We start from the raw sequence: 57,671 nt of genomic DNA, 5'->3' as shown, positions 1-57,671 counted from the left end.
TTTACTAGCATTTTCAAATCGCAAGATATATTGTATACAATCAATGGTATTACAAATAGACTCTGTGGTTATTTTATGAAAAAAACAGCTATCACCCCATTCCCGTCGGCATTTTACGTTGCCAACACCATGGAAATATTTGAACGTCTCGCTTGGTACGGTATGTATACCTTATTGGCAAGCTATATTATGACGCCTCACAGCCAAGGCGGCCTTGGGCTTGGCAATACAGAACGTGGCTTGATCATGGGCGTGGTGCCGTTTTTCTTATATTTATTTCCGGTTATTTCTGGCGCCTTAGCAGATAGGTTTGGCTATCGAAAAATGTTTTTGCTGTCGTTTGTTTTAATGGCACCAAGTTATTACTTTTTAGGTTATGCAACAAGCCTGGGCAGTTTCATCAGTATTTTTATGCTTATCGCCTTGGGTGCTGGCATATTTAAACCTGTGGTCATCGCCACCATAAGTCGCAGTACCGACCATACCAACCGAGGCTTGGGCTTTGGCATTTTTTATATGATGGTTAATATTGGCGGCTTTTTGGGACCATTTTTGGCGCCAATTATCCAAAAAAATTATGGTTGGCAGTGGGTATTTACCTTCGCGGCAATTTGGATTGCGATCAACTTTATTCCCGCGTTATTTTTCTATAAAGAACCTGTTCGCCATGCTAAATCAGGTGGCATAAAGCAAGTTTTTAAAGAAATGCAAGAGGTGTTAGGTAATTCTCGATTAGCGTTACTTGTGGTGCCACTATTGGTATTACTGGTGGCATTTTATGCCGGTATTATCAGCAGCGGTGAAGTTACCAGCGTGGTTGCTTTCGTGTTAATTGCGACAGCCATTATTTGGGATATTTGGGCACGAAAACTTCCCAAAACCGACATCCATGAAAAACCTTGGTATCAACAAGCAATGCAAGTGGGCAACAAAGCATTTATGGTCTACTTGTTGATCATCACTGGCTTTTGGGTGGTGTACTTACAAATATTTATTACCTTACCGGTTTATATTCGTGATTTTGTTGATACCTCAGATTTAGTGCGACTACTACATAGCATCAGTCCTTGGCTGCACGAAACGCTAACGTCAGTAAACCTTGACGCTTTAACCAACGAAATAGTGCGCTTAAGCCAGCAGTATAACAACCAAGATTTACAAGCCAGCGTTGCCACTGTAAAAGAGATCGCCAGCACACTTGCGGCATTAGATATTCGTGTTCCGCAAAACGAGTTAGTCACGGCATTTACCGCCCTCGCCCAATCCGGTGAGCAACTTAATGCCAATAGTGCAACATTTGCCGCGCAATGGGCAACAGATTATCGGCAAATTAATCCAGCAACGTTATTAAGCATTGATTTTTTAATGATCATATTATTCCAAGTGTTGATCAGCCGTTTTATACAACGCTATAAAGCCCTACCCACATTGATCGCTGGCACCGCTATATTATCGGTTGCTATGTTCCTAGGCGGATTAGCCAGTGGCGTACTTTTTGGTGGCTTAATGATTGCGGTGTCAGTGATCATATTTGCCGTGGGTGAAATGACCGCATCGCCGAAAAGCCAAGAGTACGTTGCCTCATTTGCACCTGCCGATAAAGCTGCAATGTTTATGGGCTACTATTTTGTTTCCATGGCATTAGGTAATCTTTTTGCCGGCTTATTATCGGGCTGGTTATATCAGTCATTAGCCGTCAATTTAGCCAACCCAACCCTGATGTGGACCATTATCGCTTTACTTGGCATTGTCACCTGTTGCGCTTTGTATATATTTAACCGCACCTTAGTTGCTGATATTGAGCAACAACAGTTGCAACAAGCCCAAGTTTCGCAGTCTTAAACCCTCGGCATCAAGGCAATTTCAAGAGTATGAACAATGAACAGTACTGATAATATTTTAACAAAGTTAGAACAATGGCAACCGGATCAAGAAAACAATCATTTTATCGCCATTAATACGTTGGAGTGTCATACCGGCGGCGAGCCTTTACGTATAGTTACCAGTGGATTTCCAACCTTAAAAGGCGATAGTATTTTAGCCATGCGTCGTGATTGTCAGCAGCACTATGACGATTTACGCAAAGCATTAATCTTTGAACCTCGCGGTCATGCCGATATGTACGGCGCCATTATTACTAAAGCGGAGCGACCTGACAGCCATTTTGGCGCAATATTTATCCATAACGAAGGTTACTCGACCATGTGTGGCCATGCGGTTATCGCCTTGGCTAAGGCGGCGGTAGAATCTGGTGGAGTTAAACAAACCGGTGCCAAAACGCAAGTTGTCATTGACGTACCTTGTGGCCAAATTCGTGCCCAAGCACTCGCAGAAAATTACCCTGCGGATAAGACCATAAGCCAAGTCAGCTTTGAGTCTGTACCCTCGTTTGTCTATGCCAAACAACAAAGTGTTGAGGTTGCAGGCCTTGGCACAGTGAATTTTGATATTGCCTTTGGCGGTGCCTTTTATGCGTATGTACAGGCTGACAGTTTAGGCTTAACCTTAACCCCAGACCATCAAGGTCAACTCATCGACTATGGCAAACGGATCAAACAGGCGGTGATGGATAAAATAGCCGTGCAACACCCGTTTGAAGCAGATTTAAGTTTTCTCTATGGGGTTATTTTTGTTCAAGAAAATAACGCGGAAAATACCCTAACCAGTGCCACAATACACAGTCGTAATGTTTGCATTTTTGCTGATGGCGAGTTAGATCGCAGTCCAACAGGCAGTGGTGTCAGTGGCCGTATTGCCTTACATGTTGCCAAAAATGAAATTCCCTTACAACAAAGCATCATCATTGAAAGCATTTTAGGCAGTCAATTTAGTGTCCAAGCCACTCAAAGCCTGCGCTATGGCAACAGCAAACAAAGTTACGATGCCGTTATTGCCAAGGTTACTGGCAATGCGTTTATTTCTGGCAAAGCCCAATGGTTGCTTGATACCAGAGATCCCTTAAAGCATGGCTTTTTATTGCGCTAGTTCGTAATTAAATCGCGCATGACCTTGAATTTTTACAGAGAGCAGGATATGAAAATTAATCAATTACGCCAACAAGTATTAACGAGTGGCGATAGCGCCATGCTGATTTTTAGCGACATCAACATTCGCTATGTATCCGGATTTTCCGGTCATGCCGCCACCGTATTGCTCACCCATGAGCATAATTATTTACTGACAGATTATCGTTATTTTGAGCAGGCAAAAGCAGAAGCCGGTCAACAAGGCTTTACGGTGATCTGTCGTGATCGCGCCAATCAATCATTGCCAGCATTGATCACTGAATTATTACAACAAGCGCAAAGCCAACGGTTGTATTTTGAAAGTGAACATATCAGTGTTCAGCAGTGGCAGGCAATGTCGGCGCAAATAATGCAACAATCACAGGTCAGCGACACCATCGCCCTCGCCGGCAGCATTGAAAAGCTGCGCATGATAAAAACCGATACGGAACTTGCTAGCATGAAGCAAGCAGCAGCAATTGCCGATCAAGCGTTAGCCAATATTCTGCCTTTAGTGAAAGCAGGTATTACCGAGCGTGAGTTAGCCATAGAGTTAGATTATCAAATGGCAAAACTCGGCTCTGAAGAAGTCTCGTTTGCGACTATTTTACTTTTTGGCGAGCGCAGCGCCCTGCCACATGGCATTCCTTCTCAGCGCGCCCTTAAGCAAGGTGACTTGATTTTAATTGATTTTGGCGCTGTGGTGAACGGCTACCGCTCGGATATGACCCGCACTTATGTCTTTGGTAAAGCTGATGCTAAACAACAGCAAATTTATCAACTAGTGCAACAAGCGCAACAAGCGGCTATCGATAAAGTCAGCGTTGGCGTCACTGGTGAAGCGTTATATCAGCAATCGGCGAATATTTTACTCAACAGTGAATACCAAGCTTATGCCGGTGAAGGTTTAGGCCATGGTGTCGGCTTACAATTACATGAACAACCGTTTTTAGGTCCAGATTGCACAACTCTCATTGAGCTAGGCTGTGTGATCACTATAGAGCCGGGTATTTATATTCCTGGTTGGGGTGGCATTCGCATTGAAGATGACGTGGTATTAACCGAGCAAGGCTTGGAAATACTGACCCAAACTCCGAAAACCTTAACGGAACTTTAGCAGATTTATTGCAGAACATTAATGTAACGAATGGAACCAAGATGAAAATAATTAGCACTGAGCAAGTACAAAATAGCTTAAATTTTACTGAGTTAATTCCGTTACTGAAACAAAGTTTCAGTAAGCCTTTTCACATGCCACAGCGTCAAGTCCACCTATTGGCGCCAGACGATGGCAGTAAACATGACGCCTTTGCGCTTTTACCATCGTGGAATGATGAAGTTATTGGCAATAAAATGTTTACTTATTTTCCAGACAACAGCGCTAAACATGACTTACCCGGCCTATTTTCAAAAATCATGCTATTTAGCCGCACCACCGGCGAACCCTTAGCTTTAGTGGATGGCACCAGTGTGACTTACTGGCGCACTGCTGCTATTTCAGGGCTGGCAAGCCAGTTATTATCTCGACAAGATGCTGAGCACTTTATGTTGTTTGGCACAGGTAACTTGGCCGCCTATATTTTACATGCACATATTAACGTCAGAAAACTAAACAAAGTAACCATTTGGGGTCGTAGTGCAACAAAGGTTGCCAAATTAGTCACAGAATTCTCTGCTATTTACCCTGACATTAATTTCCAGCAAAGCAGCGACCTAACACAAGAAGTACCAAGCGCTGATATTATTTGTTGTGCAACTGGGTCTAAAACCCCCTTATTTGATGGTGCATTAGTCAGCAAAGGCTGCCATATTGATTGCTTAGGTAATCATTTAGCCGATGCCAGAGAATGTGACAGTGCTCTGATCAGCAAAGCGCGCGTGTTTGTTGATAGCCGAGTTAACACCTTAAACGAAGCAGGTGAATTATTGCTACCGATCGCTGAAGGCGTATTTTGTGCTGATGCTATTCAAGGTGAATTGGCAGATATGTGTAAAAATGAAGAAATATTACGTCAAAGCGCTGATGAGATAACCTTGTTTAAATCTGTTGGCACTGCTTTTAGTGATTTAGTTGCCGCCAATTTAGTTTATCAAAAACACAGCTAATAATAGCTGTCAGCCTAAGCCTTGCGACTGGCTATGCTTAACGGCTTTACTCTGGCATTATTTTACCGCCGATTAACGACAATAAAAAAACGCCTGATGTATAACATCAGGCGTTTTTATTTAAGCTGGTAAAGCTAGCGATTATAGCGGAGTATAAACCTTAAGCTAGTGGCAACGTTGGTACTTGAATATCTGCCATCGCTAACATCACACGCACAACCTGACAGCTATAGCCAAATTCGTTATCGTACCAAACATAAAGTACTGCGCGATCACCATCAACTATGGTTGCTTGTGAATCAACTACACCCGCATAGCGTGAACCCACTAAATCTGTTGATACAATTTCAGTAGAGGCTGTGTAGTCAACTTGGTTTTGTAGTTTAGAGTTAAGTGAAATATGACGTAAGTAGTCATTTAACGCGTCTTTATCTGTGGCTTTTTTCAAGTTCAAGTTCATGATAGCCATAGAAACGTTTGGCGTCGGAACGCGAATGGCATTACCAGTTAATAAACCTTTCAACTCAGGTAACGCTTTTGCTACTGCTTTTGCAGCACCCGTTGTACTGATCACCATATTTAATGGTGCACTACGGCCACGGCGTGGCGCTGGGTGATAGTTATCGATTAAGTTTTGATCGTTGGTATAAGAGTGTACCGTTTCAACATGACCATTACGAATACCAAACTCATCGTTTAACGCTTTTAGCACTGGCGTAATAGCATTGGTGGTACAACTTGCCGCTGACACGATTTTGTCTTCAGCTAAGATCATGTCATCGTTAACGCCATAAACGATATTTTTAATATCGCCTTTCGCTGGTGCTGTTAATAATACTTTTGCAACACCTTTAGACTGTAAGTGCTGACCAAGACCTTCTTCATCACTCCAAATACCTGTGTTATCAACCACTAAAGCATTGTTAATGCCATAGGCAGTATAATCAACATCAGCTGGTGACTTAGCATAAATTACTTTAATAAAAGCACCATTTGCCTTGATAACATTATTTTCAGTATCGATAGTAATGCTGCCGTTAAAGGCACCATGTACTGAGTCACGACGTAATAAGCTTGCACGCTTTTCTAAGTCGCCATCTTTACCTGGGCGGATAACAATAGCGCGTAAGTTTAATTTTGCATTGGGGCCAGCACGCTCAATTAATAGACGTGCTAATAAGCGACCAATGCGACCAAAGCCGTAAAGTACAACGTCTTTGCTTTCTTGTGTGTCGCTAACTTTGGCAATAGTGACTAGTTCTTTCTCTAAAAATTGCTCAATTGACAAACCATTGGCTTCGCCTTTGAATAAGTAGCGGTACGCTAACTTACCTACATCAATACGCGCTGGTGCTAATGACATCTTGGCTAATGCTTGCAAAAATGGAAAACTTTCGCGTAAACGCAGCTTATTTTCTTCGTGTAACGCTACAGATTTGTGTGCTTTTATAATGTCGATCGCGGAAGCGTTTACTAGTGGACGACCATAAACAGCAATCTCGATACCGTTATTTCTAAATAATTGCCCTATGATAGGCTGCATATTTTCAGCGAACGTTTGACGTTCTTGCCAACTAGTTTGATATTGTTCCTCAAGATGAGAAGTCATTGCGTAAACCTTTTATTTCAGTCAATTGAATGATGAGGTATTATGTAAATTAAGCTTGTGTTCAACAAATTTAACTACTAACCACTAAATGCGGCGCATATTGTAATCCAACATGAATTATTTCGCCAGCCGTTACAAATATTTTTCAAGGATAAATAGCAAAAACAATGAATTTTTTTAAATTAGCCGCTTTGGCACCGCTGTGGCTATTAATGGCGTGCGAGAAATCACAAAACTTTGCGGAATTATGTCAAGAACACAAGGAAATTTGCCTAGAATTTCAAGAAGATTCTTGGTGTAAACGCGAGCGAATCGCAGTAGGTTTTGCCAATCTAGCAGAAAAACTTGCCAGTCAAGACAGTAATAAATTTGCCCAACTTATTGCTTATGAAAACTATGAAAAATGCATGGAACACGCAGCAAAAATAGAACACATCAAACTAAAAGTAAAAAAAACAATGAGAACCAATAATGTTCTAAAAGCGCGACAACGCATTAACGAAATAGCCAATGCTACAAAAGGCTCTGAGCACCCTGACTTATTATATTATCATTGGTCACGCTTTTTAGATGAATCAGCATTACAAAAATTTATTGCGCTCGAAGGCAGCAAGCTACTTGAACAGCCCCATCGACAAATTAACTTAGCCAGTTACTACGCCAAGCGTGACGCTAATAAAACCTTAAAATTGCTGTATCGCGCGCTGGAGTTATACCCAAACGATGCGGTGATTGATACCGAAATATTTCAATCAATCGCCAGCATCTTTGCCGATAAACAAGAATACAAACAGGCTTATATTTGGTCAAAAATACTCTATTTATATCAGCCAGATGAAAGCAATATCACAGATAAAAGCTTAACTGATTATAGTGAGTTGCATCACTTAGATAGACAATTTTTAGATCGGGTCGCGGCTAGTACCCTAAAGTTGATAGAAAGTGGGGAGTTTAACGCGCCAAAAGTCTAGGTAGCGGCCGTAAACGCGCATGAGTTTGTTTACGGCGCTTAGCGTTTTAAACTTCAACCATATCGCGCTCGGCGCTTGACCAGTTAACATGGTATTTTTTACTGGCAGCTTTATCTACTCTGGCAAAGGTATGTGCACCAAAAAAGTCTCGTTGCCCTTGCAATAAATTGGCCGGAGATGAGGCACAGCGCATCGCATCATAGTATGAAAGTGCTGACGTAATGGCGCCCGTAGGTATCCCCATCAAGGCCGCATTGGCTACTGATTTACGCCAATTTAACTGGTGTTGGTTTAACTGCTCGGCAAAAAAGTCATCAAGCAGTAAGTTGTCTAACTCGGGATTGCGCGCAAAGGCTTGCGTAATAGGTTGCAAAAATATCGCTCTAATAATACAACCTGCCCGCCAAATTTTTGCAATGCTAGCAAAGTCTAGTTGCCAGTTATGTTCTTTTTCCGCCAGTTTCATTAATTGAAAACCTTGGGCATAAGCACAGATTTTTGCACAATAAATTGCATCATGTAACTGCTCAATAAAGTTCTGTTTATCTAACTCATTGAATGGGCTTATTTGAGGACCTTGCAAAACATTGGCGGCCGTTACTCGTAATTCTTTAAATGAAGAGATAGAGCGCGCATAAACCGCTTGGGCAATGGTCGGCGCTGGTGTTCCTAACTCTAAACTCGATACCGCAGTCCAAAGACCCGTGCCTTTTTGACCCGCTTTATCTAAGATAAGCTCAACCAGCGGCGTGTTATCAGCGCCAACACGATGACGTAGCACTTCAACCGATATTTCCATTAAGTAGCTTTCTAATGGTCCACGGTTCCATTGTGCAAAGATATCGGCAATTTCATCACTCGTTAACCCTACACCGTCGCGTAGCATTTGGTAGGCTTCACAAATAATTTGCATATCGGCGTACTCAATACCGTTATGTACCATTTTGACATAATGACCAGCGCCTGCGGGGCCGATATAAGCCGCACAAGGCTCACCCTCATTAACCACTTCTCCTGGCTTAGTGCGTTCGATAGGCTTACCTGTTTTTGCATCCACCTTGGCGGCAATAGCTTGCCAAATAGGCTTTATTCGGGTCCAAGCATAAGGCGCACCACTTGGCATCAACGCCGGACCAAAACGGGCACCAACTTCACCGCCCGAGACAGCAGAAGAAAATAGAATAAAATTACTGTGGTACTTTTTCTCACGCTCAACCGTATCAACCCACAAACTATTACCAGTATCGATAACAATATCATCAGGTTGAATGCCGGCGCCGATCAAGTTTTCACAAACATCGTCAACGGCCTCGCCGGCCGGTACTGAAAGCACAATAAGGTGTGGCGGTTTTAAACAAGCCAAGAGTTCAGTATATGACGAGCAACCAACAACGCGCGCTGAAGGTAAACCAGTTTCGGCCATATCTTGCGCTATGGTGTCTTCAACTTTGCTCGCGTCAAGATCAAAAGCAGCTATGCTAAAGCCGTTATCAGCTAAGTTAAGCACTAAGTTTTTTCCCATAACGCCCAAGCCAATAAAGCCGATATCACATACACTGTTGTTTTCTACCATAAGAATTCCAATTAATTTAGGGGATAAACTCGATTGCCAATTTTGCTGGCAAGTTTTGAGTTGTAAAAAAGCGTAAATTAACAGTTTTATAGGACTGTTAATTAATAGCCAGTATTTTAGTAACAATACGCAATAAAACAAGTATTAAATCAACAATTATTGTACTCAGACAATTTATTACTTGTATTTCCTGTAAAATGGTGTAATTTTACTACATTATTTGTTTTTAGGAGTTACTGATGGCAATTAGAATAGGGATCAACGGCTTTGGCCGTATTGGTCGGTTTGTGTTTAGAGAAGCATTCGCCCGCACAGACGTTGAAATAGTCGCAATAAACGACTTGATCGATGTTGACTACATCGCATATATGCTGAAATATGACTCAACTCATGGTCGTTTTAAGGGCAAGGTTGCGGTTGTTGATGGCCACTTAGTGGTGAATGGTAAAACTATTCGCGTTAGCGCTGAGCGTAACCCCCTTAACTTGAACTGGCGTGAGGTAGATGTTGATGTCGTTGTAGAGTCTACCGGCCTATTCTTAACTGATGAAGACGCTCGAAAACATATTACAGCCGGCGCGAAAAAAGTCGTGCTGTCTGCACCGTCAAAAGATGATACGCCGATGTTTGTTATGGGGGTTAATCACAGCAGTTACGCAGGACAAGATATTGTCTCGAATGCCTCATGTACAACCAACTGTTTAGCGCCAATTGCCAAAGTACTTAACGATAACTGGGGCATAAAAGACGGTTTAATGACTACAGTACATGCCACCACAGCAACACAAAAAACCGTTGATAGCCCGTCAGCAAAAGACTGGCGTGGTGGTCGTGGTGCGGGTCAAAATATTATACCTTCATCAACCGGCGCTGCTAAAGCGGTAGGTAAAGTTATACCGGCTTTAAATGGTAAGTTAACAGGTATGGCGTTTCGAGTTCCAACTCCTAATGTATCCGTGGTTGACTTAACGGTAAATTTAGAAAAACCCGCAAGTTATCAAGAAATTTGTGCAGCAATGCAAGCGGCTGCAGACGGCGAATTATCGGGTATTTTAGGTTATACAGAAGACGCCGTAGTCTCCAATGACTTTATTGGAGAGCCATGCACTTCAGTATTTGATGCACAAGCGGGTATCGCATTAACAGATACTTTTGTGAAGGTTGTTGCTTGGTACGATAATGAAATTGGTTACTCAAATAAAATTTTAGACTTAGCCAGTTATATTTCAGCCCAATAAAGAATACAAACAGTGGATTAAATCATTAACGCTAGCACACTTTGCTGGCGTTTTTTATGAGCATTAAAACTGCAACACGCCCTAGCTAACTTGCGCAGCTTTTATTGCTATAACTTGCGAATTAATGCGTAAATTCACTGCGCTATGCCTTGCTATTTAGATATATACTAAGCCATTAGCACTCGACCAATGGTGAAGAATTCTCAAAGATAATGGCAAACCTTGAGCGTAACTTATAATTAACAGCTGTTTAAGTAACGCTTGCGGCATTTGACCATTACTGCATTGATTAATTAACTTACTAACATTAAAACAAAAACCAGACAAAAGTCTGGTAATTATTGTCTGTTGAATAAAAGCGTCACTGAGTAAAGGTTATTCTTTCGATTTTTATTTTACATGCGTCAATACTTGCTTCGCTAAGCGGGTAATTTCTTGCCAATTCTGTTGCTTAATAATGTCATCAGAAACAAACCATGAGCCACCACAGCATGCCACATTGGCTAGTGCTAAATAATCACGAATATTATTTAAATTAATACCACCGGTTGGACAAAATGTTATGTTGGGAAATGGTCCACCAATTGACTGTAGTGCTTTCACGCCACCAGAAGCTTCAGCGGGGAAAAACTTAAGGTGATCATAGCCATGGTCTGCAGCAACCATTAATTCAGAAATCGATGAAATGCCTGGGATCAAGGCTAAATTACCTGACTTACCCGCTTGTAGTAAGTCAGTGGTTAAGCCTGGACTGATCGCAAATTGTGCGCCGGCATCATAGGCATTTTGCAATAGCTCGCGATTTGTTACTGTACCAGCACCAATTATGGCCTCAGGTAATTGTGTTGCTATGGTAGAAATCACCTCTAAGGCGGCTGGTGTTCGTAGTGTCACTTCTAAAACTTTTACATCAGCAGCTAATAGCGCTTCTGCTATCGGTAGTGCATCTTGCACATTTTTTATCACCAACACAGGCACTATCGGGCCCATCGCAAATAATTGTTTTGGCTGTATTTGCCAGTTATTTGAAAACGTCATAATGCCTCTTAATTAGTCATAGTGTGAGTGAGATTATTGGCGATAATCGTTTGTTTTTGCTCTTCAATACTCTGGTTTAAATAAGCAGCAGCGCCTACTAAACCCGGTTGCTCGGCCGTGACTACAAATGTAGGAATGGGTTGATTAAAGCTTGATAAGCGCCCTTTCGCTTCAAAGCGCTCTCTAAACTCACTGTCGGCAAAAAATTCCAGAAAGCGTGGCACCACACCACCTGCAATATAAACGCCGCCATGGCTGCCAAGCGTTAAGGCAAGATTGCCCGCAAAGCTACCCAAAATGCGGCAAAATTGTTTTAATGTTGCTACTGCAAGCTCACATTGCTTCGACAAGGCTTTTTCAGTGATCTCTCGCGCTGAATAATAAACTGCCTGACCAGATTTATCCGCACTTAAGGCTTGATAAATTTGCTCGATACCTAAGCCTGACAGCAACTGTTCATAAGATACTCGGTGATATTTTTCTGCCAAGAACTGCAAAATTTTAATTTCTTGTTGATCAACAGGAGCAAAATCAGCATGACCGCCCTCACCGCTTAAACTTAGCCAACCGTCATGACAGGCCACTAAACTTGCAACCCCTAACCCGGTACCTGGCCCACAAATCGCAATCGGTTTATTATCGATGACACGACCTTGACCTACTTGCACTTTTTCAGCATCGGTTAATTGCGGTATCGCATGCGCAATGGCGGTAAAGTCATTGATCAAAATTAATTGTTTAAACTGCAATTGTGCTTTTAACTCTGCCTGAGAAAATTGCCAAGGTAAATTGGTCATGACAATCAAGTCTTTATCCACCGGACAGGCAATCGCTAAGCAAGCATTAACCTGCTTGCCATGCCACTGCTGGCGTTGCATAAAGTCGGTTAATACTTCTGCCAAGCTGCCGTAATCAGCACAGGCATAAATGGTGATATTACTGATATTACCTTGGTTATCAGCCTGTGCCACACGCATATTGGTGCCACCAATATCCGCAACTAGGTTAATTTCATTAAATTCCATGGTGAGTTAAACCTTAAAGACCATCATCAAATAAAGAACAAGCACCCGTATCGGCTGAGCTTAAATTACGGCGCATAACGCCAAAAAGCTCTCGGCCCATGCCTTGATGATGTCCATTGACATTAAACGTATCTGCTTGGCGAGCAGCTAACTCTGCGTCGTCGACTAACAAGCTTAATTCGCCGCTTTCGCCATCAAGTAATAACATGTCACCGTTTTGTATTTTTGCAATCAAACCGCCATCAACTGCCTCTGGACATAAGTGGATTGCTGCCGGTACTTTGCCTGACGCCCCTGACATACGACCGTCTGTGACTAAGGCCACTTTAAAACCTTTGTCTTGTAACACCCCAAGCGGTGGCGTTAATTTATGCAACTCAGGCATACCTCGAGCTTTAGGTCCTTGAAAACGTACAACAGCGATAAAATCTTTATCTAATTCACCCGCTTGAAACGCGCTGACTAGTTGGTGTTGATCTTCAAACACTACCGCGGGCGCTTTGATAACAAAGCTGCCTTCTCGTAATGACGATGTTTTTAATACCGAGGTACCTAAATTACCTTTCATAACTTTTAAGCCGCCATCATTTTTAAACGGCTTTGCCACAGTGGCAATGACTTCGCTATCACCTGAGCTTGTAGCACCATCAAGCCATTTTAATTCGCCATTTTCTAGCACTGGCTGCTGCGTATAGCGACGTAAACCGCGACCACAGATAGTTTCTACATCTTCATGCACTAAACCGGCATCAATAAGCTCTTTAAACAATAATGCCATACCACCTGCTTGCTGAAATTGGTTGATATCGGCATGACCATTCGGATAAATGCGCGTTAATAAAGGTACAGCATCTGATAAATCATTAAAGTCTTGAAAGTTAATAATGATCCCTGCCGCTTTCGCAAACGCGATGATGTGCATGGTTAAGTTGGTCGAGCCTCCAGTTGCTAACAGTGCAACAATAGCGTTAACAATGGAACGCTCATCAATCATTTTACCAATCGGCATATAATTACCCGATTGCTGTGTTAAGCGAGTCACTTGCCGTGCTGCTGCTTTTGTTAGCGCTTCGCGCAATGGCGTATTAGGTGCTACAAAAGACGCGCCAGGTAAATGTAAGCCCATCACCTCAACCACTAATTGGTTAGAGTTAGCTGTGCCAAAAAAAGTACAAGTACCCGCACTATGATAAGACGCCGACTCAGCAGCAAGCAGTTCTTCAGTACCCACTTCACCTTGAGCAAATTGTTGCCGTACCCGTGCTTTTTCTTTATTGGGTAGCCCAGATGGCATTGGCCCAGCAGGCACAAACACCGTGGGTAAATGACCAAAAGTCATACTTGCGATCAGTAAGCCGGGCACTATTTTATCGCAAATGCCTAACATCAATGCGCCATCGAACATGTTGTGAGAAAGTGCTACCGCAGTAGACATAGCAATAACGTCACGACTCATTAAACTTAAGTCCATACCCGGTTGGCCCTGGGTTACACCATCACACATCGCTGGCACACCACCGGCAAATTGAGCAACACCACCGGTTTCTTTAATTGCATTTTTAATAATCTGCGGATAACTATGATAGGGCTGGTGCGCTGATAGCATGTCGTTATAGGATGAAACAATGGCAATATCAGAATGATTTACGCCACGCAGTCTGGCTTTATCTTCTTTACCGCATGCCGCAAAACCATGGGCTAAATTACCACACGACAAACTTGCGCGATGCACAGTCGTTGATTTTTCAGCCGCGATTTTCTCCAAATACGCGCTCCGACTGTCTTTACTTCGATTAATAATACGCTGAGTTATTTGTAATATTTGCTTATTCATCATTATTCCGCCCAATAAATTTGTGTATTCACATTTGGCGCATGCAAAAACGCTCGAATTGGCATTTCGCGACTATCTTCGCCGGCAATGGCTGTTGCTAAAACCTGCTTTTTCGCTTCGCCACTGATATGTAAAAAGACATTTGCACTGGCAGCTAACGCGGCAAAGCTAAAGCTAATGCGCTGATGTGGCGCTGTTTTTGGCTCTACTTTGATTAGTGCTGGACTATCTAATGCCAGACACTGATCTATTTCATCACTACAGGGAAATAACGATGCGGTATGACCATCTTCACCCATCCCCAGAATAACGACATCTAACGGTAATAATGTCCGCTCTGCAGCTAAGTTTAATGTTGATAACGTCTGCTCACAGCAGGTTTTCCCTTGTTTTAAATGGAAAAACGTTGCGCCAGCCGCCTCATCTTGTAATAAGTTTTCATAAACAAGTTGGGTATTGCTAGCACTTGAGTCAATATTAACCCAACGTTCGTCTGCCAAGGTAACTGTTATGGCATGCCAAGGCAGCTTTTTCTTTGCTAAAGCTTGAAAGAAACCTTTCGGGGTTGAGCCACCAGAAACAGCAATACTGGCTTTGCCTTTTTCGGCAACAGCAGCCAAGAGCAAGTTTGCCACTCGATCTGCTAATGCTGCATCTAATATATGGCGTTGTTGAAATTCGTTAATTTGATACATTATTCTACCCATTGTCTGTCATCACGCGCGATCAGCGCAATTGAAGAAACCGGGCCCCAAGACCCAGCGGCGTATGATTTAGGAGCCTCATTTGTTGATTGCCATGCGTCAATAATGCTATCTGCCCATTGCCAAGCTGCCTCGACTTCATCACGGCGAACAAATAACGACTGATCTCCTCTAAGCACTTCTAAAAGTAAGCGTTCATAAGCATCAACAACCCGTTGATTGTCATATGCTTGAGAAAAACTCAAATCGAGTTTATTTTCTTGAATTTGCATTTGTGAGGCAATGCCAGGAATTTTATTCATCATATCTAGCTCGACACCTTCATCCGGTTGCAAACGTATGGTGAGTTTATTGGCAGGTAAGTCGGCATAGCTTTCACTGAAAATATTGTGCGCTTGTTGCTTAAAGTGCACCACTATTTCACTTTGCTTTTGTGGCATACGCTTACCCGTGCGTAAATAAAACGGTACTCCCGCCCAACGCCAGTTATCAATCTCAGCTTTAATCGCAACAAAAGTTTCAGTCGAGCTGTTAGCTTTCGCCCCTTCTTCATTTAAGTAGCCAGGTACAGGCACACCGTTTAAAAAGCCATCTGTGTATTGGCCTCGAACCGTTTTATCTTTAACATTCTGTCGAGTAATGGGTTTTAATGCCTTAATAACCTTAAGCTTTTCATCGCGCACACTATCAGCACACAACTCGGCAGGCGGCTCCATGGCGAGTAGCGAAAGTACTTGTAGTAAATGGTTTTGAACCATGTCACGCATTTGGCCGGCTTCATCATAAAAACCCCAGCGCCCTTCAATACCTACGCTTTCGGCGACCGTTATTTGCACATGATCTATGCTATTGCGATCCCAGTTGTTGGTAAATAACGAGTTGGCAAACCTTAATACCAATAGGTTTAATACAGTTTCTTTGCCTAGATAATGATCAATACGATAAATTTGATTTTCAGCGAAATAGCGTGAGACTTGATCATTAATAACTTTCGAAGACTCAAGACAGTGCCCTATGGGTTTTTCCATCACCACTCTATCGTTTGCATTGATTAAATTTGATGCTTGTAAACCTTCACTGATATCGCCATATATGGCCGGTGGTGTAGAATAATAATAAAGTCGTGCACCTTGGCCTGACGACAACGTTTTAGCCAGTTGTTTATAGGCTTTTATATCTTTAAAATCTAGATGTTGATACACCAATTTTTCAAGAAAGCTTGCTACAACCTGCGCATCGAGTGTTTCATCGATAAACTCTTGCAAACTGTCCTTAATTAATTGTTTAAATTCTTTAAGTGCCATGTCATTGCGAGCAACCGCGATAATTCGCGTCTGGTCACTTAATAAACCAGCAAGCTGCAATTGATATAAAGACGGCAGCAGCTTTCGACGAGATAAGTCGCCGAGCGCCCCAAAAATAACAATTTCGCTTGCTAATTGGTTATCCACGTTTTTCATCGCATTGGTTCTCTATTAATTCGTTATCAGTTTTCATTGTAAATAAACTACATTTACAACTAATTTAGCTGCTATAGCCTCATCAGTAAAGCACTTTCTGTAATATTACTACATTTAACACTTTTAAATAAAAATAATAGCTACAAGCACAGAGTATGACAAAATTTCATTAAAGGTTTGCAATATTTGATGCTTTTGTTTTATATTAGCGTTAAATATGAAATAAATTTTCATATTTTCTGTTATTAAAATAGAAAATAAATTACAGATTATTTAATTGGCCTTTGAATAAACACCAATTAAGTACACGCTAGGGCATAAACGTAATGAATATATTAGAAAAGATCGCCAACGAGTTAGATACATTTAGCAAGTCTGAACGTAAGGTGGCAGAAGTTATATTATCATCACCAAGCACTGTCATACATGCCAGTATCGCCGCCTTGGCGAAACAAGCTAATATCAGTGAGCCAACAGTCAATCGATTTTGTCGTCGGCTAGACACTAAGGGTTACCCTGACTTTAAATTACATTTAGCACAAAGTTTAGCCAATGGTACACCGTACGTAAATCGACATGTCGACGAAAACGATTCCGCGGATGAATATACCGCAAAGATTTTTGAGTCAACCATGGCTAATCTCGAATTAGCGCGTAAAAGTTTAGACACTGCTACCATCAATCGTTCCGTCGATTTACTGACTCAAGCTAACAAAATTTCATTTTTTGGTTTAGGCGCCTCTGCCGTTGTTGCTCATGATGCGCAAAATAAATTTTTTCGTTTTAATGTTCCTGTGGTGTATTTTGATGACATATTAATGCAACGTATGAGTGCTATAAATAGCCGCCAAGGCGACGTGGTGGTATTGATATCACATACCGGCAGAACCAAGTCATTGGTTGATGTAGCGAGTTTAGCGCGAGAAAACGATGCCACAGTGATTGGCATCACTACCGCCGGAACGCCATTAGCCAAAGAGTGTAATATCGTGCTTTCGGTTGATGTCGCTGAAGATACTGACTTATATATGCCAATGGCATCTCGCATTGCACAATTAACGCTCATTGATTGCTTAGCCACTGGCTTTACGTTACGCCGAGGTACTAAATTTAGAGATAACTTAAAGAAAGTTAAAGACAGTTTGCGTAGTTCACGCTTTGAACGTAAAGATTAGTCGCCATCAAAATATTGAATAAATTTAAGGAATACCATGCCTAGAAGAACTAAAATAGTCGCGACCTTAGGTCCTGCTACTGATGAAAGATCCGTATTAAAACAAGTACTCGCCGCCGGCGTCAATGTGGTTAGGTTAAATTTCTCACACGGCAGCCATCAAGATCATATTGAACGGGTCAACGCCGTACGAGAATTATCAAAAGAATTAGGTATTTATGTTGGTATATTAGGTGATTTACAAGGGCCAAAAATTCGTATTTCAACCTTTAAAGATGGCCCTATACAACTTGCGGTTGGCGATAAGTTCGAGCTCGACGCCAATTTAGCAAAAGGTGAAGGTAACCAAGAAAAAGTCGGTATCGATTATAAAAAACTACCACAAGACGTCAGCCCCGGCGATATCTTATTACTTGACGATGGCCGTGTGCAATTACGTGTTCTTGACATCAAAGCAGAATCGGTATTTACCGAAGTTACTGTTGGTGGACCGCTGTCCAATAACAAGGGTATCAATCGACAAGGTGGCGGCCTTACCGCCCCTGCTTTAACAGACAAAGACAAAGACGACATTAAACTGGCGGCAAAGATTAATGTCGACTTTCTTGCTGTCTCGTTTCCGCGTGACGCCGCTGATATGCGTGAGGCGCGTTTGTTAGCACAAGAAGCCGGTTGTGATGCGCGTTTAGTATCAAAAATTGAACGTGCCGAAGCGGTTAACGACGACAAGGTACTTGACGGTATTATTCTTGCCTCAGACGTGGTGATGGTTGCACGGGGCGATTTAGGCGTTGAAATTGGTGATGCGGCGCTGGTGGGCAAGCAAAAGCATATTATTGCCCGAAGTCGTCAGTTAAATCGCGTTGTGATCACGGCCACGCAAATGATGGAAACCATGATTGAGCAACCCATGCCAACTCGTGCAGAGGTGATGGATGTTGCCAATGCGGTACTTGATGGCACTGACGCTGTAATGCTATCAGCAGAAACCGCAGCCGGTAAATATCCAATTGAAACTGTTAAAGCCATGGCGGCCGTTTGTCGTGGTGCTGAGAATGAACGTTCAATCACAACCTCTAAACATAGAGTCGAAATGGTATTTGAAGAAGTCTCTGAAACCATTGCCATGTCAGCCATGTATGCCGCAAACCATTTAGACGGTGTAAAAGCGATAATTGCCCTAACTGAGTCCGGCCATACCACTAAAATAATGTCGCGTATTTCCTCTGGCTTGCCAATTTACTCGTTATCTCGCCATGAAAAAACACTAACGAAAACAGCAATTTATCGTGGTGTTTACCCAGTTTCATATGACTCTACTCGTTGTGATAACGACGATAAGTTAGCCCTTGAAGTATTAACACTGGTTGCCAAACGCTCAGAGTTATCCATTGGCGATAAGGTGATTCTTACCCATGGCGATCTGATGGAAACAGTTGGTGCGACAAATACCTTAAAAGTATTAACGTTAACCAGTAAACACTTTCAATAATAAACTGTCGCCTAAGACGATAATGCAATTACCCGGTTAATAAACAAATTAGCCGGGTAGCCTCACTGACGTTTTTGCGCTGAGCTTACATTGTTCGTTTGCTGTTGAAAATACTGCTGTAGAAAATCAATTAACAAACGTAATTTTTTTGAGCGCGCAGCACCGGGTGGAAAAACACCATACACTTGGATCGGCAATAACTGGTGATCATCTAATACTGTTTGTAAGCGCCCTGCTTGTACCTTCGGCCAAGCATCATAAACAGGAATGCGTGCCAAACCGTGTCCACCCTCGACAAACGCCGTTCTTGCCGTGGCATTATTAGTAGCGATAGTGCCTGTAATATCAACAAAGTAGCGTTGTCCGGCTTTTTCTAAGGTTAGTCTTTGCTCGGCTAACTTATACACGACCCAATTATGATTTTTAAGTTCGCTTGGTTTGCTTGGGTAACCATATTGCTCAAAGTAACTTGGCGCACCACAAAGACAAGTCGCAAGTACGGCAAGTTTTCTTGCCTGAAGGTTTGAATCTAATAATGGTGCCCCTCTGATCGCTAAATCTATACCTGCTTTAACAATATTGACTACTTCATCACTTAACATCACATCAAGCTCTATTTTCGGATACAGGTGACGAAACTTATCAAGTGCCGGCACTATAGTGTGTAGACCAACATTCACTGGGCAAGTTATTTTTATTAAGCCTTCAGGTTCATTTTTCACATTTTCAATTTGTTGATTGGCTGCACTTGCTTGCTGGGCAATAATTCGACAGCGTTGATAATAGTCATTGCCTGCTTGGGTCAGCGCAATTGAGCGCGTAGAACGGTTTAATAGCGTTATGCCAAGCTGTTGCTCTAACTTTTTAATATGGTAGCTAACAACCGCTCGAGAAAGACCAATATGCTTAGCCGCGGCGCTAAAACTGCCTTGTTCAACCACATGAGAAAACACCACCATGCTTTTAAGTTGCTCAAAAGAAATATCCATGAGTTACCTGAATTAAAATATCGTGGAAAAATATACTTAGGACTTAATTGTATCAATAACTAAGACAAAGTTATCAATTTAATCAGCATTGTATAAAAATAACTTATACCTATACTGTTGGCAAAATGAAATATTTAGCAACGACTGCAATTTATTTCACAGTAATTGCGCTCACGCAGCGCTTCATTTGAGTGCTTAGGAAGAAAAATGCAACAAACAGCTAACACACACGCAACAGCAAACAACAGGCAAGTGTTGATGGTATTAACTTCACACCATAGTTTAGGTAATACCGGCGAGAAAACCGGATTTTGGCTCGAGGAATTTGCCGCACCTTATTATCAAGTCATTGATGCGGGCTATCAGGTTAAAATCGCCTCTCCTTTAGGTGGGCAGCCGCCACTCGATCCTAAAAGTGTCGAAGCAGACTTTCAAACCGATGCCACGCGCCGCTTTGAACAAGATAAAAAAAGCCAAGCACAATTAGCAAAAACAACACCGTTAGCTGATATTCATGCCAACGACTATGCCGCGGTATTTTACCCCGGCGGCCATGGACCTTTGTGGGATTTAACCAACAACCAAGACTCTATTGCCTTGATCTCAAGCTTTATTAAGCAACATAAGCCAGTCGCGGTTGTTTGCCATGCCACTGCCGTTCTGCTCAATGTGAAAGACGAAAGCGGCAATGCCCTTGTTAAGGGTAAAGCAATCACTGCTTTTAGCAACAGCGAAGAAGATGCCGTACAATTAACCGACGTTGTACCGTTTTTGTTAGAAGATGAACTCATTAAGTTAGGGGCCAACTACCAAAAAGCTGAGGACTGGACATCGTTTGTCGTTGCCGATGGCGGTATAATTAGCGGACAAAACCCTGCTAGCTCAAGCGCAACGGCTGCACGATTAATTCAACATTTAGCGTAAAGCTTGTACGCATTTTATTGCACTGCATAAATGTTCAACATAGGAAAAACCATGACCTTAAAACAAAACTGGCAACAAAACCGTCAAATCACATTAGCATCACGCCCTGTCGGCGCGCCAACACCAGACAACTTTAAATTACGCGAAACGGCAATACCCAAGCCAGCGCAAGGACAAGTATTATTGCGCACCATATATTTATCGCTTGACCCTTATATGCGCGGTCGCATGAGCGATGCAAAGTCTTACGCAGAGCCTGTGGCAATCAATGAGGTGATGATTGGCGGTGCAGTTTGTCGTGTTGAGCAATCTCACCATGAAAACTTTCAAGTTGGCGATTTAGTGGTAGCCTATACCGGCTGGCAAGACTATGCTATTGCTAATGCTGACGAGCTATTAAAACTACCCGAGCAGTTAACAACGCCGTCATACGCGCTTGGGGTATTAGGAATGCCTGGTTTAACCGCTTATATGGGGTTACTGGATATTGGCCAACCAAAAGCGGGTGAAACAGTAGTGGTTGCCGCAGCGAGTGGCGCGGTGGGAAGCCTTGTTGGACAAATTGCCAAGTTACATGGTTGCCATGTCGTGGGTATTGCCGGTAGTGCAGAAAAGTGCCATTACGTTACCGACAGTTTAGGCTTTGATGCCTGTTTAAATCACCGAGACAGTAATTTGGCTGAGCAATTAGCCCAGCAATGCCCAAATGGCATTGATATCTATTTTGAGAACGTTGGTGGCGCGGTATTTGATGCCGTGATGCCCTTACTCAATGCCAGTGCGCGCGTGCCATTATGTGGTTTAATTTCACAGTATAATGCTACTGAGCTACCATCAGGCCCCGACAGGCTATCGCAATTAATGGGCTTGTTGTTAGTTAAGCGTATAAAAATGCAAGGCTTTATTGTTTTTGATGATTACGGTCATCGTTATAACGAGTTTAGCCAAGCGATGAGCAAGTGGCTTGCTGAAGGCAAAATTACCTATCGCGAAGATATGGTCCAAGGTTTAGAGCATGCTGCTAATGCGTTTATGGGGCTTTTAACCGGTGAAAACTTTGGCAAGCTTGTGGTGCAAGTAGGCCCGCTAACATTAGCAAAATAAGCAATCAATAACAGATCAATGAACGAACGATGCTAAATAGATGAGTGGCTATGCCATAGCCACTCATCTTATTTTTTGTCAGGCTTGTCTTTAAGCGATAACGGCTTTTTTTACTTTTTCTTTATAACTGCGACTGACTTTTAACTCTTTGCCGTTAGACATCACTAAATAATATTCGCCATTGAGTTGGCTGCAAAATTTCTCAATATAGCTTTTATTGACTATGGTAGAGCGATGGCTACGCAAAAAACGTCTGGGATCTAAAGTTTCTTCAAGTTGCTTCATGGTTTTGCGCAATATGTGGGTATTATCTTGGGTATGCACACACATGTAGTCACCAGCAGCATCAATCCATAAAATATCTTTTACCGGCACCCGACTGACTTCACCGCCATCTTTAATGGCTAAAACGTCTGAGTAACTAGAGAGACTAACAGGCTCATTATTTTCTAATTCTTGTAATATTTTTTCGCTATCATTTCCGGTAACATCACTAACAAGGCGCACGAGTTTAGATTTATGCAAAGCATTCATTTCACTAAGCATATTTTGACGAACTTTATCTAAGGTTTGTGCAAGACGCTGTTCGTCCGCCGGCTTTAGCAAATAATCTTGCGCATGTACTTCAAAAGCTTGCATAGCGTATTGATCAAACGCGGTTACAAAAACCACCATAGGCAACGTTAAGCCCTGTTCAATTATCGCTTCAACCACTTCAAACCCGGTCAAGCCCGGCATTTGAATATCAAGAAAAATCAAATCTGGCTGATAGGCTCGCACCGCTTCAATAGCTTCACGACCGTTCGAGCACTGGGCAATAATGTCAATGTCTTTATGCTCTTGTAAACGAATAGCAAGGCCCTTTCTTGCTAAAGGTTCATCGTCAACAATGATTGTTGAGAGCTTTTTACTCATATTCGACCACCAACCTCATATGGAATACGGATACTTATTTTAACACCAGTAGGCGTATTATTCGCCACCACTAATGAGTAATCCTGTTGATATAATGCTTGTAAACGTTCACGCGTATTGACTAAACCAACGCCGTTTTCTCGAAATAAATTACCGTTTTTAATTTCAGCACCTGGACCATTGTCGGCTAATTCAATCAATAAGTCATTACCAAAACGATGCACTGAGACTTTTATTTCCCCTCCTTGCTCTTGTACGGCAATGGCATGTTTTATCGCGTTTTCAGCCAGCGGTTGTAATATCATACTGGGAACTAAAGCATGGTTGCAATCTTGAGCAATATCAAAGTTAACTTGCAAGCGTTCTTCAAAGCGTACTTTTTCTATGTCTAAATACAATTTTAGGGCGTGTAATTCACTGCTTAGCGTTACTCGCTTCATGGGATCTTTATCGAGTGAATAACGCAAAAACTCACTTAATTTAGTTACCATAGCGTTCGCGGTTTTATTTTCTTGTACCAATATTAACGTTGAAATGGCATTTAAAGTGTTAAACAAAAAGTGTGGGTTGAGCTGATAACGCAACATTTTTAATTGCGCTTGATGGGCCACAGTATTTGCCCGTAACACGTTTTGCTTTTCTTTTTGCAGCATTTGATAGTATTTAGTACCAAAATACAATCCACTCCAACTTAAAATGATAAAGAAAGATAATAAACTGTTTTTGGTATAATAGAGCCAAAAGTCAGGGCGATAACCGTGTTTATATATTTCCCAGTAATTGATATTTTTAACCACTTGCCATAACACTCCTGTGCAATAAGAAGCTAAAATGACGACGATGGCAATTTTTAACGGAGTGAAATTCCAAATTCGACGGTAAATATAGCGCAGTGGTACCGTTAGCAACCAACCGGCATAGGTGTTTAATAAAATTATCACCAAGAAGATATCGCGTAAATCGTGCAACAAAGAGCCTAAATAATGCACCAAGGCAAAACCACACCAACCAGCGGTATGCACCAGCCAGAATAAGCGATTTCTATTTTCTATAAACTCTTTCCAATTCACGCAATTAAACCAATTATTTAGATTAGCTTAATTATGCGCTAAGCCTACAAATCCCGCACTACCACTAGTCGTAGGAACTGGACGCCTTATCTCATTTCATTGAGCACTGAATGTATCGAAACGTACCTGTCACTGAGTAAAGCAAACTGCTCGATGGCTTTTTGCTGGTAAATTTCAGACTGACATTGTTGATATTGTGATAAATACCATAAGCCATTGATTAAACACGCTATACCAAAGTAACGCGTAACCAATGATGACGATTCAGTTCGCTTGCTAGCGGTATTTATGGTCATATTGTCGACAATTTCACCGGTATTTTCAGCTGGATTTAGCGCCATAACTAGTTGGTTATATTTTGTCGTTACCGCACTGGCAGCCGCCGCAGGGATCACGTTAACTGCCATTAACATCGCCAAATCATAGGCTGGCGGTGCTATGCAGGCACACTCAAAATCCACTAAAACAACACGCGAACTTGTTCGCTTTATGGCATGGTTATTATCAATAATCGCATTACTAAAATTGCCATCACCATGGCAAAAAACTGCTTGGCTGTCCTGCTGAGCTGCTAATGCTTTAGCAAGATTTTGCTGCAGCAACTGCGATAATCTACTGAGCACAGTTGCTTGATTTTGGCTAAGTTGGACTTGCTGCAAAAGCGAGGTTATCACGGTTAAACTATCAAGTTCAGCTAAGCCTTTACCACTCACAGCCCCCATAGAGGCGGTAAAGTGAGTCGCGGCAAAATCTATAGCATGACAACGCGCAAGTAAGGCCAGCATCTGGGTTAATTTATCCGCATCGTTGTAACCACTTTTATCAAGGCTTATGCCTTGAATAAATTCAGTGATCAACCAAGCATCTTTGACAAAAAGCACGCTAGGTGCCAACGCCACTGCACTGGCAAGTTGGCAGGCGTGGGGCTCAATACTGCCCTTGCCTACATATTTGGCAAAATAAGCTTTCCCTTGATATTGCAGTTGAAAACATGGCTGGCTCAAACCAGCATCAAGTGCGCTAATTTGGCTCAGTGGCAAGGCGTTAAAGCAAGGCAAGCGGGATAACGCTACCATAAGTGCTGCTTGATTGTTATTACCGGTCATGCTTTCAAATGCCACTGCTATCCTTTATGTTTTGGTACAAGCCAATTAACTAAGTACATTACCTAAGCACATTACTATTAGTACTATTTAGGTACAGGTCATTGTGTTGTTGGCGAAATTGCAGCCGATAAAGCGTACGCCACTGAAAGTAACCATATAACGCTAATACTACATAACAGCAAAATAATGCCGCTGTTGGCAGTAGACCTTTTTCGATATAAAGATAGATAGAGACAAGGTCAATGACAACAAAATACAGCCAGTTTTCCACCACTTTTTGTGTTAACAAATAGGTAGCAAATACTGCAAATAATGTCGTGGCGCTATCTAAATAGGGAAAATCTGTAGGAGTATAATTTGCCATTAGCCAGCCTAAAGCAATCGAAAGCAGCGCTAAAATGCAGATACATAACGTATGCTGTCGAATGGTCCAATAACTATAAGCTAATGGCTTGGCATCTAACGACGCACTATCCTTGTATTTCGACCAACAAAGCCAGCCATACAGCGCCATCAGTAAATAATAAACTTGTAATAGGCTGTCCATCCAGAGATAGACATCATAAAAAATGATGGTATAAAGTATGGTACTGACAATGGCCGCTAGCCAGCAAAGCACACTACCTTTTGCGGCCAATAAAACATACAGCAATGACGCGACTACCGCGATTAACTCTAATGTCGCCAGAGCACTAAAATAGGCAACTAGGTCAAAACTTTGCGTTGCGGTTGACATTAGCTTTCTGCTTCAACAACTGAACGGTCGCCACCAATAAACTTACAGATAAAAACCGCAGCATTTAAGGTTTGATGAACCTGCTTTATTTCGGCCATTACATGGCTGGTTGCCAAGTCATAATCACCAAACACTTGTGTGCTCATGCCATTGGTTACCACTTTGAGTTCAGGCACTTGTCGTAAACGTTTAATAAAAGCCCAAATTTCCGTTTTAAACTTTTCTTCTGCTAATGGGTATAAACTAATTTCAATAGAAGCTTTCATAAGGTCACTCATTGTTAAAAATAGATAAAGCAACGGTGCTTTGTGACGAACAACAGCACTAAGCACCGATTGGTTGTTTACAGCTAAAGCGCTAATCTAAAACTGATAATCTAGCGTTAGGCCAATTTGTCTTGGCGCACCATAGCGCACATACTTCTTTGCGGCCCAGTCTAAATCAGGCTCGTTACCAAAGAAAAAGCCCCGTGTTGCCACTTTTTTATCTGTGATGTTTCTCGCCCAAAGTGCAATAGAAAAATTAGCAAATTCATAAGCGATTTTACCGTTAAGCAAGTTGGCACTGGCTGATTTTTCACTGTGGCTATCAGAAAAATAAAACTCATCTTTACCGGTCCAATGTAAATTAGCCACTAGGCCATCATCGCTGCGATACGTTGTACCAACACTGAAAGTGTAATTTGGCGCATGGGCAAGTTCCCGACCCGAAATATCGATATTAGCACCATATTTATCTAAATAGGCATAGTTATCATAACGCGCTTTTAAATAACCAAAAGCCGTATCTAGCGTTAAATTATCACTAAGTTGGTAATTTAGCTCAAGCTCAACACCATAGCTATTTGAGCTGGTAGCATTGGCGGTATAAATGGTAAATTGCTGTGGTTTATCTGGGTTTTGTTGTGATGCATTAACTTGCTGATCTTTGCGGTCCATATAAAACACCGCAAGTCGACTGATCAGCGCATTATCTAATAGATTAGACTTTACCCCCAGTTCATAGTTAACTAAGGTTTCAGTGTCAAATTCTTTATAGGCATTTAGTTGTGCCGGTAAGCCCATATTAAAGCCACCCGCCTTATACCCTTGGGCAATACGAATATAAGCCGAGTGTTGCGTATTAAGTTTTTTACTTAAGGCAATATGACCACCCCACATGGTTTCTGATGGCTCAAATTCATCGCCAGCACTATCAATATAATCTGTGGTGCGTTTTTCAACCCGCAAGCCAACCGACAATTGGTGTGCTTCATCTAAGTTACTGTCGAGCTGACCAAATAGTGCATAGTTATTAGCGCTATAACGAGAGTCTAGTACCTCATCAGCCCAACCGTTGTAGGAAGAGTCCAAATCGTTAGTTTCTTTAAGTTGACTAAAATAGGCGCCAAGTAACCAATCCGTGCTGTTAGCAAAAATTCGTGAAGACTCATTAGAAAGTAGTCTAAACTCTTGTGACCAGATATCACGATCAGCTTGTTTATCCCACAAATAACTATACTCACATGGCACAAAGCCAGCGTCATCTGCACAGGCTTTGTTAGCCCAATAGTCGGCATTAGCCCAATCGCCGTCATAGGCATGCTGGTGCTTAGTGGTGGTATAACTGGTGATTGCGTTTAATTGGGCAAACGCTAAACCTTGATAGCTAAAGTTTACGGCAGCGCCGTGGGACTTTTGTTTATCAACACCGGGATCATCGGTTAAGGTATTAAAACCATTATTATCTAGTGTCCAGGCATCAAAGCCATTATCGTTATCAGCAAATAAATAGCTAAAATCTACGACTAAATCGGCACTGGCTTGATAACGCAATTTTAATTTGCCCGAGAACTCGTCTATGCCATTGGTGTCATCGCGCTTAAGATAATGATTATCACGGTAGCCATTTTGCTGATGCTGCTCTAACGAGATGCGGTAGCTAAGCTTATCCGTCAACCCTCCAGCACTAAAACCGGCGAGGTTAATCAAGTCATCATTGCCAAACGTAGCTTTTACGCCATGCTCTGGGCTTTGGCTTGGCTGGTTTGACTTAATATACACCAACCCTGCTAAAGCATTAGCGCCAAAGCGAGTGCCTTGTGGTCCGCGTAAAACTTCAACTTGTTGCACATCGTACATAGACGCAGCCATGCCTAAACCCGACAAATTAATATCGTCAACAATAAAACCAACCGAGGAATTAGGCGCACCGCGATATTCTGAACGCTCGCCTACACCACGAATTTGTAGGTATTTAGGTCTAGACGTGCCACCAGAAAAGTTGAGGTTAGCAACACTGTTTAGCAACTCTTCAAAATGTTGCATGCTTTGATCGTTTATCTGTTGCTCGCCAATAACAGCCACGCTGGTGGGCACTTGTGCTAAAGATTGGTTTTTAAAGCTTGAGGTTACGGTAATTTTTTCAATGTCTGATAGCGAGCTTGGCGATGCTAAGGTTGAAAAAGAGCAAAGCGCGGCAGTGATGGCAATTGATAAAGCAGATTTAGAAATATTCATTATGATCTCATACATTCAATTAAGAATACGTTATGGGATCCGGCACGAGGGACGTTTTAACACTAGTAACAAATATACTGCAGCAGGCTCATTGCAAGTGATTAAACAGCCAATGACTTAACATACTACAGAATAGTTTCGCCATTAGCGCAACCATTCCTACGCCGGTACTATCCGGTTCAGGTTCTAAGGGTTCGTTGTGCGTCTCAGCCAGTTAAATCGTTTTTGATTTTCTGGCACCCCTTGGTTCGCGTGCATATTACCAATATTTAGTTAAAAGTACAGGGGGGTAGCTAAAATTTACGGTACTTTTATCTTAACGCTATGCGTTTGTAACTTTGATTCGGCTTTTATTGCGCAATTTATGATGGTGGGTTTAACATCCGCCCTAACGGCTGACCACCGACCAAATGCAAATGAATATGATAAACCTCTTGGCCGCCATGTTGATTACAGTTCATGATTAATCGATAACCATCTTCTGCTATGCCTTCTGCTTTGGCCAGCTTTTTGGCAACGGTAAACATACGACCTATGGTCAGTTCATCGTCTTGCTCAATGTCATTAGCAGTGGCAATAAGCTTATTAGGAATAATTAAAATATGGCTTTTCGCCTGTGGTGAAATATCACGAAAAGCGGTAACGAGCTCGTCTTGAAAAAGTAACGGAGTGGGAATTTCTTGACGAATAATTTTTGAGAAAATGGTTTCTGCTGGGCTTGTATTATCAGCCATGATTTAGCCTCTACGGTCGGTTAATATCTGGCTCTTAGTTTAACGATAAGTTTGCGAATAACAACGTGAAAAATATCATCTGTTGGTATTGCAGGTAAACGCGATGTAGATCTGTGCTGATCGGCAGTCGATATTCAAACTGCCTATTATGATGTTAAGCTCATTAGTGAAAGTCTCTTGATTGTATTTTTAACCCGTAGATACAATCGCTTAAGTCTAATAAGCGCCCAGCAATAATATGAATAACATCATCTGCTCGCTCAATAATACCCGTCACTTTCAGTATTTTAGCGGTTAAAAAAGCTTGTTTTTGTGCATTGGCCGTCGCCTGCCAGATCACCACATTACTGTTGCCGGTATGATCTTCTAACGTCACAAAGGTTACGCCTGAGGCTGTACCTGGGCTTTGCCGCCCAGTGACCACACCAAGTACAGACACAACACGGCCCGCTGTGACATTAACCAGATCACTGGCCAAGGTGCAGTCAGCAATAAGCTGCTGATGCTGAGTATCGGCAAGCAATAAAGCTATGGGGTGCTTATCTAGGCTAACACCGGTACTAGCATAGTCTTCAAGTAAATCATCCATCACACTCGGGCTAAAATCAAACGCACTTTGCGCTGCTAGCGCCGACGTATTGTGCTGAGCCGTTTGCCACAAAGGTAAGCTATTTTCTGAGTCCATAAGCTGCCAACGCGCCAAATAGCGATTGTCGGCTAATGAGCTTAACGCATTGGCGCTAGCAAGTTTTTCGATATCTTTTTGATTTAACGCCGCTTTGTTCAAGCTAGCAAAGTCTTGATAACCCAGTGCCGGTCTGTGACTGATTAATTGCTCAGCGCCTTTAGCACTTAAACCTTTCACCATACTCAGCCCTAGCTGTATTTCATAGTCATTGCTACTTTGCTGGTAACTGAGTTGGTGCTCAAGCGCCGAACGATTAATGTCTAGCGCTCGTACGGATATGCCATGACGCTGCGCATCTTGTATTAATTGTGATCGGGAATAAAAACCCATAGGGTAGCTATTGAGTAAACCAGTGTAAAAAGCCGCTGGATAATAATATTTTAGCCAGGCCGAGACATAAGCCAATACCGCAAAACTGGCAGAGTGAGACTCTGGAAAGCCATATTCACCAAAACCACAAATTTGCTGGTAGATACGCTCAGCAAAGTCCTGCTGATAACCGCGCTTGCTCATACCTACAATTAACTTTTCACGAAACTGTGTTAACTCACCATGACGTTGCCACTTTGCCATGGCGCGACGTAATTGGTCTGCCTCACCACCACTAAAACCTGCCGCCACCATGGCAATTTTGATCACTTGCTCTTGAAATATGGGTACCCCCAAGGTGCGACTCAACACGCCTTTAATGGCTTCTGACGGATACTCTACCGCTTCAAGCCCTGCGCGCCGGCGCAAATACGGGTGTACCATATCCCCTTGAATAGGCCCTGGCCGCACTATGGCAATTTGCACCACTAAATCGTAATAACATTTTGGCTTTAAACGCGGTAGCATCGACATTTGTGCTCGTGACTCGATTTGAAAAACCCCCACGGTATCTGCTTGCTGTAACATAGCATATACTTGTGGGTCATCCGGCAAGCGCGTAATGTCAGCAATGCTTAACGACACTTGGTAGTGCTGTTTAATATAGCTAAATGTTCGGCGTATGGCCGTTAACATGCCCAGCGCTAACACATCGACTTTTAATAGTCCTAGCGTGGCTAAGTCATTTTTGTCCCATTGGATCACAGTGCGCGCGGCCATGGCGGCATTTTCTACTGGCACTAATTCGTATAACGGCCCTGATGAAATAACAAAGCCACCTACATGCTGTGATAAGTGGCGAGGAAAGCCAATGATCTGCTGCACAAGTTCAATAAAAAGCTTTGCAAGATGGCTATTTTTATTTAACCCCAACTCAAATACCTGCGCTTGCCAGCTGATGGCTTTTTGGCGCCGATTAATGTTTTTGATGAAAAAACTCAATTGGCTATCAGTAAAACCAAACACTTTGCCGACATCTCGAATGGCGCTTTTTAGCCGATAAGTAATGACAGTCGCTGCTAAAGCGGCATGCTCTCGACCGTATTTTTGATAAATATATTGAAAAATTTCTTCACGGCGTTGATGCTCAAAATCTACGTCAATATCAGGCGGCTCATTACGCTCTTTGGAAATAAAACGTTCAAATAATACCGATATTTGCCTTGGGTCAACCGAGGTGATTTCTAAGCAATAACAAACAATAGAGTTAGCCGCCGAGCCACGCCCTTGATAGAGAATATGTTGTGATTTGGCATATTGCACTATGTCGTAAATAGTGAGAAAAAAATACTCATAACCTTGCGCTTCAATTAATAACAACTCCTTGTCGATAATCGCTTGAATGTCATTGCTGACACCATCGGGAAAACGTAACGCGATACCTTTTAAAACAAGTGCTTTTAAATAGGTTATCGCCGTTTGCCCTTTAGGAACCAGCTCTGCGGGATACTCATACTGTAATTGTGATAAACAAAAGTGGCACTGATTAGCCAACTCAATAGCGGCAATAATATAGTCATCAGGGTAAAGTTTTACTAACTTTGGCACCGGTCTTAAACACTTTTCAGCGTTTTGCTCCAGTAACAGCCCCATAGTATTTAGCGTTTTGCCATGCTTGATGGCCGATAAAACATGCTGTAGTTTTTGCCGCTGTGCTTGGTGCATTAACACCCCGCCACAGGCAACAATGCTAAGCTGATATTGTTTGGCTAATTGCTGACAATGGTGTTTAAAACTAAGATCATTAGCATGTAAAAAGCGGCTATAGGCTAACGACAATCTTGGTTGGTGATAACGTAACAAGCTTGTTATCGCTTGCTGATCTTTTTGTTTATCACCACTGGGTAGCCACAAAATAAAACAATGCTTAATCGAATGTAAATCCCAATAAGTAAATTGATAATGGCCTTTAGCACAGCGCCGCCGAGCATTGGTGATCACGCGACACAACTCGGCATAGCCCTGACGGTTAGGGGCTAATAAAATCAGTTTTAGTCCATCATCGAGTACAAAGCTTGCGCCAACAATCAATTTAATAGTTAATTGCTGCTCTTTAATAACTCGATAGGCGCGAACAACGCCAGCGACAGAGCATTCATCAGTCAACGCCAATGCACTATAACCAAGCTGGCTGGCTTGTAATATCAACTCTTCTGGATGCGATGCCGCCTGTAGAAAAGAAAAATTAGACTGGCAATAAAGTTCAGCATAACTCATGTGTTAGTGCCTTATTGTATTGGCTACGACTATCAACATACTCATGAAAAATACCCATGAATATACCAGTGTTGGTTACGGTCGCGATAAACCCAACAGCACTGCCCTTGCTCATTTTTAGCAATGAAATAATCGCGTAAATAATGCTCTGTTTGTTGAGCTGCAGCTAAGTCGCTGTTACGACTATCCGCCACTGCTAATTGCCACCACGCCGTTTCTATACGCTCTGGGCCAGATAAAACATCAATACTAAATAACAGCGGCTCAGGTTGAGCTAACATTAAGCTTGGTCTCAGGGGTAACTGACGACAAGCCCTTGATTGGTCTTTACTATCGGCGCATTTTTGTTGGCTGTTTCCCCCTTGTTGTTGCCGTGGTTGACGATTATTAAGCCCCTGCTCAAGGTGAGTTAGCTTGAGAAAAGGTAAGTAATGTGATGCGAACTCGGCTCTATGATCATTACCTAACTGCAAGCCCAGCACCTTTTCTTCGCCTAGCTTATTTTCCAATAAAGATGCCAACTGTGCTATTGATAGCTGCCCTTTTCTGCCATGAAAAAGATCGTCTATGGCGCCAGTATTAGCTTGATATTGCTTTACCGATAAACTGACTCGGTTAACCGGTGCCGACAACTTAATATGCTCTAACTTTAGATGCATTAGCTTGAGCCAATACTGTGCCTGATATTCGGCACTGGCACTGCTTACCAGCAATGACTGCTGGGCAGCTTGAGTTGACTCACTCTGTATCTGTTGTGAGTAAAAAAACGTTACGTTAACGGCTATACAAAGCAAGTTTCGCGCTTGCAAGTAGCGCTCAAGCATCAGCAGCAATCGCTTAATAGGCTGGAGTAATAGTGCCATGGTATGCATATCAAATAATAACTCCATACTATGTTCAAACACATGTTTTGGCTGATAAAACACTAACGACTTGCTGCTTTTACCATTTAATTGCGCTAAATAATTCATGCTACTTTGATCTAAACGTTTAGCTAAATCCGCCTGGTTAAGCTGCTGCAATTGTGCGATAGTTTTAACGCCTATACGCGCCAAACTGGCTTTTGCTTTACGGCTGATAAATAAACGCGCTATGGGTAATTTCTTTATAGCGACGCTAATTTTTTCTGGCGCTGTACTGAGTAAGTTAATACCCGCGCAAGCCAATACCTGTGCCGACATCACGCTATTAGCACATGCAAACACAGCGTTAAGCTCAAAGGGAGCAAGTAACGAGCGGATGCTAGCTACAAAATGGCTAAGGTTTTTATAAAGCCGCAGCATATCGTCTACCCGCAATGCCACGCCATGTGGCGGAAATAGTGCAATGCTAGCGCTGACACTATACAGTTGCTCTGCTAAGGTCATTAAGTGAGCTGTTTCATGCTCAGCATCATAAGGGATAACACATAGCTTGTCGGCTAGTGACGCTGCCATAGCTAAGCCCATACCCAATTTAAGGCCTTGCTCTTGGGCATGGTGATTTAATTGCACTATGCTATTTTTTTTGCCATCAACAATCACAATTGCCGCGGCATGCTCCGTTTCTTTTCTGATCGGGCACTGATTGTGACTGACTTGTAAGCCATCAAGTTGTAACGATGGAAAATTAATATATAACCACAGCATTAATACACTTTTAATTTCTCAATTTTATCTGCATAAGCCATTTAGCATCTTAAAAATAACCATACTAAGGCTCATTAATTAACAACATAGCCGTAGACACTTAACTTGGTAGCACAGCACCCAAGCGTTGACGACTTGACAGTGGCACAACCAGGTGACTGAGGGCTTGATCACCACTCGCTGACGCTGGCTGTTTCTCTGTCAAGCTAGGCCATCGCTGATGCATATCAACAATAAAGTCGCGACTCGGCCAAGCTGCCATTTGCTTTTTTACCTGTATTTTTAAACCGGCTGGTATTGCTTCAAGTGCTAACGACAAAGAAACGGGCAGTGCTAAGTCGAAAGTGTTAGGGGCGCGAAAAATAACCTGTATGGCATCACCCGTGTTAGCAGCCTGCTTTAAACGTTTGATCTGGTGCACCGCAAGTTGCTGTTGCCATAATAGTACAGCTAAACAACAACCACTTTTCAAGCATTGCTCAGCCGCCCATAACGACTCTGGTGGCTTTTCTGAGGAAATAAGCAAGATATTCTCTAATGGAATAGCGGCTTGTAATAAACTTAAGGCGTTTATTTGTGCCGGTGGCGCAATAAACACCAGTTGCCGAGCTTGCTGGTGTTGTTTTAATTCAGCAGCAAATAAATGTTGCAAATAAGGTAAAAACAACCTTATTTCACCAATACCACTTAAGCTTTGCACTTCTATAACCCCCTGACGAGGAAAGCCACCTTGCAAGTGTTGATCTATTTCCGGGTAACCGCTAGCAACGGCTTCAACAATAGCTTTGCTTTGTTTAGCCGACCATATTTTGCCCTGACGCTGTAAGCTGTTAAGCATTTTATTCATGGTAACCACACCACTATACTGTAATTATATACAGTATAGTGGTGTGGTGAGTAATTGACAATAAACAACAGCATAAAAAATCATCAACCATACGCATATATTCATTATTTACTAGTTAAGTTATTGATAATTTGTTTATTTTTAGAAATGAAAAAGCCAGTCAACTCAATTGACTGGCTATAGTTTGTTATTATAGGGCTAGTTTATATTTAAAAACTTGAGCTTGGCTGAAAAATTCTCCTATCGCTGCTACTTTTTTATTCACGGTTGATGGGTAAATTTATGTTGAATTAATAGCAGCTGATAGTGCCAGTTAACACGATTAAATTATATTGTGAGCAATAAACTAGCCGTTAAAACCGCCTTAGCTATAATGCTCGGCGTTGGGTCACGGCTTGTGCAAGCTCTGCAAGCAAGGTTTCTGTATCTTGCCAGCCAATACAAGCATCAGTAATGCTTTGACCATAGGTTAGCGCTTGACCTTCAACCAGGTCTTGGCGCCCTTCAACTAAGTGGCTTTCCACCATCACGCCCGAAATATCGCGATTACCTTGTCGTATTTGTTGGCAAACATCACGGCACACTAACAGTTGATTCTCAAACTTCTTACTACTATTAGCATGGCTAAAGTCGATCATGATATTGCTATTCAACCCTGACTGAGTAAGTTGCTCTGTAACGGCTTTGACACTGTCAGCATCATAATTTGTGCTTCTACCACCACGCAAAATGATGTGGCAATCTTCATTGCCTGTGGTTTCCACTATCGCCGAGTGGCCGTATTTGGTCACCGAAAGAAAATGATGTGAAGCACGAGCCGCGCCTATGGCGTCAATAGCCACTTTAATGGTACCGTCTGTGCCATTTTTAAAGCCCACTGGGCAAGATAAACCCGACGCCAGCTCGCGGTGAACTTGGCTTTCTGTGGTGCGGGCACCTATAGCCCCCCAACACATAAAGTCAGCCATGTATTGAGGTGTGATCATATCTAAGAACTCACCGGCAGTGGGTAAACCTAAGTCATTTAAATCAAGCAGCAACTTACGCCCCATTCGTAAACCATCATTAAGCTTAAAGCTGTTATCCATGTAAGGGTCGTTGATAAGCCCTTTCCACCCCACGGTTGTTCTTGGTTTTTCAAAATACACCCGCATGACAATTTCTAAGCTATCTTGATATTTTTCGCGTAATTTAACTAAGCGCTGACCGTATTCCAATGCCGCTTTAGGATCATGAATCGAGCAAGGCCCAATAACCACAAGTAAGCGATCATCGTGATTATGAAAAATTTTACTGATGGCTTTTCTACCCGAATAAACCGACTTAGTTGCTTGTTCAGATGATGGAAATCGCTCCAATAATGCGACAGGAGGTAAAAGTTCTTTAATTTTATTGATACGAACGTCGTCAGTTTTTTTAACCATGATTATTCTCTTTTTACTGCGAATTATTCGCTTTTTAATATTTACGTCTAGACACCTAAATGACTAATCCCAACACTAATTTATCAGTGTTATCACGCTAATAGCAATATTAAATACCAAAAAAACGGTATAATAATCTTATGCTATTTTGTGAATGGTGAATTGTGATTGCTTTTCCTCTCTAGCCCATAAATTGATAGAAATTAAAAGAGGTTGCCCCAAATGACACTTGCTCACTTACCCGTTATTGATTTACACCGACATTTAGACGGCAATATTCGCCCAAAAACCATTTGGGCCTTGGCACAACAACATAATATCAGCCTACCCGAGGCAGACTTTGACGCTTTTCTACCACATGTACAAATTCAAGGTAGTGAGAGTGATCTACTCGCCTTTCTCAGCAAACTGGATTGGGGCGTTGCTGTATTAAAAACTTTAGATGATTGTAAGCGTATCGCCTATGAAAACGTTGAAGACGCCTACCTTGCCGGTATTGACTATGCTGAGTTACGTTTTTCTCCCTATTACATGGCCATGAAAAATAACCTAGTCGCTGCTGATGTCGTCGCAGCGGTAATAGACGGTATTAATAGCGCCTGTAAAGTTTACGATATTAAGATCAAACTTATTGGCATTTTAAGCCGCACCTTTGGCGTTGAAAAATGCCAAGCTGAGTTAGATGCACTCTTACAGCATAAGCAAGATCTAGTCGCTATTGATCTAGCAGGCGATGAGTATAATTTTCCCGGTACTATGTTTGTTGAACACTTTAAGCAAGTGCGTCAAGCAGAGCTAAATATTACCATACATGCCGGCGAAGCCGCTGGCCCTGAAAGTATTTGGCAAGCAATTAATGAGTTGCACGCCCAGCGCATCGGCCATGGGGTTGCGTGCCTACAAGATGAAAAATTAATGGAACATATGCTGGCTCATGATATCGCCATAGAATCTTGTTTAACTTCAAACTATCAAACCGGCACCATCAAGGATTTATCACAACACCCGATAAAAACTTTTTTAGCTAAAGGTTTATTGGTGTGTTTAAATACTGACGATCCCGGCGTGCAAGGGATTGAGCTTAAACATGAATACGAGCTTGCGCGCAAAACTTTAGGTTTTAATGATAACGCTATCCAACAACTCCAAGAAAACGCACTAAAAGCCAGCTTTTTATCTGCAAGCGAAAAATTAGCGTTGCAACGAAAAGCACTACAGAGAAGCTAAGGACAAGGCTATATATAAAAAGCCATTAATCAATCATATGGTTTTGACTGGATCATTGAATACCAGATCAGTTAGAATTTGATATTAAACATCCACATCAGTAAAAAATCCTTGATAGCGACTGAATAGATTCAGCAACGGCTAGAAACTTACTGTGATTGCACACCATTAATAAAGGTTTACTCTCATGGCAACAGCACATATAGAAGCAAACGCAAATGATTTCGCCAAAACGGTACTTATGCCCGGCGACCCACTACGCGCGAAATATATCGCAGACAATTTTCTGGATAACGTAAAATGTGTTACCCGCGTGCGTAATATGTTTGGTTACACAGGTACTTACAAAGGCAAGGAAGTTTCGGTAATGGGCTCAGGTATGGGCATACCATCGATTTCCATCTATGCAACTGAATTATATAAAGATTATGGCGTTGAAAACATTATCCGTATCGGCTCATGTGGCGCAGTACGAGATGATATAAAAGTACGTGATATCATCATTGGCATGTCAGCAAGCACAGACTCAAATGTCAACCGCTCACGCCTAAATGGTTATGATTTTGCCGCCACCGCTGATTTTAGCTTATTACATAAAGTGGTCACTACGGCAGAAAAAACCGGTAAAAAAATTCGCGTAGGTAATATTTTTACCGCCGATTTATTTTACACACCGCAACCGGAAATGTTTGCCTTGATGGAAAAGTACGGCATTTTAGCTGTTGAAATGGAAGCGGCCGGTTTATATGGTGTGGCGGCTGAATATGGCAAAAAAGCATTAACGGTGTTAACGGTCAGTGATCATATAAAAACCGGCGAACAAACCACAGCAGATGAGCGTGAAACCACGTTCAAGGATATGATGGAGCTTACCTTAGACAGTTTACTATAACTGATTCATTAAAAAAGCCAGTCAAATGACTGGCTTTGCTGTTTGATGATACAGTTACAATCTAGCCATCAATTACAACTTAATTCTTTCCTTATTAAGCCGTAACATCTGCTCACCTATCCCTTTGACATTGAGTAAATCATCAAGGGCGTTAAACTCACCATGTAATTCACGATAAGCAATTATTGCTTTCGCGCGCTTCTCTCCAACACCTTTTAATAAGGCTAAGGTATCCAGATCCGCTTTATTAATATCAACAACTTGTATTGCTTGTTCAACCGCCAAGTTAGGGCTTTCATTTGTGCCTTCAGCGCTTAGCGGCAACGACAAGACAGTAAGTAATACGATGAGCAAAGTATAGATGTGCGTTTTCATTCTAGCTTCCTTCTAATAGTTAATATCCATATGCGTAATTACCATAAAAATAATTACTGTATTAGGTTTAGAAGTCTTCGCTTTATTTGTCAAATGCGCATCATAAAAAATAAGCTCTGCAAATTAACTAATAGATAAATTAATGGCTGAAAGTACGGCTTGTGGATCATTGGCTTGGGTGATCGGTCGGCCGATAACTAAATAGTCAACACCAACCGCTAACGCTTGTTGAGGTGTCATAATACGCTTTTGATCGTCAGCATTAGCTCCCACAGGACGAATACCGGGCGTGATCAGCTTAAAGTCTTGTCCTAGTTCTTGTTTTAGTGCTTTTGCTTCCATTGCCGAGCAAACCACGCCGTCTAAACCCGCTTGTTTTGTTAATGACGCTAAATGATGCACTTGCTCAGCGGGTGACTTCGTAATACCTAAAGCGAGTAAATCTTCACTGCCCATACTCGTTAGTACCGTCACTGCGATCAAAAGCGGTGCTTTATCACCATAAGGCAATAAGGCTGCTTTGGCTTTTTTCATCATTTCAACGCCACCAGAGGCATGAACATTGACCATCCAAACCCCTAAGTCTGCAGCCGCTGCAACCGCTTTTGCCACGGTATTGGGGATATCATGAAACTTTAAGTCCAGAAAAACATCAAAATCACGCTTAACAAGCTCTTTAACAAATTCTGGGCCAAAATGGGTGAACATTTCTTTGCCAACTTTTAAACGACAATCATTCGGTGAGATCCGATCAACAAAAGATAAGGCGTCATTCTTTTTATCAAAATCTAAAGCAACAACAACTTTGGTATCTAACATCAGGGGTTCCTATTTTTTCAATTCTGTAAAGTGAGTTGATCACTTTCGTTCAATATAGTTAATTCTAAATTTTGTTGGTTTAGGGTTATTAATCAAGCAAAGTTCTAAATTTATCTGCAAGGCATAAGCTCGCAGCTAAGAAAGTCATGCCAAAGTTTAATAGCCCTAGTTAAGCACTATCAGGGGACGTTATTCGCCTTCAAGGCCCCGTACTGGCTTTAACTGCTCCCAGTCATGGCAAGAGGGACATGACCAATAGTGCGTGCTGGAATTAAAGCCACAAGTGCGACAACTATAACGATGCTTTACATTTAAATATGCTGTCACTAACTCACGGATCACTTCTAAGTTTTCTGAGGTATTTTCTGATTGTGTGCCATCCATTTGCATTTTCACAAAGTGTTTAAAACCCCGAATTGTCGGCCGTCGCTTTAACGCGGATAAAATAAATTGCTTGGCTTGATGCGGACCTTTTACTTGTTCGATATAGGATAAATACTTGATCAATGCACTGGTGCTACCGGTTTCATCGTAAACTTTTCTAATAAACCTAAAAAACGCTTTTTCTGCATCAAGCTTTTGATAACAAAGAAACATTTTATCGATTACATCGGGAAAAAATTCTTTGTCTTGCTCATAAATTGCTTTGTAACACTGGCATGCTTCATTAAACTGTTGATGATTTTCATATATCTGAGCCATCAACCAGTTTGCCCGAGACGAGTTAGGGTCATGGCTTAAGGCATGATCTAATAGCTCAATAACCTCAATAAATTTATCTTGTTCCAATGCCGTTGTAGCCAGCTCGCAGTAGAAATTAGCTAATGCATGCAAGAGCTTAACGTCACGCGTTTTGGCAATGGCTTTTTTCAAAGCAATACCTTGCTGCCAATCTTTGGTGGACTGATAAATTTGCATTAAGGATGTTAATGATTTTAAGCCATAGGTTTTGGATTTTAAGAGCTTATGAAACATAGCTTCAGCGCGATCATATAAGCCAGCACTGAGAAAGTCTTTTGCCAGTTCAAACACTGCTTGTTGTTTAGCACTATTGGGCAAGTGCTTTTGTCTGACCAAATGCTCATGTACTTTTAGTGCTCTGTCAAGCTCGCCACGACGTCTGAATAAGTTAGCCATGGCAAAATGTGCTTCAACGCTATCATCTTCAACTTTTAGCGCTTCGAGTAAGAAATCAATCGCTTTATCTTGTTGATTAGAAAATAAATAATTTAAGCCAGTAGAGTATTTAATGGAAAGCTCTTGTTTGGCACTATGGTCGTTTTGTTTGACACTATTACGCCCCATAAACCAGCCGTAACCCATGGCAACAGGTAACAATAAAAAGAGTAACCCTAGCATACTACGACTTTTTTCCTGTTACTGATGGTTCACTTTTAGTTGGCTTTATCTTACGCAATAACCACCAAAATAAAACGAACAGTAGACCCATGACAAAACCGATTGCCGTAAACAGACCCACAGCAACCGCCACAGGAATGCTTGTTTTTGCTATTAAGTAATTTAAGGTCATGACTTGATCATTTTGAGTGCCAAATATAAAGGCAATGGCAAGTAAAACAAGAAAAAGAATAACGGTTATATATAGGCGCATAGGACTTATCCAAAACAACACAAAAAAAAGGCATGCTGATAGCATGCCGTTTATTCAATAATTCTGCAATTACGCGATTGAAAGATTTACTCTTTCGCGTAACTCTTTACCAGGTTTAAAATGCGGAACATATTTGCCGTCAAGTTCTACTGACTCGCCAGTTTTTGGATTCCGTCCAGTACGAGGAGCTCGATAATGCAAAGAAAAACTGCCAAAACCTCTAATTTCAATACGCTCACCTTTTGATAAAGTTTGCGCCATCATTTCAAGAATTTCTTTTATAGCTAGTTCTACATCTTTCGCAGCTAAATGGTTTAATTTATCTGCTAATCTTTCAATGAGTTCTGATTTGGTCATTTGACCTCCAGTGTTCACTATAGCTTCGCGCCATCGGATTTAAACTTTCAGAAGAACAGCTTATCAGCTGTTCTTCTGCTCTTGGTATTGCTAGAAATTAAAGTTTAGCGTTTTTAAACGCTTCAGCCATTGCACTTAAGCCAGAAGCATCTTCAGGGGCTTTGTTCAATGATTCCATAGCTTCACGCTCGTCTGCTTGATCTTTCGCTTTAATTGATAAGCTGATAGTGCGGTTCTTACGATCTACACCAACAAACTTAGTCTCTACGCTATCACCTACAGACAATTCAGTGGTCGCATCTTCAACACGCTCACGTGAAATATCAGCAACACGAAGGTAACCTTCAACGCCTTCAGCTAATTCAATTTTAGCGCCTTTAGCGTCTACTTCAATAACCTTACCTGTAACAATAGCACCTTTTTTGTTATCTGCAAGGTATTGATTAAACGGATCATCTTCAGTTTGTTTAACACCTAAAGAGATACGCTCGCGCTCTGGGTCAACTTGAAGTACCACAGCTGAGATTTCATCACCTTTCTTGTATTCACGAACCGCTTCTTCACCACCAGCCCATGAAATGTCAGATAAGTGAACAAGACCGTCAATGCCGCCGTCAAGACCAATGAAGATACCAAAGTCAGTGATTGACTTGATCTTACCTGATACTTTGTCACCTTTGTTGAAGTTTTTCGCAAACTCTTCCCAAGGGTTCGGGATACATTGTTTAAGGCCAAGCGAAATACGACGACGTTCTTCGTCAATTTCAAGCACCATAACTTCCACTGTGTCACCTAAGTTAACCACTTTAGATGGGTGGATGTTTTTGTTAGTCCAATCCATTTCAGAAACGTGTACTAAACCTTCAACGCCTTCTTGGATCTCAACGAAACAACCGTAGTCAGTTAAGTTAGTTACGCGGCCTGTAAGCTTAGCGCCTTCAGGGTAACGCTTAGCGATAGCAACCCATGGATCTTCGCCTAACTGCTTCATACCTAGTGATACACGGGTACGCTCACGGTCAAATTTCAATACTTTAACTTGAATTTCATCACCAACATTTACGATTTCACTTGGGTGCTTAACACGCTTCCAAGCCATATCTGTGATGTGAAGTAGGCCGTCAATACCGCCTAAGTCTACGAATGCACCGTAGTCAGTAAGGTTCTTAACGATACCTTTAACTTCAATGCCTTCGGCAAGAGAAGCAAGTAGTTCATCACGTTCAACACTGCTTTCTGATTCGATAACAGCACGGCGTGATACCACTACGTTATTACGCTTTTGATCAAGCTTAATAACTTTAAATTCTAGGTCTTTACCTTCAAGGTGAGTCGTGTCACGAATAGGACGAACATCCACTAGTGAACCAGGTAAGAAAGCACGGATGTTGCTAACTTCAACTGTGAAACCACCTTTAACTTTACCGTTGATAACACCGATAATTGTTTCTTTTTCTTCGTATGCTTTTTCAAGCACTTGCCATGCTTCGTGACGTTTTGCGTCATCACGAGAAAGAATCGTTTCACCGAAACCATCATCTGTCGCTTTAAGTGATACATCTACTTCATCACCGACAGCAACTTCAACTTCACCAGTAAGGCTCTTGAATTGGTCGATAGAGATAACAGATTCAGATTTAAGGCCAGCGTCTACTAAAACGTTGTCTTTAGTGATGGCAACAACAGTCCCTTTAACGATTGAACCAGGACGTGTTTCGATTGTTTTTAAACTTTCTTCAAAAAGTTGTGCAAAATTTTCAGTCATAATTTGTCTATGAACTCAGAGTTAATCCAATCAACATACTTGTTTCATGGGGTTGTTAATAAGACCTAATGCATCCTTACATTAGGTTATTTTGAAGCATCATTACTTCGTTTACATTAGCCTTTCATTACTAAAAGACAAAATTTTACTAACCACTTCGTCTATCGAAAGTTCAGTAGAATCAATGATTAATGCCCCTTCTGCAGGAACAAGCGGTGCTACCTTACGGCTTTGATCGCGCTCATCTCTTAGACGTATCTCATCCAAAAGGCGCCCGATTTTAACATCAAAGCCTTTTTCATTCAACTGTTTAAATCTTCGCCGTGCTCTTTCTTCAGCACTGGCGGTTAAAAATACTTTCACTTGAGCACGGGTAAATACGATTGTACCCATGTCGCGGCCATCGGCCACTAAACCTGGTGCTATTCGAAAGGCACGCTGGCGACGCAGTAAAGCCTCTCTAACACGGGGAAATGCAGCAACTTTTGACGCTAAAGCACCAACATCCTCTGTTCTAATGGTATTGGTAACGTCTTCACCTTCGAGAATGACTTTGCCTTCACCTTCATCGCATACTTGGAATTGCACATCTAAGTGCGCCGCTATGGGTAAAAGTGAGTCTTCATCGTCAACGCCAATATTGTGGTGTTGTGCCGCCACGGCTAATACCCGATAAATCGCACCACTATCCAATAAATGCCAACCTAACTGCTCGGCAACAATGCGTGCTACGGTTCCTTTACCTGCCCCACTGGGCCCATCAATAGTAATAACTGGAACACTTTCCTGCATACACTTCCCTCCTAAAGTCGAAAAATCGGCGGCATTATACGAAATTTAACAGCCAAAATCGCCTAAAAGTTATTGATATTAATGCATACATCAATAACTTTGCATTTTCGGTCACTCACAAGGCTTACTTTAGGCTCTAAAATTGTCGCTAAAATACAGCACTACGCGATAGCCCGTTATGTTAATAACAGTAAAGGCGTACGTAAGAGTTACCGCTTATCGAGAAATCTTAGCCAGTTGTTTAAAATAATCCGGAAAGGTTTTTGCCGTACACTTTGGATCGTTAATGGTTACCGACGTCTGACTTAACGCTACGAGTGAAAAACACATGGCTACACGGTGATCGTTATAGGTATCAATCGCCGCATGTTGTAATGTCTGAGCAGGAGTGACGGAGATATAATCTTCTCCTTCAACGACAGTTGCCCCTACTTTTCTTAACTCAGTAGCCATGGCCGCTAAGCGATCGGTTTCTTTGACGCGCCAATTATAAATATTGCGAATTGTCGTTGTGCCGGTAGCAAATAATGCAGTGGTTGCTATGGTCATGGCCGCATCAGGAATATGATTCATATCCATATCCACGGCGTTAAGAGTACTACCTCTAACCGTGATTGCTTCGTCATGCCAAGTAATGTCTGCGCCCATTTCTTCTAACACATCAGCAAAATGTTTATCGCCTTGTACACTTAACTTACCCACACCATGTACCGTCACAGTGCCCCCTTTAATGGCGCCTGCCGCAAGAAAATAAGAAGCAGAAGATGCATCCCCTTCTACCATATACCTTTCCTGCGCTTGATAGCTTTGCTGGCCTTTAACACTAAAAGACTGGTAGTTATTATTTTGCACTTGTACACCAAATCGCGCCATGATATCGAGGGTGATATCTATATAAGGCTTAGAAACTAACTCTCCTTCAATTTCAATTTCGCTATCAGATTGCAATAGCGGTGCTACCATTAATAATGCGGTTAAAAATTGACTCGAGATTGAACCGTCTATTTTCACCGTACCACCACTTAACGCCTGACCTGTAATTTTAATAGGAGGGTAGTCAGTGTTTTCCAAGTATTCAATATCGGCATTTAACTGTGTTAATGCATCAACCAAATGACCAATAGGTCGTTCTTTCATTCTTGGCTCACCAGTAAGAATAAACTCGCCAGTGCTAGCCGCCAGTGCCGCGCATAAGGGGCGCATTGCAGTGCCAGCGTTGCCCAAATATAACTCTATAGTCTCTGTCGTCTTAAATAAGCCATTATTACCCACGACACGACACTCGGTACCACAATCACTTAGCGTGTATTCAACCCCTAAGCTTTGCAGTGCATTTAGCATATGGCTAATGTCATCACTCACCAATAAATTGGTAATGTTAGTGGTACCTTTTGCAAGGGCGGCAATAAGCAAAGCACGGTTTGATAAACTTTTTGAGCCTGGTAAAAATACGTCGCCATTAACTTGTGCAATGGGTTCTAGGGTTAATTGTTCCATATTATTGATTATCTTCTGCAAATGTTTTCATAAAATCGACTAATTTTTCGACGCCTTCAATAGGCATGGCATTATAGATACTTGCTCGCATACCACCAACTGAACGGTGTCCTTTTAATGCTACTAGGCCTTGTTGCTTTGCTTGCTGCAAAAATTTTGCTGTTAATGTGTCATCAGTTAATAAAAAAGGCACATTCATTAAGCTTCTATTTTCAGGACTAATGGTGTTTTTGTAAAAATGACTCTGGTCAATATATTGATAAAGTAAACGGGCCTTTTTATCATTAATTTTTGCTATCGCTTTAATGCCACCTTGAGCGAGTAACCAATCAAAAACGAGACCGGCTAAATACCAACCATAAGTAGGCGGCGTATTATACATTGAACCATTTTCTGCCAATACTTGGTAATTCATAATCGACGGCGTATCGATATGTGCCTTGCCCAGTAGGTCATCACGCACGATCACCAAGGTTAACCCTGACGGGCCAATATTTTTTTGTGCGCCAGCATAAATTAACGCAAACTTACTGACATCAAATTCACGCGATAAGATGGTTGAAGACATATCGGCAACAAGCGGGATATTACCCGTATCGGGTACATCGAATATTTCAATACCATCAACGGTTTCATTGGGACAATAGTGAACATAAGCGGCATCATCACTTAGCGGCCAACTTGTACTGGCTTGCACACTTTGTATACCTTGCTCATTATTCAACACATTAATGATATTGATGTCACCATAATGGCTTGCTTCTTCAGCCGCAGCCTTTGACCAAGTACCCGAAACAATATAATCGGCTTTTTTATTTGCACCTAACAGGTTTAAGGCAACGGCAGAAAACTGACCTCGGCCACCACCGTGACAAAACAATACTTTATAATTATCGGGGATCGCCATAAGTTCGCGTAAATCAGCTTCAGCTTTTTCCGCCACCTGAATAAATTCTGAACTGCGATGACTAAGCTCCATCACCGAGCTGCCAGTGCCGGCAAAATTAAGAAATTCACTTTGCGCTTTTTCCATAACAGCAACCGGCAACATTGCCGGACCTGCGCAAAAGTTATACACATTGGACATTTAACATTACACCCTTTTTAAATTAACTTGCTTTGTTGTTGATGACTGTCTGCTAGCCAAGCATTAACGATATTTTTTTTACACCGTAAACAGCAAACACCGGTAGTTTTTATCATTAACCTTAGTTGTTTTTCTGACAGCTAAACTAGCATAGATGCTGAGTTATCGCACCCATGTATTCGTGCTCTGTACTAGAACATTTTACTCACTACGGTAGATTTTATTCATAAAAAAAGGCGGTTATTACCGCCTTTTTAATATTTTAACAACGGTTACTCTAGCGTATCCTTGTTATCGAGCGATGCACTATCGCCACTGGTATCTTCAGCGTTGGCTTGTTCATCCAAAGTTGAGGTTTGGCTCGCCGGTACTTCGCCTTCATCGTTGTCGTTTTCAGCGTCTGAGGCTTCAATTTCATCAATGCGCTGTAACGCAACCACATGCTCACCTTCAATGGTGCGAATAATTCGAACGCCTTGGGTGTTGCGCCCTATCACACTCACTTCATTGACACGGGTGCGTACCAATGTACCATTATCGGTGATCAGCATAATTTCATCTTGCTCTTCTACCTGCACCGCGCCAACAACTGGACCATTGCGCTCACTAACTTTAATCGACACAACACCTTTAGTCGCACGACTCTTCGCTGGGTACTCTTCAAGTGCTGTGCGTTTACCATAGCCATTTTCAGTAATGGTCAGGATTGGACCATCATTTTTAGGCACGATTAACGACACCACTTTTTGCTCACCCTCTAGTTTTATACCGCGAACACCAGTACCGGTGCGACCTATAGGTTTCAAGGCCCATTGTGGCTCACCGGTTTCTGGGTCAAGCTTGATTTCGCCGGTTTCACTGTCACGTCGTTTCTCATTAAAGCGCACCACTTTACCCGCATCAGAGAACAACATAATATCGTTATCGCCGTTGGTAATATCAACACCGATCAAGGTATCGTCATCACGCAAGTTCAGGGCAATAATACCGTTCGCTCGTTGGTTTTTATAAGCGGTTAAAGCAGTTTTCTTCACCGTACCCGATGCTGTTGCCATGATGATAAATTTATCTTCTTCATATTCACGCACAGGTAAAATAGCGGTTATACGCTCATCGGCTTCCAGCGGCAAAATATTTACGATCGGACGCCCGCGAGAAGTTCTGCTTGCCAATGGTAGTTGGAATACTTTCAGCCAATAGAGTTTACCGCGATCTGAGAAGCACAAAATAGTGTCATGGGTATTGGCAATTAATAACCGTTCAATGAAGTCTTCTTCTTTCATTTTGGTTGCTGCTTTACCCTTACCGCCACGACGTTGTGCTTGGTAATCACTTAAAACTTGATATTTAACATACCCTTCATGAGAAAGGGTTACCACCACATCTTCTTCACTGATCAAATCTTCCATCGATAAGTCATGTGAAGCATTGGTGATTTCAGTACGACGCTGATCACCAAAATCATCGCGAATGACTTCAAGCTCTTCACGAATCACTTCCATTAACCGCGATGGCGTTGCCAAAATATGCAGTAGCTCACCAATAAGCTCTAACAAATCTTTATATTCGTTAAGTATTTTTTCGTGCTCTAGACCGGTTAGCTTATGCAAACGCAAATCTAGAATCGCTTGGGCTTGCGGAGGTGTTAAGAAATATTGACCATCACGAATACCAAATGCTTCTTCAACCCACTCTGGTCGCGCCGCATCATCGCCAGCAGCGGCTAGCATGTCGGCTACTAAGCCTAAGTTCCAACCGCGTGCAAGTAATTGCTCTTTTGCTTCACTTGGCGTTGGCGAGTTTTTGATCAACTCAATAATTTCATCAATATTGGCTAAAGCAATCGACAAACCTTCAAGTAAATGTGCTCGTTCACGCGCTTTTCGTAATTCGAAAATCGTTCTACGGGTGACCACTTCACGGCGGTGTAAAATGAAGGCATCAAGCATTTCGCGTAGGTTGAATAATTTTGGCTGGCCATTAGTCAATGCCACCATATTCAAACCAAAAGACACTTGCATTTGGGTCAATTTATATAAGTTATTTAAAATAACTTCACCCACTTCACCACGTTTAACTTCAATCACCATGCGCATGCCGTCTTTATCAGACTCATCACGCAGGGCAGAAATACCTTCAAGGCGTTTTTCTTTCACCAAGTCGGCCATTTTCTCGATTAAACGGGCTTTGTTGACTTGATAAGGTAACTCGTGAACAACGATAGTTTCTTTGCCCGACTTTTCGTCAACTTCGATTTCCGCGCGTGCACGAATTTTAATTTTGCCACGGCCAGTGCGATACGCTTCTTGAATGCCGGCGCGACCACTGATAATACCAGCGGTTGGAAAATCGGGTCCAGGAATATGCTCTAGTAGCTCTTCAAAACTGATATCTTCGTTGTCAATAACGGCTAAACAGCCGTTGATCACTTCTGTTAAGTTATGCGGCGGAATATTGGTCGCCATACCAACTGCAATACCAGAGGTACCATTAACTAACAGGTTAGGGATACGCGTTGGCATAACCGCTGGTATCATTTCTGTGCCGTCATAGTTGGCAACGTAGTCGACGGTTTCTTTATCTAGGTCTGCCAAAATCGAATGGGCAATTTTCGCCATTCTAATTTCGGTATAACGCATTGCCGCCGCTGAATCACCATCAACCGAACCAAAGTTACCTTGGCCATCGACTAGCATGTAACGCAGTGAAAACGGTTGTGCCATGCGCACAATCGTGTCGTATACCGCAGTGTCACCATGAGGGTGATATTTACCGATCACATCACCAACAACACGCGCTGATTTTTTATACGGCTTGTTAAAGTCGTTACCTAGTACGTTCATCGCAAATAGTACACGACGATGTACTGGTTTTAAGCCATCACGCACATCTGGTAATGCACGACCTACGATTACGCTCATCGCATAATCTAAATAGGAGCTTTTTAGCTCATCCTCAATATTGACAGGAGCAATATTATTCGCCAAATCGGTCATAAATTGATGGTATCCCTTAACGTAAATCTAATTTAGAAAACTTCGAAATTATTATTTTTTAATTAACGCGGCATATTAGCATAATTATTTGTTATGCCCTACCGCTTTGTTTTGCTTAATTCTGCCGTTAAAAAGCACAAGATTCAAGTAAATGCATTATATTCACGCGAGCTGAGATATCTGCATGATATTCATATATTTTCTTGGGGTAAAAAAAATAGCTCAACAGGCCTATGTTTACGCTTGTTCGCATTTTAATCAAATGTAGGTTTAAGTGGGTTATTTTATCTAACTTACTTGTAGCAATAAGGCCGACAAAATGCCCATTTACACTGATAGGATAAGGTTTCAATGTCAAAATTCTAGCAATGGATGCGACTTGGTACTGGGCTTGCTGTAGTTATTGGTTTAGAATCGCCACTATTCATTAAGCAACCATTACACTCGACATGTCTAATCCAATCAATGTAAACCAAGACGAAATCGCTAAATTTGAACAAGTTGCCAGCCAATGGTGGGATCTTGATGGGGATTTTAAGCCATTGCATCAAATCAACCCATTACGTCGACAATTTATCTGCCAGCATGTGGGAGATTTATTTGATAAAAACGTTATCGATGTCGGTTGTGGTGGCGGTATCTTAGCTGAAAGTCTGGCGCAACTAGGGGCAAACGTCACCGGCATAGATATGGGACAAGAGCCATTGAACATTGCCAAGTTACATGCTTTAGAAATGGCGGTGAAAGTCAACTATGAAAAAATTACCGCTGAAGAAAAAGCGCAGCAACAGCCTGGCTATTATGATGTTGTAACTTGTATGGAAATGTTAGAGCATGTGCCCGATCCAGCCTCTGTCGTAACAGCCTGTGCTGAATTGGTAAAACCCGGCGGCATGGTTTTTTTCTCGACACTCAATAAATCTTTAAAAGCTTACTTACTTGCAATCTTGGCTGCTGAAAAAATATTTAAATTAGTACCCGATGGTACCCATGATCATAATAGCTTTATACGCCCGTCGACTTTGATATCTTGGGCTGAAGCGGCAGAGCTTAAATGTATTGACGCGGCCGGTATTCATTATAATCCGTTAACCGAAAATCATAAATTAACCTCATCACTCGATGTTAATTATATTTTGTGTTGTCGACGAATATAAAATCGATTGCAATCATAATGCGCCATTAAATGGCTAGCACCACAAGGCGCAATATTTAACATTAAAATAAAAGAGTTCTTATGCCTACTGTTAAACAAGCTCACCAACACGTTGCCAGCGTATTATTCGACTTAGATGGCACCCTACTCGATACCGCTGATGACTTAGGCGCAGCATTAAACCATGTGCTTGCCCAATATCAACGACCGCTAGTGGCGGCAAAAGACTATCGTCCGATTGCTTCAGATGGCGCTTTAGGCTTACTCAACCTTGGCTTTGGTGACGCCATTAACCAATACGATTACCAAACTCTACGCCAGCAATTTCTCAATTATTACCAGCATAATATTGCGACGCATACTCGCTTATACAAAGGCGTAACAGAACTATTACAACACATAGAGTCAGACAATATTCCTTGGGGAATTATCACCAACAAGCCCGAACAGCTCACGCAATTGTTATTGCCATATTATCCTGAGCTAAACAATTGTGCGGTGATGGTCGGGGGCGACACTTTAGCAACCCGCAAGCCGGATCCTGAACCTATACTTTATGCCTGCTCGCAACTTAATGTTGACCCTAAACAATGCTTTTATATTGGCGATGCGCTGCGAGATATAGAGGCAGGTAATGGCGCTAAAATGAAAACTTTCGTCGCTAAATGGGGCTATATTTTAGCGCATGAAAACTGCCAAAGTTGGCAAGCAGATCATATTATTAACGCTCCCACCGACCTACTTGCGTTTATAAAATAATTGCATCACTCGGCTATGATCAGCTTGGTTGTTCGTTTTAACTAGTCATAATGAAATGTGCGCTTTTATTGGCGCATATTTTGTTACCATAACCCCTGATTAAGTATCACACTGTTAAGGTCGGGCTCAATACCAACTAAAACCAATACCGGCATTAATTTAGCGATAACCTAGCTGCCCTCGTTTACTCCCTTGGCCTGCGCCGTTTTGTTAAGCACTTAGTCGGTTGATAATAATTTGAACGAGCGGCGTCGATAAAATAATCACTCCTGAGTTAAAACGGATAAAACTTGCTCAAAACCAATAAACCATTGTTTTAATTGAATTTATATATTTTATAAAATTATTTAAACAAAATAATACCAAGTAAGAAAAAATAATTTTTTCGAAAAAAATATTTTTTAATAAGCATTGCGTTTTAGCAAAATCAAAATTGAAAAGCCTTACTAAGTTAGTTGTTACTAACAGATCAATTACTCTAAAAAATGCAAGACAAAAACAAAAATTTATATCGCTTGCAAAGTCATGCAAACCTCACTATCTTGTGATCAGATTTTTAAAAACCCCCATATATAGTGCATTTTTCATTCACTGAACATTCAAGTGATATACGAGTTTTATCGTAAAATGCCAATGGCGGGCAATTAGTAGCATGTACACCTATTTTCGGGTGATTAAAACAATAAATAAATTGACAGGTCTTTCATGAATAACAAACTCTTTGTTACAAAACGCAATGGTTCAAAAGAGCCCATCGACTTAGAAAAAATTCATAAAGTAATTGCTTGGGCCGCTGAAGGCTTAGAAAACGTTTCTGTGTCTCAAGTCGAGCTTAAGTCACACATTCAATTCTACGATGGCATAAAAACCGCTGACATTCATGAAACCATCATTAAATCTGCCGCTGATTTGATCTCTGAAGAAGCGCCAGACTATCAGTTTTTATCTGCCCGTCTGGCCATTTTTCATTTACGGAAAAAAGCGTACGGCCAATTTGAGCCGCCGCAGCTATACACGCATGTGCAAAAATTAGTTGCCGCCGGCAAGTACGATCAGCACCTACTTAGCGACTACAGCGAGCAGGAATTTGCCCAATTAGAAACCTTTATTGATCACAGCCGTGACTTAAACTTTAGCTATGCGGCGGTAAAACAATTAGAAGGTAAATACCTAGTTCAAAACCGTGTTAGCGGTGAGATATACGAAAGTGCACAGTTTCTTTATATGCTAGTTGCTGCCTGCTTGTTCGCTAAGTATCCAGCAGAAAAACGTTTAGACTATGTTAAAGATTTTTATGATGCGATATCTACCTTTAAATTATCGTTACCTACGCCCATTATGGCAGGGGTGCGTACGCCAACACGTCAGTTCTCTTCTTGTGTACTCATTGAGTGTGGTGACAGTTTAGATTCAATTAATGCCACTACTAGCTCTATTGTAAAGTATGTTTCTCAACGTGCTGGCATCGGGATCAATGCCGGACGCATTCGCGCCTTAGGCAGCACCATACGCAATGGTGAAGCATTTCACACCGGTTGTATTCCATTTTATAAGCTCTTTCAAACTGCGGTTAAAAGTTGCTCACAAGGTGGCGTTCGTGGTGGTGCAGCTACGCTATTTTACCCGCTATGGCATCTAGAAGTTGAAAGTTTATTAGTATTAAAAAATAACCGTGGTGTTGAAGAAAACCGCGTTCGCCATTTAGATTACGGCGTGCAGTTTAATAAACTTATGTATCAACGCTTAATTAAAGGTCAGTCGATTACGCTATTTAGCCCAAGCGATGTGCCAGGTTTATATGATGCTTTCTTTGAGGATCAAGAGAAGTTTGAAGCACTTTACTTACAATACGAAGCCGATGACAGCATTCGTAAAAAGTGTATTAAAGCAATAGAGCTATTTTCATTATTCGCCCAAGAACGTGCCAGTACTGGCCGTATTTATCTGCAAAACGTCGATCATTGCAATACCCATTCGCCCTTTGATCCTGCCGTTGCACCAATTCGTCAAAGTAATTTGTGCTTAGAAATTGCCTTGCCAACTAAGCCGATGGATGATGTAAACGATGCCAGCGGTGAAATCGCACTTTGTACCCTGTCTGCCTTTAATTTAGGGGCAATTGAAAGCCTCGATGAATTAGAGCATTTAGCCGACTTAGCAGTGCGCGCACTCGACAACTTACTTGATTACCAAGATTACCCGGTTCCTGCAGCCTATACGGCAACTATGGGACGTAGAACGCTAGGCATAGGTGTTATTAACTTTGCCTACTATCTTGCGAAAAACGGCGTGTTCTACTCAAACGGTAGTGCCAATAACCTAACCCATCGTACTTTTGAAGCCATTCAATATTATTTATTAAAAGCTTCAAATCAACTAGCGATTGAGCAAGGTGCGTGCCCTAAGTTTAATGAAACCCGTTTATCTCAAGGCATATTACCTATCGACACTTATAAAAAAGAGATCGATAACATTACTGCCGAGCCTCTTCATTTAGACTGGGAATCGTTGCGTGCTAGCATTAAAGAGCACGGGGTGAGAAACTCAACCGTTTCTGCTTTAATGCCATCAGAGACCTCTTCACAAATTTCTAATGCCACCAATGGCATTGAGCCACCACGCGGCTTGATCAGTATAAAAGCCAGTAAAGATGGCGTATTAAAGCAGGTAGTACCTGAGTATCAACGTTTAAAAGATAACTATGAATTACTTTGGAATATTCCAAATAATGAAGGTTATTTACAACTCGTCGGTATTATGCAGAAGTTTATTGACCAAACAATATCCGCCAATACCAATTACGACCCTTCGCGCTTTGAAGGGGGTAAAGTACCGATCAAACAAGTACTTAAAGATATTTTAAGCGCTTATAAATTGGGGGTTAAAACCATGTACTATCACAATACGCGTGATGGCGCTGATGATAGCCAATCGGATGCCGATGATGACTGTGCCGGTGGCGCGTGTAAGATTTAACGCTAGGCAGAGGAAAACACCAAGTTTTCCTCTTTTTTTGTCAAGATATTGTTTCATCTTAGTCCCTAATAAATAGATTAATTACCCATAAGTTAAGAAATATTGCCCTACATTGGCACTGTTTCAAGGAGAAATACATGTCGTACACTACGTTTAACCAAATACCTAACAATGCCTTATTAGAGCCAATGTTTATGGGAAACAGTGTTAATGTTGCACGATACGATCAACAGCGCTTTGTTGCCTTTGAAAAATTAATTGAAAAACAGTTATCGTTTTTTTGGCGACCTGAAGAAATTGACGTGTCTAAAGATCGCGCCGATTGGCAGAGTTTAACCGATTCTGAAAAGCACATTTTTATCTCAAACTTAAAGTACCAAACCTTGCTTGACTCTATGGCGGCGCGCTCGGTTAATGCGGTATTACTGCCGTTAGTATCACTACCTGAGGTGGAAACTTGGGTGGAGACTAGATATGGACAAAAAACCTACTCAATCCACTAGTGAGTGAGTGAGTGATTTGTCACAAGCAAATAATAACGTAGCGTAAAGAAAATAACCAAGCAATTAAAAGTAAGATTAGATCTAACCTAAAGCTATAAAATAACTACTCTAACAAAAATTACAGACTAGTTTGATTAGATTTAATTAAAGGATATTTGGCAGATTAAATAATGATATATACAACATTTAACCAAGAAAGCTTCGACCACCTAAAAGAACCTATGTTCTTCGGTAAAGCAGTTAACGTTGCTCGTTACGATGAGCAAACACACCCAGTCTTTGAGAAATTGATCGAAAAGCAATTATCTTTCTTCTGGCGACCTGAAGAAGTAGACGTGTCAAAAGATCGTGCCGATTGGCAAGGTCTTACGGGTTCTGAAAAACACATTTTCATTTCGAACCTGAAATACCAAACACTTTTGGATTCGATTGCAGCTCGCTCTGTGAACATGATCATGCTTCCAGTGTGCAGCCAAGCCTCGATCGAAACATGGGCTGAGACAAGATATGGACAAAAAAACTACCCAACCCATTAACGAGTGAGTGAGTGAGTCTTCTCAGGCTTGATAAGATACACCGTGTAGAGAAGGCAGCAGCAAACAACAGTTAGAGTAGATCTAATCTAAAGTTGAAAAATAACTAATCTAACTAAAAGATCAACTAAGTTTGATTAGATCTGATTACGAAAATATTTGGCGGATAAAAATCATGAAATACACAACATTTAATCAAGAATGTTTCGACCATCTAAAAGAACCTATGTTCTTTGGTAACCCAGTTAACGTCGCTCGTTACGACGAACAAACACACCCAATCTTTGAAAGGCTGATCGAAAAGCAGCTATCTTTCTTCTGGCGTCCAGAAGAAGTAGATGTTTCAAAAGATCGAGCCGACTGGCAAAGTCTTACAGAATCGGAGAAACACATCTTTATCTCCAATCTGAAATACCAAACACTTTTGGATTCGATTGCAGCTCGTTCTGTGAACATGATAATGCTTCCTGTGTGCAGCCAACCTTCGATCGAAACGTGGTCAGAAACGCATTCATTTTCCGAGACAATTCACAGTCGTTCCTACACACACATCCTTCGTAACCTATTCACAGAGCCGAGTGAAGTTTTCAACGATATCGTTATCAACCCTGCCATCTTAAAGCGAGCATCGAGTATCGCTGACTATTTTGATGATTTTATTTTCCATGAACAGGTGCTTAACCTGCATGGAGAAGGTACGCATACTGTTGATGGAAAAGAAGTGGTTGTGAGTCTGAGATTAGTGAAGGAAAAATTCTTTCTCTCTATCTGCGCCCTGAACGCTCTAGAGGCAATCCGCTTCTATGTCTCTTTCGCTTGTTCGTTTGCGTTCTCAGAGCGTGAATTACTTGAGGGTAATGCTAAAATCATCAAGCTAATTTCTCGTGATGAAGCACTTCACTTAACTGCTACTCAGCATATATTGAATATTTGGGCTAACGGTAAAGATGATCCTGAAATGCAGCAGATTTCAGAGGATTTAAAAGAGAAAAGCAGAGATATCTTTATCGATGTTGTAGATCAGGAAAAAGAATGGGCTGATTACCTGTTCAAAGACGGCTCTATGATTGGTCTTAACGCTGATATACTCAAGCAGTACATTGAGTACATAAGTAGCCAACGCATGTCCGCAATTGGCTTAGATAGTCCTTTTGAGGTTAAGAGTAACCCACTTCCTTGGATCAACTCATACTTATCAAGCGATAACGTACAGGTCGCTCCACAAGAAACCGAAATCTCAAGTTATCTTGTAGGCCAGATTGACTCAGAAGTTAGTGCTGAAGACTTCGATGAATTTGATTTATAAAAATCACGCACGAGATGAACATTAAATTAGCTGATAGGGACTCTACCATCGAGTCCCTTCCAGGCTTAACCATTCTAGAAACTCTAGAAGTTAACAATATTCAAGCTCCATATCATTGTAGGGATGGGTTTTGCGGTGCCTGTAGAGCCAATCTAGAGAAAGGTGAAATTAAATACAAACTCGAACCTCTAGCCAACATAAGAGACGGTGAGTTTCTTACCTGTTGTTCCACCCCTATCTCAGATATCGAAATTAACTTCGATTAACTTCAAGTGATGGTGTCGCTCTGATGGGTATCATAGTTATCAGTTCGATAATTTTAAAGCGCAATTTTGGTAGATATTGATAGTTAATTTTACCACCACATTACCACAGATAAATTGAATAAGATTTAGCTGTAGTAGCTCATATATAGTAAGCGTCCGGTGATCAGCACCTAGCTAAGCTTTACATTCCAAGGTAGCAGAGCTTCAACATCAACATTTTGATCACTGAGTTGTTCAAGACAATAAGCAACATAGTCGAAAGGAGTTAAACCATT

46 protein-coding genes, 2 pseudogenes and 1 riboswitch are annotated in these 57,671 nt (G+C 41.7%); of the genes and pseudogenes, 19 read left to right on the top strand and 29 right to left on the bottom strand.

Features of this window, described 5'->3' with window-relative positions:
• The first annotated feature begins 75 nt into the window (after positions 1-75).
• Genes B6K83_RS09765 through lhpI form a run of 4 tightly spaced genes read left to right on the top strand, consistent with a single transcriptional unit; the run spans position 76 to position 5,111 of the window.
• A complete protein-coding gene (locus tag B6K83_RS09765) occupies positions 76-1,842 on the top strand; it encodes an MFS transporter (RefSeq protein ID WP_085284739.1) in 1,767 nt (588 codons plus the stop codon).
• Between the two features lie 36 nt (positions 1,843-1,878).
• Positions 1,879-2,985 (top strand): proline racemase family protein, encoded by a 1,107-nt coding sequence (locus B6K83_RS09760; protein ID WP_085284738.1) that lies wholly within the window; start codon positions 1,879-1,881, stop codon positions 2,983-2,985.
• 48 nt (positions 2,986-3,033) lie between these two features.
• A complete protein-coding gene (locus B6K83_RS09755; protein WP_092251277.1) occupies positions 3,034-4,122 on the top strand; it encodes a M24 family metallopeptidase in 1,089 nt (362 codons plus the stop codon).
• Positions 4,123-4,163: 41 nt separating this feature from the next.
• Positions 4,164-5,111, top strand: coding sequence for a bifunctional Delta(1)-pyrroline-2-carboxylate/Delta(1)-piperideine-2-carboxylate reductase (gene lhpI, locus B6K83_RS09750; RefSeq protein WP_085284736.1), 948 nt, complete (start codon positions 4,164-4,166; stop codon positions 5,109-5,111).
• A 160-nt stretch (positions 5,112-5,271) separates the two neighbouring features.
• On the opposite strand, the gene B6K83_RS09745 is transcribed toward lhpI, so the two are convergent.
• Positions 5,272-6,720 (bottom strand): glyceraldehyde-3-phosphate dehydrogenase, encoded by a 1,449-nt coding sequence (locus B6K83_RS09745; RefSeq protein ID WP_085284735.1) that lies wholly within the window; start codon positions 6,718-6,720, stop codon positions 5,272-5,274.
• Between the two features lie 167 nt (positions 6,721-6,887).
• Here B6K83_RS09745 and B6K83_RS09740 point away from each other — a divergent pair, with 167 nt between their 5' ends.
• A complete protein-coding gene (locus B6K83_RS09740; RefSeq protein WP_085284734.1) occupies positions 6,888-7,691 on the top strand; it encodes a DUF2989 domain-containing protein in 804 nt (267 codons plus the stop codon).
• A 46-nt stretch (positions 7,692-7,737) separates the two neighbouring features.
• Here the strand turns inward: B6K83_RS09740 and gndA are convergent, their stop codons facing one another.
• Positions 7,738-9,264, bottom strand: a complete 1,527-nt coding sequence (gene gndA, locus B6K83_RS09735; RefSeq protein WP_085284733.1) for an NADP-dependent phosphogluconate dehydrogenase — start codon at positions 9,262-9,264, stop codon at positions 7,738-7,740.
• Positions 9,265-9,503: 239 nt separating this feature from the next.
• On the opposite strand from gndA, the gene gap reads away from it, so the two are divergent.
• On the top strand, positions 9,504-10,502 hold the full coding sequence (gene gap, locus B6K83_RS09730) for a type I glyceraldehyde-3-phosphate dehydrogenase (RefSeq protein ID WP_085284732.1): 999 nt from the start codon (positions 9,504-9,506) through the stop codon (positions 10,500-10,502).
• 390 nt (positions 10,503-10,892) lie between these two features.
• Here gap and B6K83_RS09725 read toward each other — a convergent pair whose 3' ends face one another.
• The 5 genes from B6K83_RS09725 to zwf are packed head-to-tail and all read right to left on the bottom strand — an operon-like array spanning position 10,893 to position 16,563.
• On the bottom strand, positions 10,893-11,540 hold the full coding sequence (locus tag B6K83_RS09725; protein ID WP_085284731.1) for a bifunctional 4-hydroxy-2-oxoglutarate aldolase/2-dehydro-3-deoxy-phosphogluconate aldolase: 648 nt from the start codon (positions 11,538-11,540) through the stop codon (positions 10,893-10,895).
• Between the two features lie 8 nt (positions 11,541-11,548).
• Positions 11,549-12,565: a glucokinase gene (locus B6K83_RS09720; RefSeq protein ID WP_085284730.1), complete on the bottom strand. Its 1,017-nt coding sequence runs from the start codon at positions 12,563-12,565 to the stop codon at positions 11,549-11,551.
• A 13-nt stretch (positions 12,566-12,578) separates the two neighbouring features.
• A complete protein-coding gene (gene edd, locus B6K83_RS09715; RefSeq protein WP_085284729.1) occupies positions 12,579-14,399 on the bottom strand; it encodes a phosphogluconate dehydratase in 1,821 nt (606 codons plus the stop codon).
• Between the two features lie 2 nt (positions 14,400-14,401).
• Positions 14,402-15,094 carry a 6-phosphogluconolactonase gene (pgl, locus tag B6K83_RS09710; RefSeq protein ID WP_085284728.1) on the bottom strand — a complete coding sequence of 231 codons (693 nt, stop codon included), beginning with the start codon at positions 15,092-15,094 and terminating at the stop codon, positions 14,402-14,404.
• Positions 15,094-16,563: a glucose-6-phosphate dehydrogenase gene (gene zwf, locus B6K83_RS09705; protein WP_085284727.1), complete on the bottom strand. Its 1,470-nt coding sequence runs from the start codon at positions 16,561-16,563 to the stop codon at positions 15,094-15,096. Before zwf ends, pgl begins: the two co-directional genes overlap by 1 nt.
• Positions 16,564-16,889: 326 nt before the next feature.
• Here zwf and B6K83_RS09700 point away from each other — a divergent pair, with 326 nt between their 5' ends.
• Entirely contained in the window at positions 16,890-17,738 is an 849-nt protein-coding gene (locus B6K83_RS09700; RefSeq protein WP_085284726.1) for a MurR/RpiR family transcriptional regulator, read from the top strand.
• Positions 17,739-17,774: 36 nt separating this feature from the next.
• Entirely contained in the window at positions 17,775-19,229 is a 1,455-nt protein-coding gene (pyk, locus tag B6K83_RS09695; RefSeq protein ID WP_085284725.1) for a pyruvate kinase, read from the top strand.
• A 62-nt stretch (positions 19,230-19,291) separates the two neighbouring features.
• On the opposite strand, the gene B6K83_RS09690 is transcribed toward pyk, so the two are convergent.
• Positions 19,292-20,218: a LysR family transcriptional regulator gene (locus B6K83_RS09690; protein ID WP_085284724.1), complete on the bottom strand. Its 927-nt coding sequence runs from the start codon at positions 20,216-20,218 to the stop codon at positions 19,292-19,294.
• A gap of 207 nt (positions 20,219-20,425) precedes the next feature.
• On the opposite strand from B6K83_RS09690, the gene B6K83_RS09685 reads away from it, so the two are divergent.
• Both B6K83_RS09685 and B6K83_RS09680 read left to right on the top strand, forming a co-directional pair.
• Positions 20,426-21,142: a type 1 glutamine amidotransferase domain-containing protein gene (locus B6K83_RS09685; protein WP_198951676.1), complete on the top strand. Its 717-nt coding sequence runs from the start codon at positions 20,426-20,428 to the stop codon at positions 21,140-21,142.
• 51 nt (positions 21,143-21,193) lie between these two features.
• Complete coding sequence (locus tag B6K83_RS09680) at positions 21,194-22,246, top strand: NADP-dependent oxidoreductase (protein ID WP_085284723.1); 1,053 nt, start codon at positions 21,194-21,196, stop codon at positions 22,244-22,246.
• A 90-nt stretch (positions 22,247-22,336) separates the two neighbouring features.
• Here B6K83_RS09680 and B6K83_RS09675 read toward each other — a convergent pair whose 3' ends face one another.
• The 11 genes from B6K83_RS09675 to aroG all read right to left on the bottom strand — a co-directional run bounded on the left by B6K83_RS09675 (position 22,337) and on the right by aroG (position 36,478).
• A complete protein-coding gene (locus B6K83_RS09675) occupies positions 22,337-23,161 on the bottom strand; it encodes a LytR/AlgR family response regulator transcription factor (RefSeq protein ID WP_085284722.1) in 825 nt (274 codons plus the stop codon).
• The gene (locus B6K83_RS09670) at positions 23,158-24,231 is read right to left on the bottom strand and encodes a sensor histidine kinase (protein ID WP_085284721.1); all 1,074 of its coding nucleotides are present in this window, start codon (positions 24,229-24,231) and stop codon (positions 23,158-23,160) included. The genes B6K83_RS09675 and B6K83_RS09670 overlap by 4 nt, the downstream gene beginning before the upstream one ends.
• Before the next feature lie 86 nt (positions 24,232-24,317).
• Positions 24,318-25,352 (bottom strand): phosphotransferase, encoded by a 1,035-nt coding sequence (locus tag B6K83_RS09665; protein WP_085284720.1) that lies wholly within the window; start codon positions 25,350-25,352, stop codon positions 24,318-24,320.
• A 43-nt stretch (positions 25,353-25,395) separates the two neighbouring features.
• Entirely contained in the window at positions 25,396-26,073 is a 678-nt protein-coding gene (gene pnuC, locus B6K83_RS09660) for a nicotinamide riboside transporter PnuC (protein WP_085284719.1), read from the bottom strand.
• A complete protein-coding gene (locus tag B6K83_RS09655) occupies positions 26,073-26,339 on the bottom strand; it encodes a hypothetical protein (RefSeq protein WP_085284834.1) in 267 nt (88 codons plus the stop codon). Before B6K83_RS09655 ends, pnuC begins: the two co-directional genes overlap by 1 nt.
• A gap of 96 nt (positions 26,340-26,435) precedes the next feature.
• Positions 26,436-28,571, bottom strand: coding sequence for a TonB-dependent receptor (locus tag B6K83_RS09650; RefSeq protein WP_233143908.1), 2,136 nt, complete (start codon positions 28,569-28,571; stop codon positions 26,436-26,438).
• A gap of 139 nt (positions 28,572-28,710) precedes the next feature.
• A riboswitch (TPP riboswitch) is annotated at positions 28,711-28,825 on the bottom strand.
• A 108-nt stretch (positions 28,826-28,933) separates the two neighbouring features.
• The gene (locus tag B6K83_RS09645) at positions 28,934-29,305 is read right to left on the bottom strand and encodes an HIT domain-containing protein (protein WP_085284717.1); all 372 of its coding nucleotides are present in this window, start codon (positions 29,303-29,305) and stop codon (positions 28,934-28,936) included.
• Between the two features lie 163 nt (positions 29,306-29,468).
• The gene (locus tag B6K83_RS09640; protein WP_085284716.1) at positions 29,469-32,579 is read right to left on the bottom strand and encodes an error-prone DNA polymerase; all 3,111 of its coding nucleotides are present in this window, start codon (positions 32,577-32,579) and stop codon (positions 29,469-29,471) included.
• Between the two features lie 41 nt (positions 32,580-32,620).
• Positions 32,621-34,207, bottom strand: a complete 1,587-nt coding sequence (locus B6K83_RS09635; RefSeq protein WP_085284715.1) for a Y-family DNA polymerase — start codon at positions 34,205-34,207, stop codon at positions 32,621-32,623.
• 100 nt (positions 34,208-34,307) lie between these two features.
• Positions 34,308-35,054: a translesion DNA synthesis-associated protein ImuA gene (gene imuA, locus B6K83_RS09630; RefSeq protein ID WP_085284714.1), complete on the bottom strand. Its 747-nt coding sequence runs from the start codon at positions 35,052-35,054 to the stop codon at positions 34,308-34,310.
• 368 nt (positions 35,055-35,422) lie between these two features.
• Entirely contained in the window at positions 35,423-36,478 is a 1,056-nt protein-coding gene (gene aroG, locus B6K83_RS09625) for a 3-deoxy-7-phosphoheptulonate synthase AroG (RefSeq protein WP_085284713.1), read from the bottom strand.
• 222 nt (positions 36,479-36,700) lie between these two features.
• On the opposite strand from aroG, the gene add reads away from it, so the two are divergent.
• Together add and deoD are read left to right on the top strand one after the other, a co-directional pair.
• Complete coding sequence (gene add / locus B6K83_RS09620; RefSeq protein ID WP_085284712.1) at positions 36,701-37,705, top strand: adenosine deaminase; 1,005 nt, start codon at positions 36,701-36,703, stop codon at positions 37,703-37,705.
• Between the two features lie 187 nt (positions 37,706-37,892).
• Positions 37,893-38,597 carry a purine-nucleoside phosphorylase gene (deoD, locus tag B6K83_RS09615; protein WP_085284711.1) on the top strand — a complete coding sequence of 235 codons (705 nt, stop codon included), beginning with the start codon at positions 37,893-37,895 and terminating at the stop codon, positions 38,595-38,597.
• 72 nt (positions 38,598-38,669) lie between these two features.
• Here the strand turns inward: deoD and B6K83_RS09610 are convergent, their stop codons facing one another.
• The 10 genes from B6K83_RS09610 to gyrA form a co-directional block, all read right to left on the bottom strand.
• The gene (locus tag B6K83_RS09610; protein ID WP_085284710.1) at positions 38,670-38,972 is read right to left on the bottom strand and encodes a ComEA family DNA-binding protein; all 303 of its coding nucleotides are present in this window, start codon (positions 38,970-38,972) and stop codon (positions 38,670-38,672) included.
• 123 nt (positions 38,973-39,095) lie between these two features.
• Entirely contained in the window at positions 39,096-39,791 is a 696-nt protein-coding gene (gene pyrF, locus B6K83_RS09605) for an orotidine-5'-phosphate decarboxylase (protein ID WP_175474825.1), read from the bottom strand.
• Between the two features lie 189 nt (positions 39,792-39,980).
• Positions 39,981-41,150 carry a lipopolysaccharide assembly protein LapB gene (lapB, locus tag B6K83_RS09600; protein WP_085284708.1) on the bottom strand — a complete coding sequence of 390 codons (1,170 nt, stop codon included), beginning with the start codon at positions 41,148-41,150 and terminating at the stop codon, positions 39,981-39,983.
• Position 41,151: 1 nt separating this feature from the next.
• Positions 41,152-41,403 (bottom strand): lipopolysaccharide assembly protein LapA domain-containing protein, encoded by a 252-nt coding sequence (locus B6K83_RS09595; protein ID WP_085284707.1) that lies wholly within the window; start codon positions 41,401-41,403, stop codon positions 41,152-41,154.
• Positions 41,404-41,472: 69 nt separating this feature from the next.
• Positions 41,473-41,760: an integration host factor subunit beta gene (gene ihfB / locus B6K83_RS09590; protein WP_085284706.1), complete on the bottom strand. Its 288-nt coding sequence runs from the start codon at positions 41,758-41,760 to the stop codon at positions 41,473-41,475.
• Positions 41,761-41,857: 97 nt separating this feature from the next.
• Positions 41,858-43,525, bottom strand: a complete 1,668-nt coding sequence (gene rpsA, locus B6K83_RS09585; RefSeq protein ID WP_085284705.1) for a 30S ribosomal protein S1 — start codon at positions 43,523-43,525, stop codon at positions 41,858-41,860.
• Between the two features lie 111 nt (positions 43,526-43,636).
• Complete coding sequence (gene cmk, locus B6K83_RS09580) at positions 43,637-44,317, bottom strand: (d)CMP kinase (RefSeq protein ID WP_085284704.1); 681 nt, start codon at positions 44,315-44,317, stop codon at positions 43,637-43,639.
• 216 nt (positions 44,318-44,533) lie between these two features.
• A complete protein-coding gene (gene aroA / locus B6K83_RS09575) occupies positions 44,534-45,814 on the bottom strand; it encodes a 3-phosphoshikimate 1-carboxyvinyltransferase (protein WP_085284703.1) in 1,281 nt (426 codons plus the stop codon).
• A 1-nt stretch (position 45,815) separates the two neighbouring features.
• A complete protein-coding gene (serC, locus tag B6K83_RS09570) occupies positions 45,816-46,901 on the bottom strand; it encodes a 3-phosphoserine/phosphohydroxythreonine transaminase (RefSeq protein WP_085284702.1) in 1,086 nt (361 codons plus the stop codon).
• A 272-nt stretch (positions 46,902-47,173) separates the two neighbouring features.
• Positions 47,174-49,897 carry a DNA topoisomerase (ATP-hydrolyzing) subunit A gene (gyrA, locus tag B6K83_RS09565; protein ID WP_085284701.1) on the bottom strand — a complete coding sequence of 908 codons (2,724 nt, stop codon included), beginning with the start codon at positions 49,895-49,897 and terminating at the stop codon, positions 47,174-47,176.
• Between the two features lie 449 nt (positions 49,898-50,346).
• Between gyrA and ubiG the strand changes: the two genes are divergently transcribed.
• From ubiG to yfaE, 7 genes and pseudogenes are all read left to right on the top strand, one after another.
• Positions 50,347-51,054, top strand: coding sequence for a bifunctional 2-polyprenyl-6-hydroxyphenol methylase/3-demethylubiquinol 3-O-methyltransferase UbiG (gene ubiG, locus B6K83_RS09560; RefSeq protein ID WP_085284700.1), 708 nt, complete (start codon positions 50,347-50,349; stop codon positions 51,052-51,054).
• A gap of 80 nt (positions 51,055-51,134) precedes the next feature.
• Positions 51,135-51,812 carry an HAD family hydrolase gene (locus B6K83_RS09555; protein ID WP_085284699.1) on the top strand — a complete coding sequence of 226 codons (678 nt, stop codon included), beginning with the start codon at positions 51,135-51,137 and terminating at the stop codon, positions 51,810-51,812.
• A gap of 705 nt (positions 51,813-52,517) precedes the next feature.
• Positions 52,518-54,788, top strand: coding sequence for a class 1a ribonucleoside-diphosphate reductase subunit alpha (gene nrdA, locus B6K83_RS09545; RefSeq protein WP_085284697.1), 2,271 nt, complete (start codon positions 52,518-52,520; stop codon positions 54,786-54,788).
• A gap of 137 nt (positions 54,789-54,925) precedes the next feature.
• Positions 54,926-55,258: pseudogene (locus tag B6K83_RS09540) on the top strand (ribonucleotide-diphosphate reductase subunit beta); the annotation flags it as partial.
• Positions 55,259-55,461: 203 nt separating this feature from the next.
• Positions 55,462-55,794 (top strand): annotated as a pseudogene (locus B6K83_RS09535) (ribonucleotide-diphosphate reductase subunit beta); the annotation flags it as partial.
• A 205-nt stretch (positions 55,795-55,999) separates the two neighbouring features.
• A complete protein-coding gene (nrdB, locus tag B6K83_RS09530) occupies positions 56,000-57,130 on the top strand; it encodes a class Ia ribonucleoside-diphosphate reductase subunit beta (RefSeq protein WP_085284694.1) in 1,131 nt (376 codons plus the stop codon).
• A 14-nt stretch (positions 57,131-57,144) separates the two neighbouring features.
• The gene (gene yfaE, locus B6K83_RS09525) at positions 57,145-57,396 is read left to right on the top strand and encodes a class I ribonucleotide reductase maintenance protein YfaE (RefSeq protein WP_085284693.1); all 252 of its coding nucleotides are present in this window, start codon (positions 57,145-57,147) and stop codon (positions 57,394-57,396) included.
• The last annotated feature ends 275 nt before the right edge of the window (positions 57,397-57,671 follow it).

Origin of the sequence: Colwellia chukchiensis (assembly GCF_002104455.1) — a bacterium.
Classification (GTDB): domain Bacteria; phylum Pseudomonadota; class Gammaproteobacteria; order Enterobacterales; family Alteromonadaceae; genus Cognaticolwellia; species Cognaticolwellia chukchiensis.
The sequence above is the reverse complement of the archived record's forward strand: the minus strand, read 5'-3'. Positions and strand labels throughout refer to the sequence as shown.

Bases quoted from the DNA above. Each gene is read 5' to 3' on its own strand.
- add (WP_085284712.1), top strand. From the start codon at position 36,701: ATGACACTTGCTCACTTACCCGTTATTGATTTACACCGACATTTAGAC.
- lapB (WP_085284708.1), bottom strand. From the start codon at position 41,150: ATGCTAGGGTTACTCTTTTTATTGTTACCTGTTGCCATGGGTTACGGC.
- B6K83_RS09640 (WP_085284716.1), bottom strand. From the start codon at position 32,579: ATGAGTTATGCTGAACTTTATTGCCAGTCTAATTTTTCTTTTCTACAG.
- pyrF (WP_175474825.1), bottom strand. From the start codon at position 39,791: ATGTTAGATACCAAAGTTGTTGTTGCTTTAGATTTTGATAAAAAGAAT.
- serC (WP_085284702.1), bottom strand. From the start codon at position 46,901: ATGTCCAATGTGTATAACTTTTGCGCAGGTCCGGCAATGTTGCCGGTT.
- B6K83_RS09740 (WP_085284734.1), top strand. From the start codon at position 6,888: ATGAATTTTTTTAAATTAGCCGCTTTGGCACCGCTGTGGCTATTAATG.
- B6K83_RS09765 (WP_085284739.1), top strand. From the start codon at position 76: ATGAAAAAAACAGCTATCACCCCATTCCCGTCGGCATTTTACGTTGCC.
- B6K83_RS09645 (WP_085284717.1), bottom strand. From the start codon at position 29,305: ATGGCTGATAATACAAGCCCAGCAGAAACCATTTTCTCAAAAATTATT.
- B6K83_RS09595 (WP_085284707.1), bottom strand. From the start codon at position 41,403: ATGCGCCTATATATAACCGTTATTCTTTTTCTTGTTTTACTTGCCATT.
- B6K83_RS09755 (WP_092251277.1), top strand. From the start codon at position 3,034: ATGAAAATTAATCAATTACGCCAACAAGTATTAACGAGTGGCGATAGC.
- nrdB (WP_085284694.1), top strand. From the start codon at position 56,000: ATGAAATACACAACATTTAATCAAGAATGTTTCGACCATCTAAAAGAA.
- B6K83_RS09675 (WP_085284722.1), bottom strand. From the start codon at position 23,161: ATGAGTAAAAAGCTCTCAACAATCATTGTTGACGATGAACCTTTAGCA.
- aroA (WP_085284703.1), bottom strand. From the start codon at position 45,814: ATGGAACAATTAACCCTAGAACCCATTGCACAAGTTAATGGCGACGTA.
- yfaE (WP_085284693.1), top strand. From the start codon at position 57,145: ATGAACATTAAATTAGCTGATAGGGACTCTACCATCGAGTCCCTTCCA.
- zwf (WP_085284727.1), bottom strand. From the start codon at position 16,563: ATGAAAAACGTGGATAACCAATTAGCAAGCGAAATTGTTATTTTTGGG.
- B6K83_RS09700 (WP_085284726.1), top strand. From the start codon at position 16,890: ATGAATATATTAGAAAAGATCGCCAACGAGTTAGATACATTTAGCAAG.
- ubiG (WP_085284700.1), top strand. From the start codon at position 50,347: ATGTCTAATCCAATCAATGTAAACCAAGACGAAATCGCTAAATTTGAA.
- B6K83_RS09760 (WP_085284738.1), top strand. From the start codon at position 1,879: ATGAACAGTACTGATAATATTTTAACAAAGTTAGAACAATGGCAACCG.
- B6K83_RS09650 (WP_233143908.1), bottom strand. From the start codon at position 28,571: ATGAATATTTCTAAATCTGCTTTATCAATTGCCATCACTGCCGCGCTT.
- lhpI (WP_085284736.1), top strand. From the start codon at position 4,164: ATGAAAATAATTAGCACTGAGCAAGTACAAAATAGCTTAAATTTTACT.
- gndA (WP_085284733.1), bottom strand. From the start codon at position 9,264: ATGGTAGAAAACAACAGTGTATGTGATATCGGCTTTATTGGCTTGGGC.
- pnuC (WP_085284719.1), bottom strand. From the start codon at position 26,073: ATGTCAACCGCAACGCAAAGTTTTGACCTAGTTGCCTATTTTAGTGCT.
- B6K83_RS09690 (WP_085284724.1), bottom strand. From the start codon at position 20,218: ATGGATATTTCTTTTGAGCAACTTAAAAGCATGGTGGTGTTTTCTCAT.
- pyk (WP_085284725.1), top strand. From the start codon at position 17,775: ATGCCTAGAAGAACTAAAATAGTCGCGACCTTAGGTCCTGCTACTGAT.
- aroG (WP_085284713.1), bottom strand. From the start codon at position 36,478: ATGGTTAAAAAAACTGACGACGTTCGTATCAATAAAATTAAAGAACTT.
- edd (WP_085284729.1), bottom strand. From the start codon at position 14,399: ATGAATAAGCAAATATTACAAATAACTCAGCGTATTATTAATCGAAGT.
- cmk (WP_085284704.1), bottom strand. From the start codon at position 44,317: ATGCAGGAAAGTGTTCCAGTTATTACTATTGATGGGCCCAGTGGGGCA.
- gyrA (WP_085284701.1), bottom strand. From the start codon at position 49,897: ATGACCGATTTGGCGAATAATATTGCTCCTGTCAATATTGAGGATGAG.
- B6K83_RS09655 (WP_085284834.1), bottom strand. From the start codon at position 26,339: ATGAAAGCTTCTATTGAAATTAGTTTATACCCATTAGCAGAAGAAAAG.
- B6K83_RS09725 (WP_085284731.1), bottom strand. From the start codon at position 11,540: ATGACGTTTTCAAATAACTGGCAAATACAGCCAAAACAATTATTTGCG.
- gap (WP_085284732.1), top strand. From the start codon at position 9,504: ATGGCAATTAGAATAGGGATCAACGGCTTTGGCCGTATTGGTCGGTTT.
- B6K83_RS09680 (WP_085284723.1), top strand. From the start codon at position 21,194: ATGACCTTAAAACAAAACTGGCAACAAAACCGTCAAATCACATTAGCA.
- B6K83_RS09745 (WP_085284735.1), bottom strand. From the start codon at position 6,720: ATGACTTCTCATCTTGAGGAACAATATCAAACTAGTTGGCAAGAACGT.
- B6K83_RS09635 (WP_085284715.1), bottom strand. From the start codon at position 34,207: ATGCTGTGGTTATATATTAATTTTCCATCGTTACAACTTGATGGCTTA.
- nrdA (WP_085284697.1), top strand. From the start codon at position 52,518: ATGAATAACAAACTCTTTGTTACAAAACGCAATGGTTCAAAAGAGCCC.
- B6K83_RS09685 (WP_198951676.1), top strand. From the start codon at position 20,426: ATGCAACAAACAGCTAACACACACGCAACAGCAAACAACAGGCAAGTG.
- pgl (WP_085284728.1), bottom strand. From the start codon at position 15,094: ATGTATCAAATTAACGAATTTCAACAACGCCATATATTAGATGCAGCA.
- deoD (WP_085284711.1), top strand. From the start codon at position 37,893: ATGGCAACAGCACATATAGAAGCAAACGCAAATGATTTCGCCAAAACG.
- imuA (WP_085284714.1), bottom strand. From the start codon at position 35,054: ATGAATAAAATGCTTAACAGCTTACAGCGTCAGGGCAAAATATGGTCG.
- B6K83_RS09720 (WP_085284730.1), bottom strand. From the start codon at position 12,565: ATGGAATTTAATGAAATTAACCTAGTTGCGGATATTGGTGGCACCAAT.
- rpsA (WP_085284705.1), bottom strand. From the start codon at position 43,525: ATGACTGAAAATTTTGCACAACTTTTTGAAGAAAGTTTAAAAACAATC.
- B6K83_RS09555 (WP_085284699.1), top strand. From the start codon at position 51,135: ATGCCTACTGTTAAACAAGCTCACCAACACGTTGCCAGCGTATTATTC.
- B6K83_RS09610 (WP_085284710.1), bottom strand. From the start codon at position 38,972: ATGAAAACGCACATCTATACTTTGCTCATCGTATTACTTACTGTCTTG.
- ihfB (WP_085284706.1), bottom strand. From the start codon at position 41,760: ATGACCAAATCAGAACTCATTGAAAGATTAGCAGATAAATTAAACCAT.